65 protein-coding genes and 2 pseudogenes (1 of these 67 only partly in view) are annotated in these 57,055 nt (G+C 40.6%); 20 read left to right on the top strand and 47 right to left on the bottom strand.

Annotation, left to right across the window (positions count from 1 at the left end):
* Positions 1-22: 22 nt before the first annotated feature.
* The 3 genes from M1D81_RS12050 to rpsU form a co-directional block, all read right to left on the bottom strand.
* Positions 23-1,336: an NfeD family protein gene (locus tag M1D81_RS12050; RefSeq protein ID WP_456266786.1), complete on the bottom strand. Its 1,314-nt coding sequence runs from the start codon at positions 1,334-1,336 to the stop codon at positions 23-25.
* A 141-nt stretch (positions 1,337-1,477) separates the two neighbouring features.
* Positions 1,478-1,927, bottom strand: coding sequence for a GatB/YqeY domain-containing protein (locus M1D81_RS12055; protein WP_024423028.1), 450 nt, complete (start codon positions 1,925-1,927; stop codon positions 1,478-1,480).
* A 14-nt stretch (positions 1,928-1,941) separates the two neighbouring features.
* Complete coding sequence (gene rpsU / locus M1D81_RS12060) at positions 1,942-2,115, bottom strand: 30S ribosomal protein S21 (protein ID WP_003152957.1); 174 nt, start codon at positions 2,113-2,115, stop codon at positions 1,942-1,944.
* A gap of 182 nt (positions 2,116-2,297) precedes the next feature.
* Here rpsU and M1D81_RS12065 point away from each other — a divergent pair, with 182 nt between their 5' ends.
* Complete coding sequence (locus M1D81_RS12065; protein WP_268421255.1) at positions 2,298-3,227, top strand: Na/Pi symporter; 930 nt, start codon at positions 2,298-2,300, stop codon at positions 3,225-3,227.
* Between the two features lie 41 nt (positions 3,228-3,268).
* Here the strand turns inward: M1D81_RS12065 and mtaB are convergent, their stop codons facing one another.
* The 12 genes from mtaB to gpr form a co-directional block, all read right to left on the bottom strand.
* Positions 3,269-4,627: a tRNA (N(6)-L-threonylcarbamoyladenosine(37)-C(2))-methylthiotransferase MtaB gene (gene mtaB / locus M1D81_RS12070; protein WP_034622837.1), complete on the bottom strand. Its 1,359-nt coding sequence runs from the start codon at positions 4,625-4,627 to the stop codon at positions 3,269-3,271.
* A complete protein-coding gene (locus tag M1D81_RS12075; RefSeq protein WP_024427953.1) occupies positions 4,627-5,397 on the bottom strand; it encodes a 16S rRNA (uracil(1498)-N(3))-methyltransferase in 771 nt (256 codons plus the stop codon). The genes mtaB and M1D81_RS12075 overlap by 1 nt, the downstream gene beginning before the upstream one ends.
* Positions 5,398-5,420: 23 nt before the next feature.
* A complete protein-coding gene (gene prmA, locus M1D81_RS12080; protein ID WP_191097531.1) occupies positions 5,421-6,356 on the bottom strand; it encodes a 50S ribosomal protein L11 methyltransferase in 936 nt (311 codons plus the stop codon).
* Between the two features lie 22 nt (positions 6,357-6,378).
* The gene (gene dnaJ, locus M1D81_RS12085) at positions 6,379-7,512 is read right to left on the bottom strand and encodes a molecular chaperone DnaJ (protein ID WP_024423033.1); all 1,134 of its coding nucleotides are present in this window, start codon (positions 7,510-7,512) and stop codon (positions 6,379-6,381) included.
* 166 nt (positions 7,513-7,678) lie between these two features.
* A complete protein-coding gene (dnaK, locus tag M1D81_RS12090; protein WP_456266785.1) occupies positions 7,679-9,517 on the bottom strand; it encodes a molecular chaperone DnaK in 1,839 nt (612 codons plus the stop codon).
* A 24-nt stretch (positions 9,518-9,541) separates the two neighbouring features.
* Positions 9,542-10,099: a nucleotide exchange factor GrpE gene (grpE, locus tag M1D81_RS12095; protein WP_041086263.1), complete on the bottom strand. Its 558-nt coding sequence runs from the start codon at positions 10,097-10,099 to the stop codon at positions 9,542-9,544.
* A 63-nt stretch (positions 10,100-10,162) separates the two neighbouring features.
* On the bottom strand, positions 10,163-11,194 hold the full coding sequence (gene hrcA / locus M1D81_RS12100; RefSeq protein ID WP_003217350.1) for a heat-inducible transcriptional repressor HrcA: 1,032 nt from the start codon (positions 11,192-11,194) through the stop codon (positions 10,163-10,165).
* Positions 11,195-11,275: 81 nt separating this feature from the next.
* Positions 11,276-12,415 carry a radical SAM family heme chaperone HemW gene (hemW, locus tag M1D81_RS12105; protein WP_456266784.1) on the bottom strand — a complete coding sequence of 380 codons (1,140 nt, stop codon included), beginning with the start codon at positions 12,413-12,415 and terminating at the stop codon, positions 11,276-11,278.
* Between the two features lie 114 nt (positions 12,416-12,529).
* The gene (gene lepA / locus M1D81_RS12110) at positions 12,530-14,368 is read right to left on the bottom strand and encodes a translation elongation factor 4 (protein ID WP_024423038.1); all 1,839 of its coding nucleotides are present in this window, start codon (positions 14,366-14,368) and stop codon (positions 12,530-12,532) included.
* A 141-nt stretch (positions 14,369-14,509) separates the two neighbouring features.
* Entirely contained in the window at positions 14,510-14,842 is a 333-nt protein-coding gene (locus M1D81_RS12115; RefSeq protein ID WP_034622832.1) for a YqxA family protein, read from the bottom strand.
* Positions 14,843-14,855: 13 nt separating this feature from the next.
* Positions 14,856-16,064, bottom strand: coding sequence for a stage II sporulation protein P (locus M1D81_RS12120; RefSeq protein WP_025092944.1), 1,209 nt, complete (start codon positions 16,062-16,064; stop codon positions 14,856-14,858).
* A 66-nt stretch (positions 16,065-16,130) separates the two neighbouring features.
* Positions 16,131-17,246, bottom strand: a complete 1,116-nt coding sequence (gpr, locus tag M1D81_RS12125) for a GPR endopeptidase (protein ID WP_456266783.1) — start codon at positions 17,244-17,246, stop codon at positions 16,131-16,133.
* 198 nt (positions 17,247-17,444) lie between these two features.
* Here gpr and rpsT point away from each other — a divergent pair, with 198 nt between their 5' ends.
* On the top strand, positions 17,445-17,711 hold the full coding sequence (gene rpsT, locus M1D81_RS12130; protein WP_456266782.1) for a 30S ribosomal protein S20: 267 nt from the start codon (positions 17,445-17,447) through the stop codon (positions 17,709-17,711).
* A gap of 134 nt (positions 17,712-17,845) precedes the next feature.
* On the opposite strand, the gene holA is transcribed toward rpsT, so the two are convergent.
* Entirely contained in the window at positions 17,846-18,865 is a 1,020-nt protein-coding gene (gene holA, locus M1D81_RS12135; protein ID WP_456267123.1) for a DNA polymerase III subunit delta, read from the bottom strand.
* A gap of 236 nt (positions 18,866-19,101) precedes the next feature.
* On the opposite strand from holA, the gene M1D81_RS12140 reads away from it, so the two are divergent.
* On the top strand, positions 19,102-19,236 hold the full coding sequence (locus tag M1D81_RS12140; protein ID WP_012010638.1) for a YqzM family protein: 135 nt from the start codon (positions 19,102-19,104) through the stop codon (positions 19,234-19,236).
* A gap of 39 nt (positions 19,237-19,275) precedes the next feature.
* On the opposite strand, the gene M1D81_RS12145 is transcribed toward M1D81_RS12140, so the two are convergent.
* The 3 genes from M1D81_RS12145 to M1D81_RS12155 form a co-directional block, all read right to left on the bottom strand.
* Positions 19,276-21,603, bottom strand: a complete 2,328-nt coding sequence (locus M1D81_RS12145) for a DNA internalization-related competence protein ComEC/Rec2 (protein WP_456267122.1) — start codon at positions 21,601-21,603, stop codon at positions 19,276-19,278.
* The gene (locus M1D81_RS12150; RefSeq protein ID WP_024423045.1) at positions 21,596-22,165 is read right to left on the bottom strand and encodes a ComE operon protein 2; all 570 of its coding nucleotides are present in this window, start codon (positions 22,163-22,165) and stop codon (positions 21,596-21,598) included. The genes M1D81_RS12145 and M1D81_RS12150 overlap by 8 nt, the downstream gene beginning before the upstream one ends.
* 65 nt (positions 22,166-22,230) lie before the next feature.
* Positions 22,231-22,860, bottom strand: a complete 630-nt coding sequence (locus M1D81_RS12155; RefSeq protein WP_197172655.1) for a helix-hairpin-helix domain-containing protein — start codon at positions 22,858-22,860, stop codon at positions 22,231-22,233.
* Positions 22,861-22,950: 90 nt separating this feature from the next.
* Here M1D81_RS12155 and comER point away from each other — a divergent pair, with 90 nt between their 5' ends.
* Positions 22,951-23,799, top strand: coding sequence for a late competence protein ComER (gene comER, locus M1D81_RS12160; RefSeq protein ID WP_456266781.1), 849 nt, complete (start codon positions 22,951-22,953; stop codon positions 23,797-23,799).
* A gap of 48 nt (positions 23,800-23,847) precedes the next feature.
* On the opposite strand, the gene M1D81_RS12165 is transcribed toward comER, so the two are convergent.
* The 8 genes from M1D81_RS12165 to M1D81_RS12200 are packed head-to-tail and all read right to left on the bottom strand — an operon-like array spanning position 23,848 to position 28,866.
* A complete protein-coding gene (locus M1D81_RS12165) occupies positions 23,848-24,591 on the bottom strand; it encodes a class I SAM-dependent DNA methyltransferase (RefSeq protein WP_456266780.1) in 744 nt (247 codons plus the stop codon).
* Entirely contained in the window at positions 24,588-24,944 is a 357-nt protein-coding gene (rsfS, locus tag M1D81_RS12170; protein WP_003217467.1) for a ribosome silencing factor, read from the bottom strand. Before rsfS ends, M1D81_RS12165 begins: the two co-directional genes overlap by 4 nt.
* Before the next feature lie 13 nt (positions 24,945-24,957).
* Positions 24,958-25,521 carry a bis(5'-nucleosyl)-tetraphosphatase (symmetrical) YqeK gene (gene yqeK / locus M1D81_RS12175; RefSeq protein ID WP_456266779.1) on the bottom strand — a complete coding sequence of 188 codons (564 nt, stop codon included), beginning with the start codon at positions 25,519-25,521 and terminating at the stop codon, positions 24,958-24,960.
* Entirely contained in the window at positions 25,511-26,080 is a 570-nt protein-coding gene (locus tag M1D81_RS12180) for a nicotinate-nucleotide adenylyltransferase (RefSeq protein ID WP_041118027.1), read from the bottom strand. Before M1D81_RS12180 ends, yqeK begins: the two co-directional genes overlap by 11 nt.
* 13 nt (positions 26,081-26,093) lie before the next feature.
* Positions 26,094-26,384, bottom strand: coding sequence for a ribosome assembly RNA-binding protein YhbY (yhbY, locus tag M1D81_RS12185; protein WP_191097515.1), 291 nt, complete (start codon positions 26,382-26,384; stop codon positions 26,094-26,096).
* Positions 26,378-27,220 carry a shikimate dehydrogenase gene (gene aroE / locus M1D81_RS12190; protein WP_456266778.1) on the bottom strand — a complete coding sequence of 281 codons (843 nt, stop codon included), beginning with the start codon at positions 27,218-27,220 and terminating at the stop codon, positions 26,378-26,380. The genes yhbY and aroE overlap by 7 nt, the downstream gene beginning before the upstream one ends.
* Positions 27,221-27,241: 21 nt before the next feature.
* Positions 27,242-28,342, bottom strand: a complete 1,101-nt coding sequence (gene yqeH / locus M1D81_RS12195; protein ID WP_456266777.1) for a ribosome biogenesis GTPase YqeH — start codon at positions 28,340-28,342, stop codon at positions 27,242-27,244.
* Between the two features lie 2 nt (positions 28,343-28,344).
* Positions 28,345-28,866: a YqeG family HAD IIIA-type phosphatase gene (locus tag M1D81_RS12200; RefSeq protein ID WP_008356191.1), complete on the bottom strand. Its 522-nt coding sequence runs from the start codon at positions 28,864-28,866 to the stop codon at positions 28,345-28,347.
* Positions 28,867-29,226: 360 nt separating this feature from the next.
* Here M1D81_RS12200 and M1D81_RS12205 point away from each other — a divergent pair, with 360 nt between their 5' ends.
* Complete coding sequence (locus M1D81_RS12205) at positions 29,227-29,367, top strand: sporulation histidine kinase inhibitor Sda (RefSeq protein ID WP_003217327.1); 141 nt, start codon at positions 29,227-29,229, stop codon at positions 29,365-29,367.
* 135 nt (positions 29,368-29,502) lie between these two features.
* Here M1D81_RS12205 and M1D81_RS12210 read toward each other — a convergent pair whose 3' ends face one another.
* From M1D81_RS12210 to M1D81_RS12225, 4 genes are all read right to left on the bottom strand, one after another.
* Positions 29,503-29,652: a hypothetical protein gene (locus M1D81_RS12210; protein WP_162842499.1), complete on the bottom strand. Its 150-nt coding sequence runs from the start codon at positions 29,650-29,652 to the stop codon at positions 29,503-29,505.
* A gap of 78 nt (positions 29,653-29,730) precedes the next feature.
* A complete protein-coding gene (locus M1D81_RS12215; RefSeq protein WP_024423053.1) occupies positions 29,731-30,459 on the bottom strand; it encodes an SGNH/GDSL hydrolase family protein in 729 nt (242 codons plus the stop codon).
* 84 nt (positions 30,460-30,543) lie between these two features.
* The gene (locus tag M1D81_RS12220) at positions 30,544-31,284 is read right to left on the bottom strand and encodes a polysaccharide deacetylase family protein (protein ID WP_025092934.1); all 741 of its coding nucleotides are present in this window, start codon (positions 31,282-31,284) and stop codon (positions 30,544-30,546) included.
* Between the two features lie 168 nt (positions 31,285-31,452).
* Positions 31,453-32,574: a response regulator aspartate phosphatase gene (locus tag M1D81_RS12225; protein WP_041086294.1), complete on the bottom strand. Its 1,122-nt coding sequence runs from the start codon at positions 32,572-32,574 to the stop codon at positions 31,453-31,455.
* Positions 32,575-32,792: 218 nt separating this feature from the next.
* Here M1D81_RS12225 and sigK point away from each other — a divergent pair, with 218 nt between their 5' ends.
* Positions 32,793-33,521, top strand: a complete 729-nt coding sequence (sigK, locus tag M1D81_RS12230) for an RNA polymerase sporulation sigma factor SigK (protein ID WP_034738387.1) — start codon at positions 32,793-32,795, stop codon at positions 33,519-33,521.
* Between the two features lie 133 nt (positions 33,522-33,654).
* Here the strand turns inward: sigK and M1D81_RS12235 are convergent, their stop codons facing one another.
* Positions 33,655-34,170 carry an Imm6 family immunity protein gene (locus M1D81_RS12235; protein ID WP_456266776.1) on the bottom strand — a complete coding sequence of 172 codons (516 nt, stop codon included), beginning with the start codon at positions 34,168-34,170 and terminating at the stop codon, positions 33,655-33,657.
* Between the two features lie 194 nt (positions 34,171-34,364).
* Here M1D81_RS12235 and M1D81_RS12240 point away from each other — a divergent pair, with 194 nt between their 5' ends.
* The 4 genes and pseudogenes from M1D81_RS12240 to M1D81_RS12255 all read left to right on the top strand — a co-directional run bounded on the left by M1D81_RS12240 (position 34,365) and on the right by M1D81_RS12255 (position 36,988).
* Positions 34,365-34,541, top strand: coding sequence for an ImmA/IrrE family metallo-endopeptidase (locus M1D81_RS12240; RefSeq protein ID WP_456270878.1), 177 nt, complete (start codon positions 34,365-34,367; stop codon positions 34,539-34,541).
* Positions 34,542-34,726: 185 nt separating this feature from the next.
* Positions 34,727-35,245 (top strand): hypothetical protein, encoded by a 519-nt coding sequence (locus M1D81_RS12245; protein ID WP_456266774.1) that lies wholly within the window; start codon positions 34,727-34,729, stop codon positions 35,243-35,245.
* A gap of 232 nt (positions 35,246-35,477) precedes the next feature.
* Positions 35,478-35,900 (top strand): annotated as a pseudogene (locus M1D81_RS12250) (sigma-70 family RNA polymerase sigma factor); the annotation flags it as partial.
* Between the two features lie 605 nt (positions 35,901-36,505).
* Positions 36,506-36,988 carry a DinB family protein gene (locus M1D81_RS12255; RefSeq protein WP_456266773.1) on the top strand — a complete coding sequence of 161 codons (483 nt, stop codon included), beginning with the start codon at positions 36,506-36,508 and terminating at the stop codon, positions 36,986-36,988.
* A gap of 22 nt (positions 36,989-37,010) precedes the next feature.
* Here M1D81_RS12255 and M1D81_RS12260 read toward each other — a convergent pair whose 3' ends face one another.
* The 3 genes from M1D81_RS12260 to M1D81_RS12270 are packed head-to-tail and all read right to left on the bottom strand — an operon-like array spanning position 37,011 to position 38,194.
* Complete coding sequence (locus M1D81_RS12260; protein ID WP_456266772.1) at positions 37,011-37,307, bottom strand: DUF3986 family protein; 297 nt, start codon at positions 37,305-37,307, stop codon at positions 37,011-37,013.
* A 9-nt stretch (positions 37,308-37,316) separates the two neighbouring features.
* Positions 37,317-37,733, bottom strand: a complete 417-nt coding sequence (locus M1D81_RS12265) for a hypothetical protein (RefSeq protein ID WP_456266771.1) — start codon at positions 37,731-37,733, stop codon at positions 37,317-37,319.
* Positions 37,734-37,768: 35 nt separating this feature from the next.
* The gene (locus M1D81_RS12270; RefSeq protein ID WP_456266770.1) at positions 37,769-38,194 is read right to left on the bottom strand and encodes an NUDIX hydrolase; all 426 of its coding nucleotides are present in this window, start codon (positions 38,192-38,194) and stop codon (positions 37,769-37,771) included.
* 115 nt (positions 38,195-38,309) lie between these two features.
* Here M1D81_RS12270 and M1D81_RS12275 point away from each other — a divergent pair, with 115 nt between their 5' ends.
* Entirely contained in the window at positions 38,310-38,441 is a 132-nt protein-coding gene (locus M1D81_RS12275) for a hypothetical protein (RefSeq protein ID WP_456266769.1), read from the top strand.
* Positions 38,442-38,488: 47 nt separating this feature from the next.
* Here M1D81_RS12275 and M1D81_RS12280 read toward each other — a convergent pair whose 3' ends face one another.
* The 5 genes and pseudogenes from M1D81_RS12280 to M1D81_RS12300 form a co-directional block, all read right to left on the bottom strand.
* A complete protein-coding gene (locus M1D81_RS12280) occupies positions 38,489-38,674 on the bottom strand; it encodes a hypothetical protein (RefSeq protein ID WP_044332168.1) in 186 nt (61 codons plus the stop codon).
* A 108-nt stretch (positions 38,675-38,782) separates the two neighbouring features.
* Positions 38,783-40,186, bottom strand: a complete 1,404-nt coding sequence (locus M1D81_RS12285) for a polysaccharide deacetylase family protein (RefSeq protein ID WP_456266768.1) — start codon at positions 40,184-40,186, stop codon at positions 38,783-38,785.
* A 159-nt stretch (positions 40,187-40,345) separates the two neighbouring features.
* A pseudogene (locus M1D81_RS12290) lies at positions 40,346-40,898 on the bottom strand (delta-aminolevulinic acid dehydratase).
* Positions 40,899-40,914: 16 nt separating this feature from the next.
* Complete coding sequence (locus M1D81_RS12295; protein WP_456266767.1) at positions 40,915-41,151, bottom strand: N-acetyltransferase family protein; 237 nt, start codon at positions 41,149-41,151, stop codon at positions 40,915-40,917.
* Between the two features lie 5 nt (positions 41,152-41,156).
* Positions 41,157-41,366, bottom strand: a complete 210-nt coding sequence (locus tag M1D81_RS12300) for a hypothetical protein (protein WP_456266766.1) — start codon at positions 41,364-41,366, stop codon at positions 41,157-41,159.
* A 261-nt stretch (positions 41,367-41,627) separates the two neighbouring features.
* On the opposite strand from M1D81_RS12300, the gene M1D81_RS12305 reads away from it, so the two are divergent.
* From M1D81_RS12305 to M1D81_RS12330, 6 genes are all read left to right on the top strand, one after another.
* The gene (locus M1D81_RS12305; RefSeq protein ID WP_456266765.1) at positions 41,628-41,954 is read left to right on the top strand and encodes an uberolysin/carnocyclin family circular bacteriocin; all 327 of its coding nucleotides are present in this window, start codon (positions 41,628-41,630) and stop codon (positions 41,952-41,954) included.
* Between the two features lie 933 nt (positions 41,955-42,887).
* Positions 42,888-43,793 carry a hypothetical protein gene (locus tag M1D81_RS12310; protein ID WP_232624190.1) on the top strand — a complete coding sequence of 302 codons (906 nt, stop codon included), beginning with the start codon at positions 42,888-42,890 and terminating at the stop codon, positions 43,791-43,793.
* Positions 43,756-44,295 carry a stage II sporulation protein M gene (locus tag M1D81_RS12315; RefSeq protein ID WP_226014623.1) on the top strand — a complete coding sequence of 180 codons (540 nt, stop codon included), beginning with the start codon at positions 43,756-43,758 and terminating at the stop codon, positions 44,293-44,295. Before M1D81_RS12310 ends, M1D81_RS12315 begins: the two co-directional genes overlap by 38 nt.
* Positions 44,296-44,316: 21 nt before the next feature.
* Entirely contained in the window at positions 44,317-44,862 is a 546-nt protein-coding gene (locus M1D81_RS12320) for a hypothetical protein (protein ID WP_456266764.1), read from the top strand.
* A complete protein-coding gene (locus tag M1D81_RS12325) occupies positions 44,855-45,523 on the top strand; it encodes an ATP-binding cassette domain-containing protein (protein WP_456266763.1) in 669 nt (222 codons plus the stop codon). The genes M1D81_RS12320 and M1D81_RS12325 overlap by 8 nt, the downstream gene beginning before the upstream one ends.
* Positions 45,524-45,767: 244 nt before the next feature.
* Positions 45,768-47,123, top strand: a complete 1,356-nt coding sequence (locus M1D81_RS12330; RefSeq protein WP_456266762.1) for an IS1182 family transposase — start codon at positions 45,768-45,770, stop codon at positions 47,121-47,123.
* A gap of 105 nt (positions 47,124-47,228) precedes the next feature.
* Here M1D81_RS12330 and M1D81_RS12335 read toward each other — a convergent pair whose 3' ends face one another.
* Entirely contained in the window at positions 47,229-47,522 is a 294-nt protein-coding gene (locus M1D81_RS12335; RefSeq protein WP_024423071.1) for a spore coat protein, read from the bottom strand.
* Between the two features lie 241 nt (positions 47,523-47,763).
* Between M1D81_RS12335 and M1D81_RS12340 the strand changes: the two genes are divergently transcribed.
* Positions 47,764-47,976: a hypothetical protein gene (locus M1D81_RS12340; protein ID WP_024427922.1), complete on the top strand. Its 213-nt coding sequence runs from the start codon at positions 47,764-47,766 to the stop codon at positions 47,974-47,976.
* A 114-nt stretch (positions 47,977-48,090) separates the two neighbouring features.
* Positions 48,091-49,241, top strand: a protein-coding gene (locus tag M1D81_RS12345; RefSeq protein ID WP_456266761.1) for an IS3 family transposase whose coding sequence is annotated in 2 segments (ribosomal slippage) — positions 48,091-48,364 and positions 48,364-49,241 — 1,152 coding nt in all. Because the reading frame shifts where the segments join, the coding sequence is not laid out codon by codon here.
* 65 nt (positions 49,242-49,306) lie between these two features.
* On the opposite strand, the gene M1D81_RS12350 is transcribed toward M1D81_RS12345, so the two are convergent.
* The 4 genes from M1D81_RS12350 to M1D81_RS12365 all read right to left on the bottom strand — a co-directional run bounded on the left by M1D81_RS12350 (position 49,307) and on the right by M1D81_RS12365 (position 54,491).
* Positions 49,307-50,647 carry a sugar porter family MFS transporter gene (locus M1D81_RS12350; RefSeq protein ID WP_456266760.1) on the bottom strand — a complete coding sequence of 447 codons (1,341 nt, stop codon included), beginning with the start codon at positions 50,645-50,647 and terminating at the stop codon, positions 49,307-49,309.
* 81 nt (positions 50,648-50,728) lie between these two features.
* Complete coding sequence (araA, locus tag M1D81_RS12355; RefSeq protein ID WP_456266759.1) at positions 50,729-52,150, bottom strand: L-arabinose isomerase; 1,422 nt, start codon at positions 52,148-52,150, stop codon at positions 50,729-50,731.
* Positions 52,151-52,167: 17 nt separating this feature from the next.
* The gene (locus M1D81_RS12360) at positions 52,168-52,872 is read right to left on the bottom strand and encodes an L-ribulose-5-phosphate 4-epimerase (protein WP_456266758.1); all 705 of its coding nucleotides are present in this window, start codon (positions 52,870-52,872) and stop codon (positions 52,168-52,170) included.
* Positions 52,866-54,491 (bottom strand): xylulokinase, encoded by a 1,626-nt coding sequence (locus M1D81_RS12365; RefSeq protein WP_456266757.1) that lies wholly within the window; start codon positions 54,489-54,491, stop codon positions 52,866-52,868. The genes M1D81_RS12360 and M1D81_RS12365 overlap by 7 nt, the downstream gene beginning before the upstream one ends.
* A 272-nt stretch (positions 54,492-54,763) precedes the next feature.
* On the opposite strand from M1D81_RS12365, the gene M1D81_RS12370 reads away from it, so the two are divergent.
* A complete protein-coding gene (locus tag M1D81_RS12370) occupies positions 54,764-55,852 on the top strand; it encodes a substrate-binding domain-containing protein (protein WP_456266756.1) in 1,089 nt (362 codons plus the stop codon).
* A gap of 145 nt (positions 55,853-55,997) precedes the next feature.
* Here the strand turns inward: M1D81_RS12370 and M1D81_RS12375 are convergent, their stop codons facing one another.
* Both M1D81_RS12375 and hxlB read right to left on the bottom strand, forming a co-directional pair.
* Positions 55,998-56,723, bottom strand: coding sequence for a DsbA family oxidoreductase (locus M1D81_RS12375; protein ID WP_456266755.1), 726 nt, complete (start codon positions 56,721-56,723; stop codon positions 55,998-56,000).
* Positions 56,724-56,861: 138 nt separating this feature from the next.
* Positions 56,862-57,055: the final stretch of a 6-phospho-3-hexuloisomerase gene (gene hxlB, locus M1D81_RS12380; RefSeq protein ID WP_456266754.1), read on the bottom strand. 364 nt of this gene lie beyond the right edge of the window; 194 of the gene's 558 nt are visible here — the last part of the coding sequence; its start codon lies beyond the right edge, outside the window; it ends in the stop codon at positions 56,862-56,864.

The following is a 57,055-nucleotide window of genomic DNA, read 5'->3' on the forward strand; positions in this document are numbered from 1 at the left end:
TCCTCCTCTAAAATCAGTATATCTATACTTTCCTCACGACAATGCGTGAGCCTTCCGCTTTCACAATTTTTACTTGTTCATCCTTATCGATAAATGCACCTTCTGACACCACATCAATGCGCTCATCTCCGAGTACGATCGTACCAGATGGACGAAGTGCAGTGGCTGTCACTGCGATTTGTCCAACAAGATCTTCTCTTGTTTCATTTGAGACATAACCGCTTTCCTTATTGGTTGAATCGGTTAAAATGAACTTTTTAAAGAATTTCATACGTTTCCCCAACACCTTTGTCAATAAAATAACTGCTATGATTGAAACAGCAGCGGCAATCAAGATGGAAATCGCCATTTCTGTAAAGCTTCCAGCTGCTAAAAATAAGCTGACAACGACACAGATCAGTCCAATGACACCTACGATTCCCCCTGGCAAAAACAATTCCAGAATGATGAGTGCAATCCCTGCTAAAAACAGGAACAACGTCTCATATCCTGCAAAACCTGCCACGAGATGACCATAAAAGAATAGAAGAAGCGCTGTCACTCCCATGGTGCCCGGGACCCCAAAGCCAGGAGAATAGAGCTCAACAACTAACCCTAAACTTGCAATGGATAAAAGGATTGGAATGACAATTGGGTGCGTAAGAAAACGCGCAACCTTTTCAGCAAAGCTCACTTCATCGTATTGAACAGAAGCATCTTTTAATTTCAGCTTCTGAAGCAACTCATCCATATTTTTTGCTTCTCCTTCTGCATAACCGAATTTAAGCGCCCGGTCTGTGTTGAAGGTGAGCAATTCTCCTTTTGGTGCACCCGCTTCTTTTGCGTCTATATCTACATCCGCCATGGCAAGAGCATACTTTGGATCACGCCCCTGCTTTTCAGCAGCATCACTCATTTCAGCAAGCCATAGAGATTCAGATTTTTGATCGGCAGCATTGCCTTCTCCATCAATGATCGCAGCAGCCCCCATTTTTCCATTCGGGGTCATATAAATTTGATCGGCATTTAGCGCGATGAAGGCCCCTGCTGAAAGCGCTCTATGATTGACAAACGCTGTCACCGGGATATCGGTAGCACGAATAGCATCTGCGATCTCAAGCGCTGCATCGACTGCACCACCCGGTGTATTGATGTCGAGAATAATATGCTTCGCCCGTTCCGACTTTGCCTGCTCAAACGATCGTTCAATGAATTTAGAAAGCCCTTTTTCTACTGTATCTTCAATTGGGATAACATGAACTTTCTGATCTGCTGATTTTGCGGTCAATTGAACCCCTAATAACAAGCATATTATAAAACAACTGAAGAGAGCAATAGAAATTTTTATTTTTTTCATCTATTTGGTGATCCCTCCTCACTTTCTTCCATTTTACTGTTCCTTTACATACGTTACAAATGTATCATAGGTTTCATTTTTATATGACAGAATCACGAGGGCATAAAAAAAGTACCCTTCTAACAATAGAAGGATACTTTTTCATTGAGACAGCTGCTCGCTGACAAGTCTGTTAATGACAGCTCCATCAGCTTTACCTTTTACTTTTGGCATAATAGCGCTCATGACTTTACCCATATCAGCCTTTGAGGAAGCACCTGTTTCAGTAATCGTTTCTTTCACGATCGTTTGCAGTTCTTCTTCAGAAAGCTGTTCAGGTAAATAAACGTCTAATATGTCAATCTCTTTTTGAACTTTATCTACTAAATCTAAGCGATTAGCTTTCGAAAATTCATGGAGGGAGTCTTTACGTTGCTTAATCTCGCGGGAAAGGACGGTTAGTTCCTCATCGCCGGTCAAACTGTCTTTCTTAAGCTTAATTGCTTCATTTTGCAGTGAAGCCTTTACCATACGAATGACAACAAGCTTGTCTTTCTCACGGTTTTTCATCATAAGCTTCATATCAGAATTTAATTGCTCAAGAAGACTCATAAAATCCACCCTCTTTAGAATTTACGTTTTCTAGCAGCTTCAGACTTTTTCTTGCGCTTTACGCTAGGCTTTTCATAAAATTCACGCTTTCTTGCTTCTTGCAATGTTCCAGTTTTGGATACACTGCGTTTAAAGCGACGAAGAGCATCTTCAAGCGATTCGTTTTTTCTAACGACCGTTTTTGACATTCTCTTTCCCTCCCTCCGAATACACCAATCGACTGCATTAAAAAAAGATATACATGCAAAACATGTACCTAGACATTATAATATAAGCCTAGTGTGAGGTCAACTAAGTGATTTGGAAATATATTTTCGTCATGAGCAGGTAGACAAGTCCATATATTCATTGGTAAGAGGAGGACTTTTCTATGATGGCGATCATTTATTTTTGTGCACTTATTTTCATTTTTTTATGGTCAATGGGTTTGCTGAGAAAAGGATTAATGGCGCTTGCGTCGTCTCGTATTGAGAAATCACTTCTTCTCTTTACAGATCACCCGGTCAAAGCATTCTTGGTCAGCATTGTGTTTACAGGGGTTCTACAAAGCAGTTCTGCTTTTATGGTTATCGTCATTGGCTTTGTCAGTACTGGCATTCTCTCTTTTAAAAAATCGATCCCAATGATTCTTGGAACCAATATCGGCTCCACGTTTACGACAGAATTTATCGCCATTAAAATGGACGTGTTCATGTGGGTTTTGATCATAGCCGGTCTTGTATTTATCCTTTTTGGCAGGACATCTTTTAGACATGCAGGAAAAAGTTTATTTGGGCTCGGGATGATCTTTTTTTGCATACAAGGCTTTTCAAAAATTGCAGGGATGATGACAAGCCAGCCTGAGACATTGCGTTTTCTTGAAATGATGCAGCATTCAGACTGGACAGCGCTGCTTTCGGGTACCATTTTCACAGCAATAGTTCATTCGAGCTCCGTCTGTATCGGTATTTTAATGGGATTTATGAATGAGGGAACTGTGGCACTTCAGGAAGGTATCAGCTTTGTGTTGGGGTCCAATATTGGGACATGTATTACGGCTGTGATGGCTGCGATATCCGGCGGCTACGCAGCACGTCAAACGGCTTATGCACACGTCATGTTTAATGTGCTCGGGGTTCTTTTATGCCTGCCGTTTCTCGCCCTGATCACAGAGGTTGTCGCCCTTCTCGCAAGCTCTCCTGCCCAGCAGATTGCGCATTTCAGCCTGCTGTTTAATGTGGCAAGCTCTCTCCTCTTCTTTCCGTTCATTCGTCCTTTTCACGGATTGATCTTGTGTCTCATGCCGAATCAGTCAAAATAAAAGAAACCGGCTTGCCCTTTTGGCTGCCGGTTTTTTATCTATTATGAGGTCATTCTCACTTTGTCTGGCTGTACATCATCGCTGATGCGAACGAATTGTCCTTCGTTATAAGGATAGCCCGCTTTCGTAATTTTCACTTTGACCAGACGGCCGATCATGTCCTCTGTCCCTTCAAAAACAACTTTCATGTAGTTATCGGTATAACCAACATAAAGATTGTGGTTTCCTTCTTGTTCTTTGAAGGATTCTTCCGGAATAATCTCTAGCACATCACCTTCGTATGCTGATGCATACTCTTTCGCAAGCTGGTCAGAAAGAGCGATCAAACGGTGGACACGTTCGTTTTTCACATTTTCATCCACTTGATCTTCCATTCTTGCAGCCGGGGTACCTGTACGTTTGCTGTAAGGGAATACGTGCAGCTCAGAGAATTGGTGGTCTTTGACAAAATTGTACGTTTCCAAGAACTCTTCTTCTGTTTCCCCAGGGAATCCTACGATCACATCAGAGGTGACAGCAAGTCCTGGCAATGCTTTTTTCAGCTTTGTTAAACGCTCTGCAAAGAATTCCATCGTATATTTACGGCGCATTCTTTTCAGCACAGTATTTGAGCCAGATTGAAGCGGGATGTGTAAGTGTCTGACAATTTTCTCTGATTGATCAAGCACTTCAATCACTTCATCTGTAATTTGACTAGCTTCAATAGATGAAATACGGATTCGTTTCAAGCCAATAACACGTTCATCTAATTCTCTCAGAAGCTTTGCAAAGTTATAATCCTTTAAGTCTTCTCCGTATCCGCCTGTGTGAATACCTGTAAGCACAATTTCTTTATAGCCCGCATCAACAAGCTGCTGCGCTTGATTGATGACCTCTTCTGGATCACGAGAACGAAGAAGGCCGCGCGCCCAAGGAATAATGCAGAATGTACAGAAATTGTTACAGCCTTCTTGGATTTTTAATGAAGCGCGCGTTCTGTCTGTGAAGGCAGGAACATCAAGTTCTTCAAACACACGTGCTTTCATGATATTGCCAACCCCGTTGATCGGCTGTCTTTCTCTGCGGTATTCTTCAATATAGCCTAGTAATTTATGTCGGTCCTGTGTTCCAACCACAATATCAACACCAGGAATCGCCATGATTTCTGCTGGTGAGGTTTGCGCATAGCAGCCTGTTACACAAATGACACCATCCGGGTTATGACGAATGGCTCTTCTAATGACTTGGCGGCTTTTCTTATCGCCTGTATTCGTGACCGTACATGTATTAATGACATATACGTCTGCTTTTGATTCATACTCTTTTCTTTCATAGCCAGCTTCTTTAAACAGCTGCCAAATCGCCTCTGTTTCATAGTGGTTGACCTTACAGCCAAGTGTATGGAACGCTACTGTTCCCATCATGATTCACCTCTTAATAACTCTGTTTGATAAGATATAGCAGAAAGCGCATATAAAGGAGCAGTTTCTGTTCTTAAAATGCGTGGTCCAAGCCCGCAAATGACTGCACCAAGCGTTTCAAGCTCTTCAATCTCCTTTTCTGCCAAACCGCCTTCAGGGCCAAAAACCACTAGCAAGGTTTGTCCGCCTTTCATCTGTTGAAGCACAGTTTGAAAGCGGCTTTGCTCTCCTTCTTTCGATGATTCTTCGTATGCAACGACACATTTATCGAATTCACCAGCTAATTGCGTCAGCTCTTTAAACGTTGATACTGAATAAACACGGGGAATGATATTCCGGTAGGACTGCTCGGCTGCTTCTTTCGCAATTTTCTCCCAGCGCTCTCGTTTTTTATGTGACTTTTTTTGGTCAAGCTTTGTAATAGAACGAGCCGCTTGAAACGGGATAAACGCACTTGCGCCAAGCTCTGTGCCTTTTTGGATAATGAGCTCAAGCTTATCTCCTTTTGGTAGACCGCTTGCAATCGTCACCCTAATCGGAAGTTCTCTGTCCTGATTTGTCCAGCTTTCAAGGTGACAAATCACTTCTTCCTTTGTTATTGTATCAATTTTACTGAGCGCTTCAAAGCCGTCTGTCGTTAAACAAAGGATTTCCTGCCCTGCTTTCATCCGCATGACATTGGAAAGATGATGTACATCTTCACCTTTTATAACGATGGCTCCCTTTAACGTCACTTCTTCTTTCGTGAGGTCGATAAAATATCGTTGCATACGTGTCCTGACACCTACTCGCTTTATTTTTTCGCTATAATGCTGACCCAATCTTCCATTGACAGCACTTCAACAATGTCAAAACCTGCTTCTTCTAATGCTGTTTTGACCTGTAATTTCTTTTGTCCAATGATGCCTGATGTAATGAAATAGCCATCTTTCTTCAATAGGTCATAGGCTTGATCTGTAAAGCGCAAAATCACTTCTGCCAGAATGTTGGCGACAATCACATCACGCTCACCTGAAATCCCATCAAGCAAATTGTTTTGTTTGACCGTCACTTGTTCACTTACACCATTTAATTCGATGTTTTGTTTCGCACTTTCTACCGCAACGGTGTCGAGATCAAAGGCTTGAATGTCCTTTGCACCAAGCATCGCTGCTGCCACACTTAAAATTCCAGAGCCTGTTCCAACATCAATCACCGTATCGTTTTCCTTTACGTAGCGCTCAAGCGCCTGAATGCAAAGGACGGTTGTTGGATGCGTACCTGTTCCAAATGCCATTCCAGGATCCATTTCAATAATCAGTTCATCAGAATGAACCGGTGTATATTCTTCCCACGTTGGAACGATGGTGAATTTTTCAGAGATTTTCACAGGATGATAGTATTTCTTCCAGGCGGTGGCCCATTCTTCTTCATTTACTTCACAAATTGACAGTGTATTGCGTCCAAGGTCAATATCGTATAGAAGAAGATTGTTGATGGCTTCTTTGATCTCATCTACCGTTTCCATCAAAAAGCTGTTCATTGGAAGATAGGCTTTCACAATGACACCTTCATCCGGATAGTCATTCGGATCGAGCTGGTAGATCTCACCGTATACATTTTCACGTTCCTTGACTAAATCAAGCGGGTCCTCAATCACGACACCACTTGCACCTGCTTCATGCAAAATATTGGTGATCGGTTCCACCGCTTCATTTGTTGTATGGACGCTAATTTCTGACCACTTCAATACTACCAACTCCTTATCCGTCTTACTCGCCTTTAAATGCGCGTTTTACCTTATCGAAAAAGCTCATTTCTTGTTCGTCTGGTTTATTTCCGCTCACTTCAGCAAATTTTCTAATGATATCTTTTTGATTGTCTGTTAAATTTGTCGGTGTGACGACACGTACAACGATATGCTGATCGCCTTGGCCGTAGCCGCGTACATTTTTCACACCTTTTCCTTTGAGTCTAAACTTCGTGCCAGTTTGAGTGCCAGCAGGAACTTTTAATTTTACTTTTCCGTGTAATGTCGGCACTTCAATTTCGTCACCTAGTGCAGCTTGGGCAAAGGTGAGCGGCATCTCGCAGTAAATGTCATCTCCATCACGTTCGAAGAATTCATGCGCACGCACATGGAACACAACAAATAGATCGCCTGGAGGTCCTCCATTTACACCTGGTTCACCTTGGCCAGACACTCTGAGCTGCTGGCCATCATCAACACCTGCAGGAATCGTCACGTTAATTTTCTTACGCTTACGCACTTTGCCAGAGCCGCCGCATGTTGAACATTTATGGTCGATTTGTTTCCCTGTTCCGCTGCAGTAGTTACATACTCTGCGGTTGACCACTTTACCAAACGGAGTGGATTGCTCAACATTTAATTGACCAGAGCCGCCGCAATGCGAACAGGTTTTTGCCTGCGTACCAGGCTTTGCACCTGATCCATGACATGTTTCACAAGTTTCTTCACGAGGGATTTCAATGGTTGCTTCTTTTCCAAATGCCGCTTCTTCAAATGAAAGCGTCATTGTATATTGCAGGTCCGCTCCTTGGCGCGGTGCATTTGGATCTCTTCTTCTGGCTCCGCCTCCAAAAATACTAGAGAAGATGTCGTCAAAGCCGCCGAAGCCGCCAAAGTCTCCTCCTCCGCCAAAACCGCCGCCGCCAAAGCCTTGGTTAGGATCGGTATGACCGAACTGGTCATAATGCGAACGTTTTTGATCATCAGAAAGGGTTTCATAGGCTTCTTTTACTTCTTTGAATTTCTCATCTGAGCCAGCTTCTTTATTAATATCAGGGTGATACTTTTTTGAAAGCTTGCGGTATGCCTTTTTGATTTCGTCCTTTGAGGCGCTCTTACTTACGCCAAGCACTTCATAGTAATCACGCTTACTCATCTCTTCACACTCCCGATTTTCTCACATAAATACGATTGTATCATTTTGATTTAACCTTTTTCAATTCCTTTCATCGTTGAAAAGAAAAAAAAGTCAAAGCCAAGAGATCCTGACTTTGACTTTCTGACGAGTACGTTTCAGCAGTCTTTTTCAAAAGTAAAGGTGATTATTTTTTCTCTTGATCGTCGTTTACTTCTTCGTATTCTGCATCCACTACATTGTCATCTGCTTTTTGAGCACCTTCAGCGCCTTCTTGCTGAGCTTGTGCTTGTTTTGCAGCTTCTTCATAGAGCTTTGTCGTTAATTCTTGAACGATTGTTTGCAGTTCATCTTTTTTCGCTTTGATGTCTTCAAACTCGCCTTTTTCGATCGCAGCTTTTAGCGCATCTTTCGCGTCATTTGCTTTTTTCACTTGCTCTTCATCGATTTTGCCTTCTAGATCTTTTAATGTTTTTTCAGTTGTAAACACTAATTGATCTGCTTCGTTGCGCACTTCGATTTCTTCTTTTTTCTTCGCATCTGCTTCAGCATTTTCTTCTGCTTCTTTTACCATTTTTTCGATCTCATCATCAGAAAGACCTGAAGAAGATTTGATTGTGATGTTTTGCTCTTTGCCTGTACCCATATCTTTCGCACGTACGTTGACAATACCGTTTTTATCGATATCAAAAGATACTTCGATTTGCGGTACGCCGCGTGGTGCTGGCGGGATATCAGTCAATTGGAAGCGGCCTAATGTTTTGTTATCTGCAGCCATTGGGCGCTCACCTTGCAGGACATGGATATCTACAGCTGTTTGGTTGTCAGCAGCTGTTGAGAATACTTGAGATTTACTTGTTGGAATTGTTGTATTGCGTTCAATCAGCTTCGTGAATACGCCGCCCATTGTTTCAATTCCTAAAGAAAGTGGTGTTACGTCAAGAAGAACAACGTCTTTGACATCCCCTGTGATCACTCCACCTTGGATCGCTGCACCAAGTGCAACTACTTCATCAGGGTTTACACCTTTATGAGGCTCTTTGCCTGTTTCTTTTTTGATTGCTTCTTGTACTGCAGGAATACGAGTTGATCCACCTACAAGGATGACTTTATCAATCTCGCTAGCAGATAAACCAGCATCTTTCAGTGCTTGACGTACAGGTGTCATTGTACGCTCTACAAGATTTGCAGAAAGCTCTTCGAATTTAGCACGCGTTAACGTTAATTCAAGGTGAAGAGGTCCTGCTTCTCCAGCTGTGATAAATGGCAGTGAGATTTGTGTAGAAGATACACCAGAAAGATCTTTTTTCGCTTTTTCAGCAGCATCTTTTAAACGCTGAAGCGCCATTTTATCTTTAGAAAGATCAATGCCATTTTCTTTTTTGAATTCAGCCACTAGGTGATCAATGATGACTTGGTCAAAATCGTCTCCACCTAGACGGTTGTCCCCAGCAGTTGAGCGCACTTCAAAGACGCCGTCTCCAAGCTCAAGGATCGATACGTCAAATGTACCGCCGCCAAGGTCGTATACAAGAATCGTTTGATCTTCTTCTGTTTTATCTAAACCATATGCAAGTGCAGCTGCTGTTGGTTCGTTGATGATACGTTCTACTTCAAGACCAGCAATTTTACCAGCATCTTTCGTTGCTTGACGTTCTGCATCGTTGAAGTAAGCAGGAACTGTGATAACAGCTTTTGTTACTTCTTCGCCAAGATAGCTTTCAGCGTATGATTTAAGGTGTTGAAGAATAATCGCAGAGATTTCCTGCGGTGTATAGTTCTTGCCTTCAACTTCTACTTTATAATCAGTCCCCATATGTCTTTTAACAGACATGATCGTGTTCGGGTTTGTAATTGATTGACGTTTTGCTACTTCACCTACTTGACGCTCTCCATTTTTAAAAGCGACAACAGATGGTGTTGTACGTGCTCCTTCAGCGTTTGCAATGACTTTTGGCTCGCCGCCTTCAAGTACTGCAACACATGAGTTTGTTGTTCCTAAGTCAATCCCAATGATTTTACTCATATTCGATGACCTCCCATTATGTAGTTATTGATTTACTTTTACCATTGATGGACGAATAACTCGGTCTTTGAGTTTATAGCCCTTTTGCAATTCTTCTACAACGATATTTGAATCGTAGTTTTCATCTTCAACTTGCATGACGGCTTGATGAAGGTTTGGATCGAACTCTTTGCCGACAGCTTCAATTGGTTCAACGCCTTCATTTTTCAACGCTTCTACCAGCTGGCGGTAAACCATTTGCATTCCTTCTAACAAACTTTTCGTCTGCTCATTGTCTGGATCAATTCCAAGCGCTCTTTCAAAGTTATCAAGAGCTGGGAGAAGATCACTGACAACATGTTGAGAACGATATTTTTGCACGGTCTCCACTTCAGTTCGAGCACGGCGTTTATAGTTTTCAAAATCTGCTTGAACACGCAGAATTTTGTTTTCTTTTTCATCTAGAAGCTGCTGCAATTCATCGATTTTTTCTTGGAAGGCAGACTGTTCATCATGTGTTACTTCCTCAGTATCTGCTTGAACTGCTTCTTCTTGTGCTTCAACCTCTGCTTCTTGCTCAGGTGTCTGTTTTTCTTCTGACATTGTGTTCACCTCCCTCAAAAGATTCAAAAATACGAAGGGGCTGTGCCCCTATCTTTTATCACCCTACTCATCATACAAATTGGAAAGTGCGTTTGACAAGTCTTTTGATACATGATGTAAGAGACTGACAACCCTGCCATAATCCATACGGGTTGGACCAATGACGGCAATGGAGCCGAGTGATTTTTGATCAATCGAATAAGTAGCTGTGATTAAGCTGCAGTTCTCCATCGCTTCCAAATTGTTTTCTGAACCGATTTTAATGGTGATTCCTTGCTGATTTGGATGAAACAGCTGCATGACATCATTTTTTTGCTCAATAAGCATCATGAGTGAACGGATGCGGTCAATGTCATGAAATTCCGGCTGATTCAACATATTAATCTTTCCGCCAAAGAAAAGTTTTGATTCATTTTGAGTCGATGTAAATGTATTGCCGAGCGCATCTAAAATATGATCATAATCTTTTAAATGCGTGCGAAGAAGCATCACAACTTCTTTATACATTCTGTCCTTCAGCTGATCCATCGGGACTCCGGCTAGGCGGCTGTTTAAAATATTCATCAGCTTCTCAATATCGGAGACATCGAGATGCTCAGAGAAGGTAATGGTTTTGTTTTCAACATGTCCGCTGTCTGTAATCATGATCGCCACTGCTTTGTTTGGCTGAACAGGGACAAGCTGAATTTGCTTTAATCGATTTTCACTTAGCTTTGGACCAAGCACAATCGATGTATAGTTTGTGAGATCTGATAAAATTTCCGCCGATTTTTGAACTGTCTTTTCCAGCTCAAAAATTTTCTCCTGAAAGGCCGACTGGATAAGCACAAGCTCTTTAGACGAAAGTTTTCGCGGAGAGAGCAAATGATCTACATAATAACGATATCCTTTTTCGGAAGGAATTCTTCCTGATGAAGAATGGGTCTTTTCAATAAAACCAAGTTCCTCCAAATCAGCCATTTCGTTTCTAATCGTCGCAGAACTGAATGTAATATCTTCTTTTTTAGAAAGAGTCCTTGATCCAACTGGCTGCGCCGAACGAATAAAGTCATTAATGATGACTTGCAGAATCAAAAGCTGACGATTTGTTAACATCATCATCACCCCTGTTAGCACTCTCTTTCAACGAGTGCTAATTGTATAAACAAAATTACCAAACTCAAATTAAAATGTCAATTATAACTCACCGAGAAACGCTTGAAATACTTCATTGCCTAACAATTTTCCTTTTCTTGTTAAACGAATCCCCATGTCATCTTTTACAATGAGGCCTTTTTCTTCTAAATCTTCAAGAACAGTGGAAAAAAGTGCTTCTGGTGCAGCACCATATTTTGCTTGGAAATCAGCGCTTTTCACCCCTTCGATTTTTCGAAGACCTAAAAACATTTCTTCTTCTATTTGCTCTGCTTTTGTGACCTGATGTGTTTCCTTATACGGGAACCCTGTTTGGTCAATCAGCTCCAAATAATGTTTCACCGGCCCTGCGTTCACATTTCGGATGCCATCTACATACCCGTGTGCGCCTGCACCAAAACCGAAGTAATCTTCATTGCTCCAATAGGTCAGGTTATGCTGGCTTTCAAAGCCAGGTTTGGCGTAATTGCTAATTTCGTACTGCTTTAATCCATGGCGCTCCATTTCATCCATTACAAGCTCATACATTTCAGCCTCACGTTCTTGCGGCGGTAAATGAAGTTTTCCTTTTTGCATTAAGTTGTAAAAAACGGTTTTCGGCTCAACGATGAGTGAGTAAACCGAATAATGCTCTGCCCCCAGTGAGAAAGCCGTCTCAAGTGAATTCATCACATGATGCTTTTCTTGATGCGGCAAGCCAAACATGAGATCGAGGCTAATATTGTCAAATCCAACCGCTCTAGCTCGCTCAAAGGAGGTCAGGACATCCTTTTTTTGGTGAACTCGTCCGATTTTCTTGAGTAAATCGTCTTCAAAAGTTTGAACGCCAAAGCTCAGCCGATTCACGCCGGCTGCTTGAAGCACATGAAGTTTCTCAAGCGATAATTCATCTGGGTTTGCTTCTACTGCAAATTCAATCAGATTTTTTGTCGGCTTTAATACGCTGTGAATGCTGTTCATGAGCTTGTCTAGCTGACTGACAGTCAGTGATGTCGGGGTTCCCCCGCCAATAAAAATTGTCTTTAGTTCCTGCTCGCCTTTTTGCTCGATCGTGTGCTGCATCTCTTTCTCAAGAGCCGCTAAGTATTCGTCGACTGGCTGCGTTTTGATGAAAAATTTATTGAAATCACAATAGTGGCAAATATGCTCACAAAATGGAATGTGAATGTATGCTGCTTTCATTAGATGACACCTTCTTTACAGGTAAAGAGCCGCAGTTTATCGCTGCGGCGTCTTTGTTTGTTATCGACTATAAACGTCAAGGCGGACATTGTAAAGCAGGTAGCCTTGAGGATGTTATTTTTTTGGTGTGCTGTCGTCCATCTTCAGCACAGCCATAAATGCTTCTTGCGGGACTTCAACAGAGCCCACTTGCTTCATGCGCTTTTTCCCTTCTTTTTGCTTCTCAAGAAGCTTTCTTTTCCGGGAAATGTCTCCACCATAACATTTAGCAAGTACGTTTTTACGCATCGCTTTAATGGTGGAACGTGCAACGATTTTTTGACCGATTGCTGCTTGAACCGGTACTTCAAAGTGCTGGCGTGGAATCAATTCTTTTAGCTTTTCTACGATGATCTTGCCTCGTTCATATGCATAATCGCGGTGAACAATAAAGGAAAGGGCATCGATTTTTTCGCCATTCAGCATAATATCCATCTTCACCAGCGTCGAAGGACGATAGCCAATCAGCTCATAATCAAAGGACGCATAGCCTTTTGTGTTGGACTTTAGCTGATCAAAGAATTCGTATACGATCTCTGCCAAAGGAATTTCGTACACAATGCTCACGCGGTTCGCATCAAGATACTGCATATCAATGAAATTCCCGCGCTTTCCTTGGCAAAGCTCCATCACAGAGCCTACATAGTCATTCGGCACCATCATTGTTGCTTTTACATACGGTTCTTCAATTCGCTCAATCTTTTGCGGATCAGGCAGATTGGACGGGTTATCTACGACAATTTTTTCTCCATCTGTCATGTATACATCATAAATAACACTTGGCGCTGTCGTAATCAGATCAATTTTAAATTCACGTTCAATCCGTTCTTGGATGATTTCCATATGAAGCATTCCAAGGAACCCGCAGCGGAAACCGAAGCCAAGTGCTTGGGATGTCTCTGCCTCATATTGAAGTGAAGAATCATTTAATTCAAGCTTTTCTAACGCTTCACGTAAGTCATTGTATTTCGCTGTATCAATTGGATAAAGTCCGCAGTATACCATTGGGTTTAGCTTTCTGTATCCTGGAAGTGCTTCTTTCGCAGGGTTTTCCGCGCTTGTGATCGTATCCCCTACACGTGTATCACCGACATTTTTAATCGCAGCGGTTAAGTAGCCAACATCTCCAACGGTGAGTTCGTCTGTTGGCATGGCTTTTGGTGTGAAAACGCCAACTTCAAGTACTTCAAATTCTTTCCCCGTCGCCATCATTTTAATTTTCTGACCAGGTCTGACGGTTCCTTCGACAATTCGTATGTACGCAATAACGCCGCGATACGCATCGTAAAGAGAATCAAAAATAAGGGCTTGAAGTGGTGCTTCTGGATCTCCAGCGGGAGCCGGCACCTTTTCAACGATTTGTTCTAAAATATCCTCGATTCCAATACCCGCCTTAGCAGAGGTGAGAACAGCTTCAGACGCATCCAACCCGATGACATCTTCAATTTCTTCTCTTACACGCTCAGGCTCTGCACTTGGCAGATCGATTTTATTGATAATCGGAAGAATTTCTAAGTTGTTATCAAGAGCTAAATAAACGTTCGCAAGTGTCTGTGCTTCAATTCCTTGTGCTGCATCTACTACGAGAATCGCACCCTCACAGGCAGCTAGGCTTCGAGATACCTCATAGGTGAAGTCGACATGCCCTGGTGTATCAATCAGGTGCATGATATATTCTTCTCCATCCTTCGCCTTATACTTCAGCTGGACAGAGTTTAATTTAATCGTTATGCCGCGTTCACGCTCTAAATCCATGGAATCAAGCAATTGTTCTTTCATTTCCCGTTGAGTAATCGCCGCTGTTTTTTCCAAAATACGGTCTGCCAATGTGGATTTCCCATGGTCAATATGGGCGATAATGGAGAAATTTCGAATTCTTGATTGCCGCTCTAATCGTTTTTCTTTATCTGTCACAATCTATCACTCCTACTATAAAACGCGGGTTGCGCTAGGTTAGATTATATCAATAGGGCTGTAAAGATTCAATCGAAATCAAGAAAAGCCGCTTATCGGTCAGCGGCTTTGATCAAAAGGATGATATCTCATGAAATTCGTTTATTTCCCATTCACCCAATCATAAAGAGAACGGGCTGCATGTGTCATGCCATCAGACAGGGCTTTTCCTGCCTTGGAAAAGGCATTAAAGCCCTCTATTTCCTCCAGCTGTTTTTGTTTTTCGGCAAGATCCTTTTCTGTAACAGCCGTTCCTAAGATAGAAGCTTCCTTCTCTTCATTGTCGTTTATTTGAATGGAGAAAGCTCCTTTTAATTGCGGATCATGGTAGCCCTTCATTTGCAGCATGCCATTATTCGCTTGCTGCATTCCTAAAAAGACACCAAACAGCAAGACCAATCCTAAAATAATGGTTTTTCCAATAAATGAGCCCATCCCCGTCACCACCTTAAGAGCGTTTTTTCTCATCCTTTGCTTTGCCGTCCACCTTTTCCGCGTCCCAGAAAATGTCGCTGAATACATCAGCTGCCGCATTGGATGCATTTCTTAATTCTTCCATATTATTATCTACTCCGCCAAATTCTAAAAGAAGGGCTTTGTCGGATAAATCTTGATTATAGATTCCATTATCGCCAATTTCTCCTTTGGCAAACACACCGACACTAAGACCTTTATATTTTTTCTCCATCAAATGGTGGAACTCTGTCGCAAGCTTTAAGTTTTTCTCATAGCTTTGATTCTTCTTCCCAACAACAAACGCAATTCTCGCATATTTCTTCCCTTTGATTTCAACAGTCGTATCTTTCTTTCTTCTTGAGTCCCGGTGAATATCAATTAAATAATCGAGGTCATCATTTTTCGCTAAGGCTTCTTTCACGACCAATCTTGATTCATTATAAGACTGCGGATATTTTAATCCTTTTTTCACCAGTCTTTTTTCAATTTCCGTTTTGTCGACTGTATTGCCGATTCCTTGCTGATCAAGCGCCTTTCCAAACATGTCGCCGACAAGGGTGACATTCACTTTTGAGTGCCGTGCATTATTTGGATTCGTTTCTCCTTTTAAAAATGGTAAATATGATTCCGTATTATGTGTGTGGTAAATGTACACAGCTTTTCGTTTTCCTGTTGACCGGTCCGGTTCTTTGGCAGGCTTTTTCGGCGTATCATCATCGAGCTTGTCCAGCTCAGCCAAATTTGCTTCTTTTTCATCTTGGATCACTTCACTAGGCGGCGGCGATTCCATCGGCATATTGGTATAGTCTGTTCCTTCACCCGCTAAAATGATTTTTGTATCAAAATGTTCAAAGCCTGGGAGCTCTCTTCCTAGGAAACTGCGCGGGTCTTCTAAATTAATACTGGTTGCAAGCTTCAATGACAGCCCAGAGAAATGAAATCCTTTTTGATCTTCTGGAACTGCTGAGGCGAAATATTGGTTTTCCATGCCCATTAATGTGGCAAAAAATGCGCCAGATAGCTCATCCGCTACACCATATAACGAAGCTTGCGGCCTCAGCTCGGGTTTTAAAGAGGTCAAAGCCCCTGACATCACAAACACCACAACAAGAGAGGCAATAAATAAGAAGATGCTTTTTACTACTTTCGTTCCATTAATCGCAACGACCAACTGTCGAGGACGGCGGGGTCTTTTTTTCATGATTTACTCCCTCCAGCACGCTTTCTAGTAATTACACTATGAGCGAGCTAGAGAAAGTAGAACCGATTAATGATTATATGAACCCATATTATCTTGAGTGATTTTTTGATGAAGCGCTGTGTTTAATCCGTTGGCAAGTACGTTTGCCATATCATCAATGAATGTATCAACTTCCTTAGGCGTGACCATTAAATTTTGCCCCAGGGGTGCAAGCACTTCGTGGATCAGCTGCCTTTTTTCTTCTTCAGGAAGGATTCCTACGATGCCTAAGAATGATTGACGCGTTTCTTCATCTGGCAAGTCTTCTTCGTTAAGTACTTTTTTCTTCCCGAATGTCAAACCAGCCGGCACAAGAGAGCGGGATGGTCTATCATCTTTTAATTCTCTACCAAAATGCTTTAAGACATAATCAATTGTGTCACTAGCAATCGTTACTGCATCCACCACTGTCGGAACGCCAATCGCAATCACTGGAATGCCCAATGTTTCTTTGCTTAATTCTTTTCGCTTATTCCCTACACCAGAGCCGGGATGGATACCTGTATCAGAAATTTGAATGGTTGTATTCACTCGTTCTACTGCTCGAGCAGCAAGGGCATCGACCGCAATGACAAAATCAGGCTTAGACCGCTCGATCACGCCTTGGATAATGTCACTTGTTTCAATACCGGTCAGTCCCATCACCCCTGGAGACAAAGAGGAAACCGGGCGATAGCCTTCCTGAACATTTTCCGGCTGCAATTCAAAGAGATGGCGGGTCACAAGCAGGTTTTCAACTGTGAGAGGACCTAATGCATCTGGCGTAACATTCCAGTTTCCCAGCCCTACTACAAGGCAGCTAGCATCAGCCTGAATGCCTCGGTCTTTTAAAAACTGAGCAAAGTAATGGGCAAAGACTTCAACGACTTTTTCTTGCATTTCAGAGTCTTTCTCCCGAATGCCTTGTGCCTCAAACGTCAAGTATGTCCCTGCCTTTTTGCCGGTCAGCTCCTCCCCTTCTTTCGTGATTTCCACAGTACGTATGCGGATGCCTTGCTCTTCTTTTTCCTTTTCGACAATCCCTTGGATCCCGTCCTTTTTGACGACATTCGGATCGTTCTCTTGTTCTAGTATCTCTTTTGTTTCAACAGCGAGGTCTGTCCGGATTTGATAAGCGCTTAAATCGAGTTTCTGTTTCTCCATAAAAAGACTCCTTCCACCAAGTAATTAACAGTAGTCTTTCCATCTCTTGAAAGAAACATTCGAGCACGTCATCAATGAAAAATACTTTACATTTATATTGCATTCTAAAGGTGTGTTTGATAGAATACAATTTGTTCTATTGTGAAGATTTAACCTTAAGACAATTGTGTTTAGGTTGTATCTTAGGAGGTGAAACACATGCCAAATATTAAATCAGCGATCAAACGTACAAAAACGAATAACGAACGCCGTGCACATAACGTAACAGTCAAGTCTGCGATGCGTACTGCGATTAAACAAGTTGAAGTTTCTGTAGCTAACAACGATGCTGAGCAAGCAAAAGCTGCTCTTGCTTCTGCTGCAAAACGCATTGACAAAGCCGTTAAAACTGGTCTTGTACACAAAAACGCAGCTGCGCGTTACAAATCAAGACTTGCTAAACAAGTAAACGGACTTTCTGCATAATGTTTGGAGCGCCTCAGTGATGAGGCACCTGTTTAACTGTATGTCCGTCCTAACCGGCCGAGCCTTTAGGACAGACTGGCAATTATACATCTAAACAAAAACGACCCTCTTTTTAGAAGGTCGTTTTTTTATATTCAAGCGCCTAACAAACGAAGCAGGAACAATTCTAACAGCAGCTGCTTGTCCTTTTTACCGGTTTTCATTTCGTAATCAATCGTTGAAAGCTCTTTGACGATCTGCTTGAGCTCTTCTTCTGAAAACAGTCTTGCCTGATCCATCGCAAGTTTGACCCGGAATGGATGGACTTTTAGATTTGAAGCAATTTGTTTTTGTCCATAGCCTTGCTGAGCGAAGTACTTCGTCTGCAAAATCAATCGAAATTGAGTTGAAATGAGTGCTAATATTTTAATGGGTTCCTCATTTTGCTTCAGCAGGTCATAAAACATCTGCATGGCCTCAGAGCGGCGTCTGTTTACAATTTGATTAATCAGCTCGAAAATATTTTGCTCTAAGCTTCTTGCAACGAGCTGATTGACATCCGCTAACTCAATTTCCTCCCGCTCTCCAATATATGTACTTAGCTTCCTAACCTCTTGGAATAGAGAGGAGAGGCTCCCGCCGCATAGCATCACAAGCTGCTCAGCCGCTTTAGATGTAATCGTCTTCCCTTCTGTCTTCACCAGTGTGATGGTGAAATCAGTTGTTTCTTTTGGGTTTAACTCTTTCGCCTCAACGACAGTAGCTTTCTTTTTTAGCAATTTGGTGATTTTTTTACGCTCATCCAGCTTTTCATATGGTGCCAGTAACACGAGAATGGTATAGGGCGCTGGCTTTTCTAAATAAGCTTCTAATACAGAAAGCTCATGCTCAATCTTTTCCTTTTTCTTTTCAGCTGTAAGAAAATAAGGATTCTTGATCACGACGAGACGTCTTTCTCCCATAAACGGAAATGTTTCTGCATCCGTTACAGCCTGTTCAAGCGGTACTTCTTCCATATCGAAGACGGAGTAATTAAAATCCTTCGTTTCTTCGTCTACTACAGCTTGTCTCAATTTAGCAGCGGTTTCTTGCAGTAAATATGTTTCTTTCCCATATAAGCAATAAACGGGATGGATATCCCCTCGTTTTAAATTGTTCCATACATCAAAGACCATCAATTGAATCCCTCTCTTTCACTTCCTCCTCTATCCTAAAGTGTGTGAAGACATTAGTAAAGAGGAAGCTGAAAGTGCCGCCTCCTCATTTATAGTAAACGTCCGGCGCAAGCTCCCGGGTCAGCCTGCTGTCAGACGATATTCATAAAATGATCATAAAATGGAAAACGGTTACTTTACCTTCTAGCAATTCCAAATGAGTTCAAGTATACTAAAATTAGCCAGGAGGGATGAAAATGAATGAATTTGAAAAAAATGTTCAAAGCAAGCGGAATGATGTGACCGACTCAGCCGTTGGTTTTATCGTCACATTCGGATTTTTCGCCTCAATGTTTATTTTGGCAACCATTATACACCTCGTTGGATCTTAACTTCATGAAGGTTACATGACTGCCGTTTTGGCAGTTTTTTTATTGAGTTTGTAAGATATCATATGGAGGGTGTGTGTAAAACGTTCCTTCCTCATCGAGAAATTCATACGTCACGCTCCCGTCGGTATCTGTTCGATACACCTTCATTTGCTGGTCCTTTAATTTCTTCAAAACTTCCTGATGTGGATGCTGATAACGATTGCGTTCACCTGCTGAAATGAGTGCATGTGAGGGCTTGAGATGCTGAAGCCATTCTTCGCTTGTTGACCCTTTACTCCCGTGATGTCCAACCTTTAAGATATCTGCCTGCAGATCAGGATAGGCTTCTATAATGTCTCGCTCCCCTTCTTGTTCAAGATCTCCAGTAAGCATAAACCGCTTCCCGCCTAGAGTAAATGTCAAAACGAGTGAATCATTATTCTTAGTTGTTACCTGATCATGCGATGGATGAAGAACCTTAAATATTTGCTCTCCAATCTGAAGCTGATCTCCTCTCTCTAATTCATCAATCATAATCCCTTGATCAGCTGCTTCTTTTAACAGCTCCGCATCCTCTGGACTCCGTGCAAAGCCTTTTGGAATAGCCAGCCGCTTTATTTTATTTCGTTTGATTAAACGAGCTGCTTCTCCCATATGGTCTTGATCCGCATGTGTAAGAATAAGAACATCAAGTTTTGCTATACCTTTAGAATGCAGAAATGGGATCAGCGTTTGATCACCGATCGAGGACACTTTACGCCTTTTTTTCCACGGTTCTTCTTCAAAAGAAAGTCTGCCTCCTGTATCCACAAGCAGGTGCCCCTTTCGATAGGGCAGCTGAATAAACAAACTATCCCCCTGTCCTACATCCAGCATCGTCACTTCCCCTTTTTCGAAAAAATTCGGGGTGAAATAGTGTACACTCAAGACACCAATAAGAAAAAGGATCGGCAGTGCATAGGATTTCACAGAAGTTTTGCACTCCATCACAAATAACAGAACAATTAAGGCGCTCACCTCAAGAAGAATATGCCACCAAGCAGACTTCATAAAAATCAAGTTGAATTCATCAAAAACAGCCATATAGGCTGACAATTGATGACTAAGCTGAATCACCGAATCAAGCAGCTGAAACAATGATTGTCCAAGCGGAAGATAAATGATCGTGAGAATAAAAAAGAGTAAGGATAACGGCATAACGACCGTCGTATAAAAAGGTACAAATATCATGTTCAAAGGTACGCTCAGTAAAGAGAATTGGTGAAAATGATATAAAAGAACAGGAAGTGAAGCAAGCTGTGCAATAAAGGAAATCAGGAATAATTGCATGACTGAACTTTTTGCTTTTGATAAAATCCTAGTCGATAACAAAATAAAAAACGTGACCGCGAATGAAAGCTGAAATCCGATATCAAATAAATAAAGAGGATGAATTGCTAATAAGAGTAAAAACGTTGCACTTAATACCACAGCAGAAGGCTGTTTCATTTCTTTTGGCAGACTAGTCATCACTAAATAGATGCCTGCCATGAGGCAAGCTCTTAAAACAGATGGTGCAGCACCTGTCAAACAAGCATAAATAGGAAGAAAGCATAATAGAAGAATACGTGCTGTCTCTCTTGTCACGCCCGCACGAAGGAGACACCAAAATAAACATGCAAGAAGCGTTTGTACATGCAATCCTGAGATCGCTAGTAAATGAATAATGCCAAGCATTTGATAATCTCTTAATGTGTCAGGGTCTATCAACTCACGATCGCCAAAAATAAGTGCCTGTACAATGCCAACAGAGTGTTTAGACACATGATCTTCTAAAAATTTCAACCCCTTTTGCCTTATCACTTGAAGATAATAGGAAGAACTGTCTTTTTTTGTACAGTTTTTGATCGACTGTGGCAGAAAAATGGCGTCAATGCCTTTTGATTTTAAAAATTGATCGTATTGAAACCCGTTAGGAATGGTTGCGTGTTTTGCCGGGCGAACATCACCTGTCATGTGACAGCTCATACCAGGTTCTACCTCTTTTAATGCCTCTTTTTCACGCTCTGTTTGAATTGTATAAAAAGTGGCTAGTTGTTCATGGTCTGTTGAAACAGTTGCTGAAAAACGATTGCCATCTGTTTTCGGAATGCTTTCAATCACAACGGAACCAGATAGGAATTTTTCTAGTACGGGTTGATCCGTTTCAAGAGACTCATGAATCATAAAAATGAGTATATAGACAGCACCGCATAGGCTGACCATTAAAAAGAGCTGAGGCATTTTTTTCAGCAGGCTGAGAAGTAATATGATGAGAAGAAAGAGAAGGAAATACATATGAAGATGATATGCAGCCAGAGCAATTCCAACAGCTGCTGAAATTGCCCCAAACGGCAAATATTTAAACATAGGAAGTAAATAATTGATTCGCCTTCTCATGCATATCGCGAATTTCTGTTTCGCTAAGTCCTGATTCACTCAGCTTCCCAATTAAATCTGCAACAAAGGCCAATTTTTCTTGATTTTTTAAGTCGATGATCATTTCATCTAATTCAACTTGCTCTGTTTGAACACCCGCCTGCTCGAATAAATCAATCGCATATGGATGATTTTTATAATCCTTTGCATAGTACACTGTTCGTATGCCCGCTTGAATGATGGCTTTACAGCACTGTAAACAAGGAAAATGTGTGACATATATTTCAGCATCAGCTGTAGGTGCACCAAATTTGGCACATTGTAAAATAGCATTCATTTCCGCATGGATGGTGCGAACACAGTGATGATCAATGACATAGCACCCTACATCCGCACAATGAACATCACCGGCAATGGAGCCATTATACCCCCCTGCAATGATGCGCTTGTCCCTTACGATGGTCGCCCCAACAGCTAACCGCTCACAGGTGCTTCGTAAAGCAAGCAAATGGCTTTGTGCCATAAAATATTGATTCCATGAAATTCTTTCCACGAGCTGATCCCTCCAGAATGATGGTTGATATTAAGTGTACATGCCTTTCTTCTCTACCGTCAATTCTACTTCACGGTCAATTGACTTTTCAGCCGTTCAATCGTCTTTTCACCAAAACCTGAAATGTTCCGCAAGTCTTCAATTTGTTGAAATTCTCCGTGTTCCTCTCTATACGTAATGATAGCTTCGGCTTTAGCTGGTCCTATGCCGTTAATGGTTTGCAATTCGGCTGCATCGGCCTGATTGACATTCACACCTTCACTCTTTTCAACGCCCGTTGATGCGTCAGCTGATGCTGTTTGCCTCTCTCTTTCCGCTTCCCCCTGCTTCCGAACATAAATCATCATACTATCCTCTAATTTAGCGGCTTGGTTGATTTCAATCGAGTCTGCTTTGCTGGTAAAGCCTCCTGCCCTTTGAATTGCTTCTTCTACCCGAGCATCAGATTGAAACGTATAAACTCCTGGCTTCCTTACAGCTCCTTTGACCTCTACAAAAATCGTCGATGGCTCTTTTTTTGTCTTTTCTTGTTTGTCTTCTAATGTGACTTGTATATCTTTATTTTCCTTCAATACACTTGGTTCTCTGCTGCCCTCTCCTTTTCCAGTGAAAAAGAAGAAACTGAAGATGATCACCACTATGAGTCCAGCGGCGATATAAAGACTGTATTTTTTTAATGAAATGAGTCGTTTCACTTACTCACGCTTCTTTCAATCATATTTTTCTATTGCTCAACATACTGTTTAGAAGATAACAGATCCTATGCGTCTAAGGAGGGAGAACGTTTGAATATAGGGTTAATCGGTACAGGAAACATGGGTACCATACTTACTGAGGCATTTATTGAATCAAAGGCAGTCAATCCCTCATCGATCACCATTACAAACCGAACCATTGAAAAAGCGTTCAATATAAAAAAGAACCATCCAGAGCTTGAAGTAACGAAACAGCTTTCAGGGGCTGTCACGAATAAAGATTTCATTTTTGTTTGTGTCAAACCACTTGATATTTATCCACTTTTAACAGAGCTGAGCCCTCTTCTAACGGAGCAGCAAACCATTGTCATCATTACAAGTCCGGTTCATCCTGAACAGCTTCAAGATGTCGTTCCTTGTCAAACAGCCAGGCTGATTCCAAGCATTACAAACCGCGCTTTATCAGGCGCATCACTTTTAACTTTTGGTTCATCATGCAATGCCGCGACGAAAACAGCGTTAAGACGGTTAGCTTCGTGCATTTCAACACCTATCGAGATCCATCATTCGATTACAAGAGCGGCTTCCGATATTGTCAGCTGCGGGCCTGCTTTTATTAGTTTTCTCGTTCAGAAAATGATTGAAGCGGCCGTAGAAGAAACAGATATTTCTAAAGAAGAAGCCACCACCTTATCAGAGGATATGCTAGTTGGTCTTGGCCGTTTGATTGAAAAAAGAGTCTATACCCTTCCGACACTGCAAGACAAAGTATGTGTGAAAGGCGGCGTCACTGGTGAAGGCATTAAAGCACTTGAAGCCGGTGTGCAAGATATGTTTCACCATCTCTTTCAAAACACCCATGAAAAATTCGATGAAGATCTAGAAGCAGTTGCGCATCAATATCCACCAAGTGTGTTCACTGATGATCGCAGAAATTAATCATCTTTGCAATAAGCGAAAAAAGGGTTTTAAAAAACCATCGTTCTATTAAACGATGGTTTTTGGTTTCTTAGCTGAGATGAAATATCTTTCGGCGAATTCACCGGGGGCTTCATTTGTAAAATCAGCGGTCACTTCTATTTGTTCAAAGCCAGCGGACTCAAGGAACGCTGCATATGTTTCAAATGGATATGTGCGCTGTTCATGTGTCTCATCATAACGCTGATACATGTCTCCGTCTTTTACAAAAAAGCTTAAATCATGTATAACCGAATACATGTCATCCCCTTTATCACTCTGCCAAATATAACTGATCTCTTCATCTTGATCTGCATAAGTCGAACCCGGGAATACCTCTTCCATTTTATAAGGCGTATGAACATCAAAAAGTAAAACCCCATCTGCCTCTAAAAGCTGAAACATGTTTTTAAAGGTTTTTTTGACGTCATTTTCGTTTTTTAAGTAATTCAAGGAATCACAGCAAATAACGGCTGCCTGGAAGGCTTGCTCAAAGCCCGTAACCTCTCTCATATCTTGATGTAAAAATTGAATCGACTTCTTTTTCGCCTGCGCTTTTTGCTGCGCAAAGGCCAGCATTTCTTCACTGAGGTCAATTCCTGTGACCTTGTGGCCCTTTTCAGCTAACCGAAGAGAAATCTCTCCAGTTCCACAGCCTACATCGATGATGGCAGCATTCGGCTTCATATACTGCTGGATCCACTGAACCCATTCATCATAAGGTGCATGTGTCATGAGCTCGTCATACACACCTGCAAACCCTTGATAAATCATGAGTTAATGCCAAGTGAAAGCGTTTCTCTCGGCGCATCTCCCCATAGCTTTTCTAGATTGTAGTATCCTCTTTCTTCTTTGTGGAACACATGGGCAATGACATCACCTAGGTCAATCAATACCCATCTTGCTTCATCAAAGCCTTCCATCTTCTTCACTTCGATTCCGCTTTCCTCTGCAAGATGTTTTACTTCTCTTGCAATGGCTTGCACTTGTTTATCAGAATTCCCGTGACAAATGAGAAAATAATCCGCAACAAGTGAGATTCCTTGCATATTAAGGGCAATAATATCCTCAGCCCGTTTATCATCGCATGCTCCTGCTGCGACGTTTAAAATTGATGATGAATCCATCCAAAATTCCTCCTTAGTTGTTCTTATGCACAAGCGAATTGTAAGTAGCAAGCGTATCTGGAAAGACTGGCTGATTCTTTTTCATTAGAAAACTGATGGTGTTTTTTAATGATTGGATCAGTGCACGATCTAGATCATTTTCTGCTAACTCCCTTACTTCTTCGACACCAGGGAAATGACGTCCTGGTTCAATATAATCTGCGACATAAATGACTTTTTCAAGTAAGGTCATGTCTGGTCTGCCGGAAGTATGAAATTCAATAGCTGTTAACACATCTTGATCGTCAATTCCAGCTTCTTTTTTGACCAAATAGGCACCAACCGGGGCGTGCCAAAGCTCGGGCGAATATTCAAGCAATAAAGGGTTCATCTGTTCTTTTTGGATAATCCCCTTCATTTCTTCTTTTGGTCTAAATTTCGCATAATCATGAAAAATAGCGGCGATCTCTGCTTTTTTCACATCTGCACCGAACCGTTCCGCTAATGAAATGGCTGTCTCCATGACTCCGATTGTATGTGTATATCTATGCTCTGTTAACTGCTCTTTGACACAGTTCAATGCTTCTTCACGATTCATATAAATGATGCTCCTTTATATAACGCTCAACAGCTTTCGGAATCAAATAATCGACAGGGTTTCCCTGCTCTATTCGCTGCCTAATCAATGTCGATGATACATCAAAAGCTGGAACATCTGCAAATAAAAGAGGATATGCCGTACTTCCAACGTAACCCGGCCTTTTCATCCCAATAAAGGTGATCATTTGAAGCAAATCATCGATCCGGTGCCATTTTGGCAAATACTCGACCATGTCCGCTCCTATCATAAAAAAGAACTGATCTTCTGGATGACGCTTCTTTAACAGATCGACTGTATCTACCGTATAAGACGGACCCTCCCGCTCCATTTCAATAAGCTCGAGCCGAAAATATGGATTTGATTGAATCGCCGCCTCCACCATTTTGATGCGGTGATGACTATCTGCTCGTTTCCGTCCAGTTTTATGAGGAGGCATATGGTTTGGGATAAACCAAATTTCATCAAGCCCTACTTGAATCCGCACCTCACTCGCCATCAGCAAGTGCCCGTTATGAGGAGGATCAAACGTACCGCCGAACAACCCTATTTTTTTCATATCGCATCCACCTTTACGGCAGCTTAATTTGTTTATTTTCCTTAGATTCTTTGTAAAGGACAATCACATTTCCGATCGTTTGAACGAGTTCAGCCTTTGCACCTTTTACAAGTGCTTTCGCAACTTCCGTTTTGTCCTCGTCGCAATTTTGCAATATGCTGACCTTTAACAGTTCTCTTGCTTCAAGCGCCTCGGAAATTTGCTTGACCATATTGTCATTTACCCCGCCTTTTCCAACTTGAAAAATAGGTGATAAATGATGTGCTTGTGCACGTAAAAAACGTTTTTGCTTACCTTTTAACATGGTGTTCCTCCTAATTTCTCTATGACAATTGACTTCATTTTTCCGGCGTCAGGCGTAATGCCTGTCCACAGTTCAAAGGCTCTTACTGCTTGTCCAACAAACATGCCAACCCCATCCACTGTTTTCAAGCCTAAACCTGCTGCTTCACTGAGCAGTTTTGTTTCTATTGGATTATACACAATATCACAAACGACCGCTGTTTTTTTTGCGTTCGCTAAAGAAATCGGGGTTTCTTCAACATTCGGATACATGCCGATCGAGGTCGTATGGATGATGACATCATATTCCCCAAGCCGCTCTTCTGCTGCATTTAATGTGATTGCTTGAGATGTGATTTTTCCCTCTGCACTTTCAATTAAAGCTTCAGCTTTTTCAATAGTGCGGTTTGTAATATCAAAGCTCTTCGGTGCGTACTCAACAATTGTCGTATAAATCGCTCTTGCCGCTCCGCCAGCACCAATCAAAAGAAATGACAGCTCTGATAACGGCTGATCCAAGGCTTCAAGCAATGAATGAAGAAAGCCTTCACCATCTGTATTGTACCCAACGAGCTGATCCCCTTCGAGCCGCACCGTATTGACGGCACCGAGGCGTTCAGCTGTTACATCTATTTTGTCAAGGTACTTCATGATTTCTACCTTGTGCGGAACAGTGACGTTAATGCCGCTGATTCCTAACGCTTTCATGCCGCTAATCGCATCTTTTAGGTCATCATTTTCTACTTGAAAGCCATGATAATGTCCATCAATTCCAGCATCCTTTAGTGCTGCATTATGAATATCTGGAGACATTGAGTGGCCAACAGGGTTTCCGATTACTCCGTATAAAGGTTTCAAGGTCTCTCCCCCTTTGAACATTTAAATTAACGAACGTCGCATAAACACATGAACGCCTTTTGGCGCATAAACTTTGATTTGCTTGCCCGCATCATTTGCAGTAACCCAGCCTAAACCTGAAAAGACGATGTCCGTTTTTGGCTGATCAATGGTAAAGGTATGCGGAACGAGCGGCGGGAAATCTTCCATTCCCTCTTTTGATGGCGGTGACAGCAGTTCTCCTGCATGTTTTTCATATAAATCCTCTGCATTCTCCAGCTTTGTCCGGTGAATGTTCAGCTCATTTGGCATATAGCAGACAAATGATGTTCTGCCGCCTTTTACGTAATCAAAACGAGCCAGTCCGCCAAAATAAAGCGTTTGTGCTTCATTTAATTGGAATGTTCTCGGTTTCAATTCTTTTTTCGGCGTTAAAATCTTCAAGTCATTTTTGCTGACATAGTGCGCCATTTGATGACGGTTGATGATGCCCGGCGTATCGAATAAAGCAGACCCGTCATCAAGCGGAATTTCAATGGCATCAAGTGTAGTACCTGGATATTGGGATGTAGTAATGACGTTCTCTTCGCCAGATACTTCTTTGATGATTCGATTGATAAATGTTGATTTTCCAACATTCGTACAGCCGACGACATAGACATTTCTTCCATCGCGGTAATGATCAATCGCTTCCATCACCTCAGGCACACCCTGGCCTCTGCTTGCACTAATTAAGAAAACATCGATAGGGTTTAATCCGTTTTCCTTTGCTTCCCGTTTCATCCAATGAATCAGACGATCTTTTTTCACGGATTTCGGTAAAATATCCACTTTGTTGCCGACAAGTAAAATCGGATTACCACCGACAATACGGCTCAGTCCATTGATCCAGCTTCCGTTAAAGTCAAAAATATCAACGACCTTCACAATGAGAGAATCTGTCTCTCCAATGCTGTGCAATATATTTAAAAAGTCGTCTTCTGTTAAAGAAACATCTTGAATCTCATTGTAGTTCTTTAACCTAAAACAGCGCTGACAGATCACATCTTCTTTCAATAGAGATGCTGCCGGCGCATATCCTAATTGATCTTTATTTTCCGTCTGAATGGCTACACCGCAGCCAATACAAACAACCTTTTCCATTATTACTCTTCCTCCCACTGAATGTGGCCCTTACGCTTTAAGGCTCCTAAAATTCTGCGTTCAATCTGCCTGTTAAACTTTGTGAAAAATCCGTCCGAGGCAGCAACAGGAACGACCAAAATCGTATGGAAGCCATGACGATTCCCGCCAAGAACATCTGTCATGAGCTGATCTCCAATGACAACCACATCTTCTTTTTTCAACTGCATATCAGCGACTGCCTTATTAAAGGCTCTTCCCATAGGCTTTCTCGCTTTATAAATAAACGGGATATGAACCGGTTCAGAAAAAAGCTTGACCCTTTTTTCATTATTGTTCGATACAATCGTCACTTGTATCCCATGATCTTTCATTTCTTGAAACCATTCAATTAAGCGCGGTGTCGCACTTGGACGGTCCCATTCTACTAGTGTGTTATCTAGATCGGTAATAATTCCTTTTACATTTCGTTCTTTTAATTTTTGCGGTGAAATGTGGAAAATACTTTTCACAAATTCATCCGGTAAGAAATACTTCTTTAGCACAATTTGCACCCTTTCTTCCATCGGTTTTCAGCGATTGTGTCGAATCAAATCACAATTTGTCTGTCTATCGAATACAATGAAAAAGTTTTCGACATATGATGAGGACCTTCAACAGGTGTGGATAATTTTACACACATTATCCACCTATATTTCATCATGCTTTCATTCAATTATAAACACTCTACCCACAAGTTATCCACTTAACCATGTGGATAACAGAACGATTGTTCTTGTTTCCCATTCATGGTAGATTAAAGGTACTTCAAAGACAGTCGATCAACCTATGATGATATGTCTTTTCTCAAATTTTATGCCAACTTTTTCAGGGGAGGTGTTTTTCCCATCATATGGGTTTCTAGTATGAAAAAGCTGTCAGATGATTTACTTATAGAATCGTATTATAAAGCAAATGAAATGAACTTAAATCGCGACTTCATTGAATTAATTGAGACAGAAATGAAAAGACGTTCGCTCGGGCATATGCTCTCTGTTTCCTCTTAATTCCATATCACAGGAACCATGCCTCCCGAGCACTCTCCTTTTTTAAACTCAGGTGACTGATATTATATCACTTGCGCTATAGGCTTACTACTATTTTCCGTAAAAAACACCCCTTCTGATGAAAGAAGAGGTGTCTTAATTGCAAGGCTGTTCATTCCAAAACCATAACCCTCCGCCTACGACTAAAATGACCACAAGGAACACAACAAGAAAAGCGTAACCGATTCCTGCTCCTTGTGCTGGATAAGGCGAACACGCAGGGTAAGGATAAGGACATCCCCACATATCAGTTACCTCCTTCTAGGAAGATATACTGTTAGACTATGCTGGATGGATGGTCTTGTTTAGGCAGATGGCCATCATTTAAAAATGTTTGATGACATCACGCTCTTTGATTTCGTTATAAATAATTCTCGCACCTTTTGGTGTCATATGATTGCCAGAAGGGTCGATCAAACCTGACTGAATCAGGGCATGATCACTATCTTCTCCAGCTTCTCGGATGAAAGCTTTCCAGTTGTCGACAAGCGGCACCTGCTCATCCTTCGCTACTTCTCTTGTGATGTCATTATAAGAGTTTTGCCAAGCTCTTGCCCCGCCTCTCCCGGCAAAATAAGATGACTTATATCTGGAGTAATAATACAAGCCCTTTTTCCCGCCTTCTACAACAGGCACACAGGTCATGAGAATCGGGGTAATGCCTTCTTTTCTACTTTCAGAAATGAAGTAGGTTAAATTTTCTTTAAACCGTTTTTTCGTCACTCGGGGATGTTTCCCGTCTAAAATCGCCGCATCATTCGTACCGAACATGATGAGGACGTAAGTTGGTTTCTGTTTTAAAATATCCTGCTCAAAGCGCAGTTTCGCGTCTTCAGTCGTCTGCCCGCCAATGCCTGCATTCTTCACTTGAATTTGGCCGCGCTCGACGTTTTTCATGAGATTCACCCATTTTTCAGATGTTGGATAATCTCGAAAGTCCCAGTTTGATCCTCTTGTATTGCTGTCACCAAATGCAATAACGCTTTCTTGTACTGGCTTAGAGCATCCAGCAGCAACACATAATAGGATGAAAAGGAAAACATATTTCTTCACAACATTCACCTCCAAAAGCCCTCTTCATATAGTAAACGACAAGACTTTTGGTTTCAATGAATGAATGTTTTTGACGAATGCTGCCTATTGCATCTGAACAGGCATATATGCTTTGTCGTGGTGCAGCAGTTCACTTACTTTTACAAATTCATAGCCCCTCTTCTTCAACTCAGGAATCACTTGTTTCAATGCTTCTACCGTTTGCTTGCGATTTCCCCCGCCATCATGTAAAAGGATAATATCGCCGCCTTGAATATGATCAATAATTCGGCTTGCAATTTTACGTGCGCCTGGTCTTGACCAGTCCTTCGGATCTTGCGTAAAGGACCACATGACCACATCGTACCCTTGCTTTGACAGAATGCGGAATGATTTCATGGTTAAGCGTCCACCAGGAGGGCGAAATAATAAGGGACCGCCAGGCTGGAGTGAAGCAATATGAGCCGCTGATTCTTTTAATTCCCGCTTGATCTCCTTTGACGACAAAAGGTCAAAATACGTATGATTCATCGTATGATTACCGAGTTCATTCCCTTCGTCCACAATCCGTTCTGCGATCATTGGATAAGCATGGATTCTGCTTCCTATCACAAAAAAGCTTGCATTCACTTGATGCTCCTTCAGCACATCTAATATTTGATTTGTATACACTGGATGAGGTCCATCATCAAAGGTGATCGCAATCTTTTTCCGTTCCGCTCTCATGTCCCAAAAGGCACGTCCTGTTTTTTCAAGATCGACTCGTTTTAATGTATGTGCCTCTACTTCATTAGGAACAAAAGCACATAGCAGCCATATACACATCAAGATATGCAGCCCTCTCATTCGACCGCCTCCTCCACCGAACATCATTACCGATAAATTGCCCGCTTTCGCATCAATTCATGCAAGCTTCATGGTGATATCTGCTTCTTTTTCAAATAAAAAAAGCCGGCCATATCGGCCCGCTCTTTGTTTCACGTTTGGTTTCTCTCTTCAACTGTCGAACGTTGCTTAGAATTCATACAGACACTCTCCTTCTTGGATTTGATTTTGAGCCCATAATAACTTCTGATAATACTGGTTGGACTTTTTGTATTGTTGAGAGGCTTCTAAGGCTGTCGCAATTTCTAGTGAGATATCCTCTATATAAGAGTATAGGCTAAGTTTTTCCAAATAATCAATGGTTTTTTGCAGCTGGTCTTCATTGATTTCCTGAACATATAAAGCATCCAGATACTCAAACATATGACAGAACAGCTGGTCTTCATGCTTCTTTGCGGCCAATTTCCCAGCTTCTAATATGCGCAGGGCATCCGCCTGTTCATTCTGTCTAAAAAGCAGCTTCGCCAGCGTATAGAGCGTATGCGGAAGCGTTGGGAGCAGCTCTTTGCGGGCAAGATCAGCGGATTCCGTTAAATATCGTTCCGCTTCCTCTCTATAGCCAAGCTCGCCATAACATTTTCCTAAATTATAGAGCGCTGAACTGTATATGCGCGGGTGATCAATTTGAGATGCGAGCTGTTTTGCCTTTTTTAAATGAGGCAGCGCCCGGTCTTTTCGTTTTAAATCTTGATAATTTCCTGAAATGACAAAGAGACATTGAATGATGCGAATCGTATACGCATCATGCTGATCGTATATTTCCAGCGCCTTTAAAATATGGTGCATGGAGACATGTGTTTGTTTCATTATATAGTAGGCTTCTGCCACTTTAAAATGAAACTCTGCCTGCTCAATATCATCAAATACCATGGACAGCTGCTTTTCTGCGACTCGATAATATTTGACGGCTTCTAAATATTCTTTTTGACTAAATTCATGCATGCCACGAAAAAATGCATGGTAATAATGCAGCATATCAGATAACTCATGATTGGAGTTTTCGATTTTATCGACTAGATTAGATACTGAGAAAGGTTGATATTTTGAAGGGTGTATATAGTCAAGCATGATTTGGTGCCGAAAACACATGAGCTGATAATAAATCAGTAAATGCTGGTCCTCTTCCATCTGTTCAATTTCCGCTTCAACTTCCGCTTTCAAGATTTCCGCATCTGGAACACTGAACTGCCGTATCATTCGATACCATTCATTAATTTTCATACCTACATGTGAAGATAGAACCTTCCCCATGTTCCGAAATTACCCCTTCCTTTTCGGTCTAATATTACATATTTTAGCACGCTTCTTGACCGCCAAGCACCGCAAAGAAACCGCAAACATAAAAAAGAGACGAACTGAAGCACGATTTTTTTGAAAAAGATGATTTTTTCATCGTACAGACACAGACAATCTCTCCTTCACATACATTTGAGGATATAGGCAGCGGCCTAAACATGGTGGAGGTGAAAATCGTGGCAGGAGTATTTACAGCGATGGGATTGATGGTCAAAGAATTGGTGTTTTTAGTGTCCTATGTCAAAAACAATGCCTTTCCACAGCCCCTTTCGGGAGATGATGAAAAAAAATACTTAGCCCTCATGGCACAGGGCGATGAACACGCAAGAAACATGCTGATTGAACATAACCTTCGGCTCGTCGCCCATATTGTAAAGAAATTTGAAAATACCGGGGAAGACGCTGAAGACCTCATCTCCATCGGGACGATCGGACTCATTAAAGCCATCGAAAGCTATTCCTCTGGAAAAGGAACAAAGCTGGCAACGTATGCGGCGCGGTGTATTGAAAATGAAATTCTCATGCACTTACGCGCGCTCAAAAAAACAAAAAAAGATGTCTCCTTGCATGACCCCATCGGTCAGGATAAAGAAGGCAATGAAATTTCATTAATCGATGTCTTAAAATCCGAAAATGAAGATGTGATCGATACCATTCAGCTCAACATGGAGCTTGAAAAAGTAAAGGAGTATATCGACATTCTCGACGGCCGAGAAAAAGAAGTGATCGTTGGCCGGTTCGGCCTTGATTTAAAGAAAGAAAAAACGCAGCGGGAAATAGCCAAGGAGCTCGGGATATCGCGGAGCTATGTGTCACGTATTGAGAAGCGCGCGCTGATGAAGATGTTTCATGAGTTTTACCGGGCGGAGAAGGAGAAGCGGAAGCGGGAGAAGGGGAAATGAAAATAAACTTCCTAATTTCTTACAAAAACAGACCTCATGAGGTCTGTTTTTAAATTCGGCACTATGCTACGGTCTCTCTGCATTTCTTTTAATAATAGCTGCCCTCTTATTCATATCGCCCAATAAATCCAATTTAAATGAATGCGATGTCCTCTTTGTTAATTAAATATATTTTGTTATGATCGTGATCTTTGCTAGGATAATGATCAATTAAATATTTTCTCAAGGTATTTAATTCAGCCCTATCAATCTTTTTTGATTCAATTGCATTTTCCCACATTACAATTAATGTTTCATCGTCTATTACCTCTAGCACTTGAGGAACAAATTTTTTATTTTCTCGTCTATACGCTTGATACGCTGTGTAAGAAACTGCATCTAATACTGAATACCAGCCATATTGTTTTTGTTCATCTTTTTCTTTAGTAGCGAACTCAGCTACATCCATATAATCTTCACTATCTATATAATTACATAAATCTTCTGCACTTAACTCTTTGCCAGAAAGCCATTTCCAACAATCATCTAAAGCTTTTTCTCCTATGTGGTAACCATCATCTTCTTTATCTATGAATGTATACATTTTTTCAGCTATTGCTAATCCTAGAGCAACTTTAGCCTCTTCACTAAGGTCATTTATAAAATCCATTCTATAGCCTCTTTCCTATTTTTTCATTTTAACTACATTTTCTGTAACACCATTTTTAAGATCAGTTGCCGACATTATGACGGAACTAATATCATTGATAATCCTTAGCTCTCAAGAACAATGGCAAGATTTTGGTGATGAACTTTGGGTCATGCACTTAGACATGAAGGAAATCAACTGATTATGCTCCACTGTTGAGAGAGCTGCAGGAAATGCAGGCGAAGCGTTTTGCATATAAGTTTTGTATTCCGACATTTATGTTGAAGAAAATTAAATATGAACAAATAAAATATGATGCTTCTTGTATTCTTGCTAATCAGTTTAATGTTACTCGAAGCTTTGCTTATAAAAGATTCCGTTTATTTTATTAATGGTCGAAAAAGATGTTGGTTTTATTTTTTCTTTTTTTGTCGAAACCAACAAAATTTTTTGGATATCTATTAAGATAACTTATTGAATCTACTCATCTTGTTATTAAACCAAATATTCAATTAAAACTCTTTATGAGAAGTTTACCCTTCTAGGGATTAATTAAATTATAAAGGAGAAAATCGTATTGAATTTACTAGATAAAATTCTAAGATCAGATTTATTCTTAATTGTAGTATCCACCTTACTCTTAACTGGTGGCAGCTTTTTTATTTACTCAATTGGTTATGCATTTTTATACGGGTATTATTTTAGTGGTGATTTAATACAAACCAATACTTGGTTAGAAATCGTTACGGTTATTGTTCCCTTTCCTTTTTATTCAGTTCTATTAGTAAGTTCTATAGTAATAATCTCAGCTTTTTACCTTTTTCATATTGTTAAGTTATTGAAATCAAAAAAATTACCAGATTTCATTCTCTTTATTATTTTTTGGTTATTTCTAAATGTTTTGCTAACTGTAATTTTTACAGGTGCGATAACTTTAACAAATTTATTGTATCTTTCATTATTTTGGATTGTTCCTATATTTTTAGCAATGACAATAGTTATTTTCAAAAAAATAGCTAACGAGGAATTGTCCTGTATTACCCGTACTCACATTCTTTATCTTAGTCTTTGTCGTATCTACTCCTTTAATTTCTAAAGAAACAGGAAAGCTCATGCGAACTGTTACACCATATACTTCTTTAAAATTTGAAAAAATCAGCTCTTCGTATCTTAAAACACCGATAGAAGGAATCTTGGTGATTGAAAAGAATGATATCCTATACATTTCAAACAAAGAAGGTCAATTGATAAGAATTAAAGATGAGAAATATAAAACTGAACCATATGAATGAAATTTTGATGCACTTTTATTGCACCCCCTTTTTGACATTAATAATGAAATTCTCATGCACTTACGTGCGCTCAAAAAAACAAAAAAGGATGTCTCCTTGCATGACCCCATCGGTCAGGATAAAGAAGGCAACGAAATTTCATTAATCGATGTCTTAAAATCCGAAAATGAAGATGTGATTGATACCATTCAGCTCAACATGGAGCTTGAAAAAGTAAAGGAGTATATCGACATTCTCGATGGCCGAGAAAAAGAAGTGATCGTCGGCCGGTTCGACCTTGATTTAAAGAAAGAAAAAACGCAGCGGGAAATAGCCAAGGAGCTCGGGATATCGCGGAGCTATGTGTCACGGATTGAAAAGCGCGCGCTGATCTTTATTTTAGCCCTTTGTCTTCTTTTCAGCGTGATAGAAAACCTTTGCAGTCTAGGAAGGGCGAGCACCGGAGCGGAGCGAATTTGACATTCGTGAGCACCGGAGCGCAGAACTGACACCGAATGCGAGGGTTTGTCTACACGCTGAAACATACCTCACTAGGTCTGTTTTTATTTCGGCAATAAGCTACTGTCTCGCTGCATTTCTTTTGATAATAACTAGCGCCGTAGCCCTCAAGAACAATGGCAAGATTTTGATCATGTTCATGAACTAAGACATGAAGGAAATCAATTCATCATGCCCCACTATATAGAGAGTTGCAACTTAAAAAATGTAAATACGAAAAAATAAAATATAATGCTTCGTGTATTCTTGCTAATCAATTTTAAATGTTGTTATTTGATATCTGTCAGAAAACTTAGTATAATCAATATAAGAACAAACATTCGGGATATTAGAAGCAAGACGTTTAGTAATTGTAGATAAACTACCACTTACCAAAAAGAACAACTTGCTGCAAGAGACCCTATAAACGTAACAGTTTCCAAGGGCCATGTTATGAAAACAAGGTTGATAGTATGATTGTTTCTAAACTGACACCAGATCATGTACATTGTGTCGTTTAATTCAACAAGAATATCTTTAAGAGATAGCAGTAATTAAACAAACAATTTAACTTTGGAGTGATCATAATGATTAAGTTTTTTGAGTACAACTGGAAGGTTAGAGACGAATGGGTTAACTGGTGTAATCAACTAACAACAGAAGAGTTGTTAAAAGACCGCATAGGTGGGGTAGGGAGTATTTTATACACTCTTTTTCACATTATTGATGTTGAATATAGTTGGATTCATGGTATTCAGGGTAAAGAAGACGTGGTATTAGATTTTGATGATTACAAGACTCTGGCGAAAATACAAACACTCTCAATGACTTTACGACATGAAATAGTTGAATTTTTAAAATCTCATTTAGATGAAAAACAAGATCGAATGGTAACAGTTCCTTGGGATGAAGATGAATACACTAAAGGTGAAATATTACATCATATAATTGCCCACGAAATTCACCATATCGGTCAACTTTCTGTTTGGGCAAGAGAAAAACAATTAACACCTGTATCTGCTAATTTTATCGGTAGAAAGTTAAAATCAGTACATTCTTATGAAAAGTAAGGTCAGTTAAAGATCCATTCATTTATCCCACTATGTTGTTTTCTTTTAAAAAATGCTCAAATAATTGCTGACCTTTCTCTTCGATTTGAGCATCTTCAATTGAATATTCCCCAATGAATAAGCCTAAATGATTGTATTCCTCATAACTCTTTAAGAGATTCAACCCGTAACTTTTTTGATCAAAAAACATTAACCATCTTCCTGTTTCTAAACTCTTAAAAAACACGCCTTCATAATCACAACCATGTTCATCATATCCTACATGTAAATGCATACTCTCATCTAAACTATGTATCCTTTCTTCTGTACACACTTTCACCTTACTCCCCTACCTTTTCACATCATGCTGAAAATGAATATTCCTCAACTCGACCCATTCAACAAGATCAGATACCTTTTTTGTCGTCACAAAATGTTGAACGATTTGATACGCCTCATTGCGGTCGACATAGCTGCACGATGGCACATACAATGGTGATCCAGCAACCAAATGCTCGATCGTTTCGATCTTTTCTACCTTTTGAAAAGGGACTAAAAAATCTGGATATCTGATGATAAAGAATCCATACGGTTCAGTATAAAAGAAAACTAGACTTTCACTTTCCCACTCTTCCTCTATCTCAATGGAAGATTCTCCGTTTCCTTGTTTCCAATACTCTTCACCCTCCTGAAAGAAGATCCTTTTCATGAATTCTTCCCCCGGATTTTCTACTGGAGCTCCAGTGGGGCCGTAGTATAAAAACATCCATATCGCTCCTTCATGCCTCTATCAATTTGGATTTAACCAATTGTTCTATTTCCCTCAAAATCATAAAAAGCTTGTGTTTGTTGGTTTAATTTTAGCATGTGATATAGCTCTGGGTTTAGCTTTTGAAAGGTTTGAGTGCTGACCCATTTTACTTCTTCAATATCCTGATCCGGATCTAGACTGTTCATCTCTCCCCCGATCATTTCCGCAAAGAACGTAATGATCAGCGCATGATGCTTTTTATCTTGAAAGAATGCTTCTCGAACCGAATGAAGTTCATTTACTTTGACAACATCCCCTGTCTCTTCTTTTACTTCACGGATGACAGCCTGCTGCAGGGGTTCACCTTTTTCCACAGCACCGCCCGGGAGTTCCCAATATCCCTTTACATTCTTGACCGTTAATAGATTTTCTTCCTCGTCATAAATAATAGCTGAAGCCACGTCTACTCGTTTCAAATAAATCCCCCTTAACATTCTCCATTCAACTCAATTGCCGGATATATGGCACGAACTGTTCATTTTATACATTCTTATTATACTGTATTAGTGTCAGCGATTTGGAGGCCATAGCATGTGGATGATCATCATTTTACGTATTGTGCTCATAGGATTCACAGGAAATATCGTTTCTCTTTTGAGACAAATCAAAGCGACCAACGAGAAAATCATCCAACTGTTAGAACAACAAAAACCGAAAAAATAAAACCTCACGCATCTAGCAGGAGGTTTTTTCCATAGGAGAAATTCCCGTTACTCATCAAATAACATATTTCTGATTCGCCGAATATAATGGAGCGCAATATGAGCGAGACATAAAATGAGCCCAATCATCGCAAGAATATAGATGGGCAGCATCAAACCAGGTACATAGTTTACGACAAATCCCAAACTAAACGCTGTCAGCATATATATGCTGATCAACCTCATCAATACCATCCGAAGCCCTCCCCTTTCTACAATCACTTTAACATATTTTCCCTTCATTCTCATAATTGGCTTTAAAAAAGATGCGAATCCATTAAGACTCGCATCTTTTTTACGTATTCAATTCACCTTTTTCGCCCGAGCTTCCTTCCACTGCTCAAGCTCTGATACTGTTAGTAATTGATAGCCTTGCTTCGTCAATTCCTTGATGATCGTGACAGCCGCGTTGGCAGAGGTGTCATAGATGTCGTGCATTAAGACGGTTTCTCCGCTAGACGCATGTGTAAGAATGTAGTTGGCAACGTATTGGCTGTTGCGATATTTCCAATCTTCAGGATCTACATCCCAAAGTGTGACTTTCATGTTGACAGCCTCGTTGATCTGCCCGTTTGTTCCACCATATGGCGGTCTAAAGTGAGTCGGTGTGAACCCGCCTGCTTTTTCAATGATGTGCTGCGTATCTTCTACTTGTTTGATGGCTTGTTTTAATGGCAGTCTTGTGAGTAAAGGGTGGTTATAGGAATGGTTTCCGATTTCATTTCCACCTTTTCTGATTTCACCTAGCATATCGGGATAATATTGAACCCTGCTGCCTAAAACAAAAAATGTCGCATGTCCTTTGTTTTCTTTTAAAGCTGTTAAGATTTTTGAAGTCGTTGATGGATTTGGTCCATCATCAAATGTAAGGGCAATGGCTTTTTGATTTGGGTTGAATACTCCCTGTTTTGGCAGTTTTACGATCTTTCTTTTTGCGATCGGTTCTTTTTTCTCGTTTTTGTTCTTTTCTTTATTAATGTATTCTGGCTTTAACATTCCTTTAAGCAGTGTTTTCTTAATCGCCAGCACTTGAGGTCCTTTATTGTCTGGTGCAATTTGCCCTGCTGGGAAGTAGAATTCAATAAAACGATCTTTGATGGCAAAATACTGATAATGCTCTGCCTTAGGAGATGTTCCTTGTTTGAGTAAATGCTCGTTTTCAGCAAGAGAGTGATCTTTTTTCATCTCCTCAAATGTCATTTGAGACAGTTTTTGCAAACTTTCTTTCTTTGATAAAAATAGATCATCTATTGATAAAAACTGCTGTTTCTTGAAATCAAAATTGAATATCTTCGTTTCATGTGCGCCTTTTACTCCGCCTTTCAATTCATATGTATTGAATTTGATCGCAGCAGTTTGTTTGGCATAATGAGTAATCTCGTAATCTATGTTTAATTCGTATCGATGATCTTCATCGACATCGCTTGCTTCACTAAATGATGTTTTGAAATTGTCCAGCGCTGTTTCTGCAAATCTTTTCATCTCTTGATCTAGCTTTTTTTGATGAAACACAGGATAGTTCACAGCATATCTCAAGTATCTCCCGTCATTCACGAGGGTCACAATTTCAACTTCTTTATAGCTCGCATCTGGTTCTACCTTCTTCTTCTCTGTCCCGCTTGCCTGCTGATTATGATAAAACGCTGCGATCCCGATGATCATCGCAAGTCCGCATAGGACGAGACTGACTTTCCATTTAATTGACACAAAAATTCTCCTCTCGTGATGCCGTCATGCCTGAATGACGTGTGTTTGTAGGATAGACTTTACATGTGCCCTTTTTAGTTTGCAAATTACACAATTGTCACATTTTCGACACATTTTTAGAGAAGAATAAAAAAAGGACTTGATTTCTCAGTCCTTTGATTACTTTTGCATATATAGTTGAAATAATTTCGTTTCTTCATCAATGGAACGCGCTCGATCAAATGCCGCTCTGACCGTCTTTGTATTGTTCATGAGCTCGTACAGCATGGTCAGCACAAAGATAAATGCTGCATTCCCATCGATGTAATCATCCGGTGCCGTATAATGCAGCCCCTGCCTCTAAGAAAGCATCTGCTAGATTTTTCTCTCCTAGTGTGCAGCCTGTAGAGATGACATGAACTCCTTCTAAGGAGGCATACCGCTTAATTTCTTCCGCTCCAAAAGCAGTATCTCTAGGCTCCTCATCTTCGTATACATCTTCCCCTAATTCAGGCATGATAAATGCTCCTTCTTCACCGTGAAACGACAAAAGAAGATAATCTATTTCTCCTCTAGCTCTACCAGATAACACATGAATCAGATCATTCGGTCTTCCAATCCAATGCATATCGACTTTCACGCCGAAGTTTTCAAGTGCTGCACGCAGTGCAAAAGATTCCAGCTCACTATTGGGTCCTGCCGCTAATGTAATACGCATGGCCTGTTGATCCACTTCTATCTCCTCCAGACTATGATAAAAATAAAACCATTTTTTCCTCATCTGCATATGTATCAGTCCATTTTAGCGCTTTTTCTTCGACAGCGTACGACTCAAATCCAACGGAGCGATAGAGGCGTTTGGCTGAGTGATTAGTTGTCACCACTGATAAATACATTTGCTCGATATCCTGCCGTTCTCGCGCAAAGGAAAGAACTTTTGTCATCAAGGCCTGGCCTGCTCCGCGGGCACTAGGTGTTACATACATCGCTGTCAGATTCGCTCGGTGTATTTGTCCTTTGTATTGATTTGCTCTTCCTCATAGCTCATCGCAAAACCCTCTGGATTTAATCGCAGTGCTTCTAGTCTAAGTGCTGCATATTCTTCAGCATCATCTGGTGTTAACAATCGAATATTCAGAAAATCGCCTCCAAAAGAATGATGGATACTTCTAATTTTATCTTGAAAGGAGATTTTGATCAAAGGATATTGGCCCCTCTGCACATATCTCTTTACCTATATGCAAATTAGAGTCGCTTCCCCATCTGTAAAAACAAGGTATTTCCGATCATGTTTACGTGTTTTATTCTAGCAAAAACGATTCTTTTCTCACTTATCTTTTCACTTTATTTATATTAATCTATAACTAATTCATGAAAAAAATGAAAAAAAAGGATTGCGATGAACTAAAAGATAGCTTAAGATATAATAGTAATAAAAATACAAAAAAGGGAGGAATTTGATATGACAGAAACAAAAAACGAAATCAAACTACATGTTCTTTTTGGTGCTTTAGCAGTAGGATTCCTTATGCTAGCTCTTTTTTCCTTCTCGCTACAAATACTGCCCGTTGCTGATCTAGCAAAAGAATTTGGTATTCCAGGCAGTGTTGCAGCAGTTGTTCTGAACGTGGTTGAAGCGGGCGGGGCTGTTACAACAATTATCTCCATTTTAACTGCTGTAGGATCAGGTGGTCTTTCTCTCATTGTAGCGGCTGGTAAAGAGACAATTCGCCAGTACCTTAAAAACGAAATTAAGAAAAAAGGCCGTAAAGCTGTTATTGCTTGGTAATTCAATTTTATGACCCAATAGAAGGAGACTTTGTTCTCCTTCTATTTAAATTTTTATGCAGGTGAGAAGATGTTATATCCATTATTATCACTACTTCTATCAATTAGAATGAAACAACAATATTCAAATCTAGCTCAGTTTATAATACGCAGGGTTTCATTTTTCAAATCGTTTTCTTCTAAACAATACATATTATTTTCTTGCATCCTTGATATTTTATTCGGATGCCTGATTGTATTCGTTATTTCTTCATATCTTTACTCCCCGGTCTATCAAATAGAATGGGAAAGTGCTTTTGTGATATTTTTGTTCCTTTTCTCTATTGTCAAAGGAATTGAATCTTATAGAAGAACACATATTCTTCCTTTTGAAGAGTTGATACAGCTTGCACCTATATCCGCGAGACACCTTTTTCAAACGCTTTTGTTTTCTGAGTTGGTATGGCTTCTATTTACGAGCTTGAGTACTTATTTGATCTATTTTCTCTTTCAATATTTCATTGCTCAAACACATGACTGGATATTCTGGTTGAAGCATCTCAATGTTATATTGACAGGCTTCTTACTTTTTATCGTCAGCAATAAGATATTTGGTGCTTACATCTATAACATTGTCGTAAAAAAAATTGGGATCATCCGTGTTCTTTTTTTCACAAGCATCTCTTTACTTTTTTTCTTATGTGGAAGAGTTCTAATATCAAACATTGTTTTCCCTTTTTATTACACTTTCCGACAACTTTTTCAATCAATTTCTTCGCTTGCAGAAGATGCGTTTTGGATTACACTTTCAAACAACTTGATGTCTTTATATCAGAATAATCTTCAAAAAATCCATCATGCTTTATTTTCACAGGATTCGGTATTTCTACAATTTCTAGAGCTTTTTACTTCACCCGTCACATTTTTCGTGGTGATATTAGCGGCAACACTCGTCATGAAGACCCCTGTTCGCTGGATTCCGACTGGAAAAGAGCATGATCAAAACTCAAAACATTTTAAAGATTTATTTTATTGGTACTTTCAAGCACTTGATAAAATTCAGGGCTCGCTGTTTCAAAAGAATATGTTGATTCAAAAAGACCTTAAGGTGTTAAAAGAAAAAAGATGGCTTCTGTCTAAAGAGTTTTTTAATTATATGTTCATGTCATATGAAGCCTTCTTCTATGTCGGGATTATGACCGGCTTGATCTCGCTTATTGATCATCAAGCCTTGCAAATTCAGCTATTATTCACATTAAATGTGATGATTTTAGCTAATCAAACATATGAAATGAGAATGCTGACCCCTTCTATATTTTCTTTGAGTGCTGAAAAAAAGAATATTTGGCTCTATGAGCTTTCTCAAACATCTCTTATGCAGTTTTTCTTATCAAAAATCCAGTTATTTTATTGTTTATTTTCCATACCGTCACTCTTTCTACTGTTCATTAATCTATCAATCATGAGTGTATATCACCTTTTTGATGTTCAGATGCTCATTCAATTGGTAGCATTGGGAATTGGCTTTTTCATTTTCCCATTGATTCAGCTGTATTTGTTTCCATTCACAACGAAATTCAATTTTATTCACGAGCATGAAATAGGGACAACTAATGAAGAAATAGAAGTTATCGATAAAGGACAGGCCTTTGCAAGGAATTTTCTCGTGTTGCCTTTCATGTACTATATGATCTTGACCTCTTTTCTACCTATTTTGCAGCATTCTACAAGTCTCATAAGCGTTCTGTTTGCTTTATATTTTGTGATCGTTTCAGTAATTTGCTGGGTGTTATGCCGAAAGACCATCTATAAAGGGATTGAATATGTTGAAAAAAATAAGATGTTTTATATCGGAGAATAGACTGATTCTACGCCTCGGTTACCTCTACGCTGCTATCTTTATTGCAGCTGTGCTAATCGGAAGCCTTCTTCCTTATGATCAGATTCCTTATCTTAAAAAGGATGAAGAGATGTTTTTTCTATCTATTTTCTTAAACAATTTACAAGTTGGAATGGCAATATTAGGCATTGGAGCTTTTACAGGCGGCATCATGTCTGCAGGCATTCTTTTTTACAACGGCTACATTATCGGCAAACTCGTTCAGTATTTGATTGTCAATCACGAAGCGCAGCAGCTATTTACAGGATTACTGCCTCATGCTTTTGTAGAAGTTCTTGGATTAATTCTGTTCTCAATCGTCAGCTCTTATCCTTTTATTTATCTTTATCGATTTATAAAAGGAGAAACGATTGAATTAAAAAAACTGACCCTAACTGTGCTTCAATTGATTTTTGCAGCAGCCGTTCTTTTATTCATAGCATCTCTTTTAGAGCAATACGTTAGCCATGTACATCTACCATAGAAGAAAGGAGAATGTGGTTCCATGGAGCTACTTCTACGACCTAAGCAATTTTTCAATCAAAATCAATCGATTAAAACCATTGTAGGCCTCGTCTTACTATCATTATTTGTGTCGACTGTCTTTTTAACATTTTTTATTATTGATTTGTTAGTAGATAAACCTTTATCCACTGGGAAACAACTTGCCAGCATTATTTTTATCTTTTTGCTGACAATCCCGCTTTATTTCATTTTAAATTTTCTCAGTACTGTTCTAACTTCTATTTATATGTATTTTTTTCATAAAGCTTTTATTTTACGCAAAATGTATCTTGTTATTTTGGTTTATAATGCATTTCTTTTATTAGTGAATAGTGCAGCGATCTATTGTGTGATGGTGTTACAATTAGATAACTATTTTCTCTTGATTCAAATAGTTTCCTTCTTACTCAACTTATATCTTTTACGCATCCTTTATGATGGAATTATTTACTATGCTGAAGGATCAAAAAAAGCTGCCTTAGCAACTGTGATCTTGTATATGCTTGTGACGACTGCATTTGTTATTGGAGGATTCATCAATGGCTAAACTTCAAGTGTCTCAGCTATCTTTTCGCTATGAAATAACAGAAGAGACTTCTCCCCTTCTCGATCATGTGTCATTTGATCTGAAAGAAAGTGATCGAGCTTGTATTATTGGAAAGAACGGCAGCGGTAAATCGACACTTTTAAAGATCATCGCAGGTCTGCTTCCTTCAGCATCAGAAACGATTTTACTTAACAAGCAGCATCACCCTGGAATGGCTCAATATAAAAATCTAGTAGCGTACATTCCAGATAAACCTTTAGTTTATGATGCGCTCACTGGTTTCGAGCATATGGAGCTTATCCAGTCTTTATGGAAAATGAAAAAGTCGGAAAAGGTTTTATACAAAGAGACCTTTCTATCGCTTTGTGATGCATTTGATTTAACTCATGCCCTAAAGATGCCTGTCAAACAGTATTCTTTGGGCATGAGATATAAACTTTTTTTAAATTGTATGCTGGCAAGATCTCCAGAGCTGATTATTCTTGATGAGCCTTTTACCTCTCTTGATGAAGCCTCTCAAATACAATCGATTTCTTTATTAAAAAAAGAATTCTCACATCGATGTGTTTTATTTACAAGCCATCAGCGCTACCTTTATTCAGAATTAGGAAATCGTTTCTTTCAGCTGGATCAAGGACAATTAAATGAAATGGAGCATTAGACATACAAAAGGCATCCTTTAAAAGGATGCCCCAGCTTGTAGACAAAGGGCTAAAATGATCTTTATTTTAGCCCTTTGTCTTCTTTTCAGCGTGATAGAAAACCTTTGCAGTCTAGGAAGGGCGAGCACCGGAGCGCAGAACTGACACCGAATGCGAGGGTTTGTCTACACGCTGCAGCTTGTAGACAAAGTCTACAAGCTTTTTTGTATAATAAGGGTATTAACATTTCTGTGGGGGATGAACATGTTATCGAAACGTGAAGAAGAAAGAAGAAATCAATTAGAAGTAGTGGCATTAGATGAATTAGTGCCTGAAGATCATCTTGTACGGAAAATAGATCAAGCAATCGATTTTGACTTCGTTTATGATCTTGTCAAAGATCATTATAGTTCCGACAATGGCAGACCAAGTGTGGACCCCGTTGTTCTCATTAAAATGGTTTTGATCCAATATCTATTTGGCATTCGCTCCATGCGTCAAACGATTAAAGAAATTGAAACCAATGTGGCTTATCGTTGGTTTATTGGGTATGGATTTTCGGAGAAAATTCCGCACTTTTCTACCTTCGGTAAAAACTACGTGAGACGTTTTCACGATACAGATTTATTCGAACAAATTTTTTATCGAACCTTAAGAGAAGCGATGAAAAAAGGCCTCGTTGACCCTTCTGTCGCCTTCATTGATTCAACACATGTCAAAGCGAATGCCAATAAGAAAAAACTTGAAAAGAAAATCGTTCGAGTTGAGACGAGAAGTTATCAAAATCAGCTTCATGAGGAAATTAATATTGATCGTGAAGAACATGGAAAAAAGCCTTTACCCCTTCAGAATAAAGAAGAAATAAAAGAAATCAAAGTCAGTACAACTGACCCAGAGAGTGGCTACTATGTAAAGGATGAACGTGAAAAGTCATTTGCTTATTCATTTCATACAGCTTGTGATTCAAAAGGATTTATTCTAGGATCACTGGTCACAGGTGGCAATGTTCATGATAGTCGTATGTTAGATTCACTCGTATCAAAGGTGACAGAGAAAATCGGAAAACCAAATGTAGTCGCAGTAGATGCTGGATATAAAACACCTTACATCGCTAAGTTTTTAATGGATCAAGAGATAAGACCAGTCATGCCTTACACTCGTCCAAAAACAAAAGCTGGTTATTTGAAAAAGAATGAATACGTGTATGATGCATATTTTGATTGTTACATTTGCCCCAACGGGCAAATTCTCTCCTATCGTACAACGACTAGAGAAGGCTATAAGCAATATGCGTCCGACTCAGAAGTATGTAAGTCCTGCTCGTTTTTAGATAACTGTACACAAAGTCAAAATCATACCAAACAAATTCATCGGCATATTTGGCAGGATTACCTAGATGAAGCAGACAACCTAAGACTCACTGAAATAAATAAGAGCATCTATGCAAAACGGAAAGAAACAATTGAACGCGTTTTTGCGGATGCCAAAGAAAAGCATGGTATGCGTTGGACGAAACTTCGAGGACTAAAAAAAGTTTCAATGCAAGCGATGCTTACTTTCGCTGCCATGAACCTTAAAAAGCTAGCAAACTGGACATGGAAAGGACCATGTCCAGCGTAAAACACATGATGTTTTTATCAAAAAATGTGAAAACCCCACTTTTACTTTAAGTAAAGGAGGGGTTTGTCTACGGTCTGAGGCATCCTTTAAAAGGATGCCCCTTCATTACCACTTACAGCGCTTCACCGGACGGCAGCAAGGGTTTTTAATATCACTGCCGCAATCGTATTCTTCTACAATATACTCGTTGTGAGTCGATTCAGTGACCGGATAGTAGTTTTCGATTCTTTTGATGTTTTTATTGACGTTTGTGATATGCGTTGGATGAATTTTTCTGATCGTTTGTTCATTTGTTCTTGTGTTGACAATTTGACGTGTGGGGAAAACAACCGTTTCGTCTCCTCCTTGGTTTCCTCTGCGAGGACCAAAGAAGAAATCATCTAATCGATTTCGGCTCATCTCAACACCCCTTCAAGTTGTCTTTCACTTACACTCTATCGTATGTCAGAGGCACCTTTCGTGATTAGATGCATGTCTATTTTAAAAAAAATCCACTTTCTATCTATTTTTCTCTTTCTTTACAAAAGGGCAATTTTAACATAATATACAAATGATATCTTAGGACACCATGAAAACAAAACATCAGCTCTTTTTATTCAATGTATTTTTTCCACTCATTATCAAATAAGAGGTGAACGATATGATCAACACGACACAGCCATTCGAACGAAACAAGCTAGACATTGCACTTGAACTAACTCAATTACATCTGAATCAATATCAAACAAACCATCCTGATCAGCTGAGTGAAATTTACGCGAAATATTACGCGCTTCTTGAAGTACTGGATTTGTCTTCCTATGATCAATTGATTGATTTACTGCCAAATGAGCTCAAACAGACGCTTGAGTAAAAAAACCATCTACCCACATGGGGACTGACCCCATAAGATGAGACAAATAAAAAACACCTTCAAGTTTGAAAACGGATCGTTGTCATCCGAAATAAAACATGGAGGTGTTTTTCTATGGGGACAAGAGTGAGTTATCCGGTTGAAGTCAAACAGAAGGCTGTAGACATGAGATTGGCAGGCGTATCAATGAAAGAGATCATGCAAGAATTGAATATCAAAAATAAAACGCAGGTTCAGACATGGGTGAGGTGGCATAAGGCTGGGGATACACACCGGTTCGAACAGCCTGTTGGAAAACAATATACCTATGGAAAGGGTCCCGAGTACTCTTCCGAATTAGAGAGACTGCGGGCAGAAAATCGCTATCTGAGTCAACAGAATGAAGTTTTAAAAAAGTACAACGAATTGGAAAGGAAGTTGATAAGGAAACGTCAATCAAACTGGTAGAAGAATTGCGCAAAAAGATGACAGTACAGGACATCTGTGTCCATTTAGGCATCTCACGCGCTTCGTTCTATAGATGGAAAAAGAATCTGACTCAGAATCATTCTAAAAGACAACTAGAGAAACAAATCGGCACGTTGTGCCGAGAGCACAAGTATCGATATGGATACCGAAAAATTACAGCCATACTAAAAGTGGGAATGCGTATTAACCATAAAACTGTTCAACGTATCATGCAGAAAAACCAGTGGCAATGCCGGGTTAAAATGAAAAAGCGTAAGAAGAATGGGCAGCCCTATGCCGTGGCTGGTAATATACTCGATCGGAACTTTCAGTCTGATCGCCCTCTTGAAAAACTAGTAACGGACATCACGTATTTGCCTTATGGACAGAAACAATTGTACCTTTCCAGTATATTGGATTTATATAATGGAGAAGTGATTGCTTTTACGATTGGTGATAAGCAGGACACAGACTTTATCTTAAACACACTTGATCAGCTCCCAGCACTGCCTGAGAACTGCGTGTTACATAGCGACCAAGGTTCTGTGTATACATCTTACGAGTATCAGAAAGCTGTTCATATAAAAGGCATTACCATGAGCATGTCCCGTAAAGGGACACCCGCTGATAATGCCTCCATCGAATCGTTTCATTCCTCACTAAAGTCTGAAACGTTCTATCTTAACAGCATTGATCGAACTACGACCAACATCGTAGAACGCACTGTCAAAGAATACATTTATTATTATAACAACATTCGTATTCAAACGAAACTAAACAACCAATCACCGATAAACTATCGGCAATTGGCTGTATAAAGGTGTTTTGATCCCTGTCTCAATAACGGGGGTCAGTCCCCATGGGATAGATGGTTTTCTTTATTTTATACACGTGCAGCCATATCGGTTTCGATTTGCTCTAAGCTTCTTCCCTTTGTCTCGACTAGCACAAAACGGGTGAATAACAGCCCGATTAAGCAGATGACTCCGAATGAGGAGAAAATGACCCCAAAGCTGAATTTATCAGCCAGAATAGGGAAAACGAGTCCAACTGCTAACGATCCGGTCCAGTTAAAGGCAGAAGAGATACCTGCTCCGATGCCTCTGACAGAAAGCGGGAAGATTTCGCCGATGATGATCCAGGTGATCGGTGCCCACGAGAAGGCATAGCACAAAATAAAGCAGCAAAGTGAAATCAATGTTACCCAGTTTAAAATTCCTTCACTGACGCCAAGTGCCCCTAATGCGGCGGGAGCAAAGAAAGAAAGGGCCATGCCCGATCCTCCTACGGTGAGAATCGTTCGGCGGTCGAAGCGGTCAACAAATTGTAAAAAGATCACGGTCGTGACGACAAAAATGATACCGACAATGACTGTAAAACCTGCGGCAACCTGCGGCGCAAGCCCTACATTCCGAGCGATACTCGTTGCATAATAGACAATGGAGTTCGCACCTTGAATTTGCTGAAGGGTTGCCATTCCAACCCCAATGAAAAGAGCCATTCTGAATTTCTTTTGAAACAATTCACGAATCCCCGAGCGTTCTTCTTTGGCGACTTCTAAAATTTCCTGCATTTCTGATTCGATTTCTTCACGGGAAGAACGCAGTGATCCTAATACTTCCCGTGCTTTATGAGCCATTCCGTGTTTAATCAAATATCTCGGAGATTCAGGAAGCTTCAGCATACCAATATAAAGCACGATCGCAAATAAAGCGGCACTTCCCAGCATCCAGCGCCAGCTGTCCGGGATGGGCTCAAACACAAACGCGACAATATAGCTGAGCAGTAGACCAGTTACAATCATGAGCTGATTGAGCCCAGATAATTTCCCGCGGATTTTAGCAGGAGCGATTTCAGACATATATGCCGGAACCAAAGATGAAGCTGTTCCTACCGCTGTCCCTAAAAAGATTCGAGCGATGGTGAGTGAAATCTCTTCTGGTGCGACGGCTGATCCAATCGCCCCGACAAAAAAGATCACGGATGAGACCAAAATGAGTTTTCTGCGGCCAAATTTATCCCCTAAGAGACCGCTTAAGATGGAGCCAATGATGGCCCCGCCCATTAATGAAGAGACAACGATTCCAAGCCATAATGGGCTAAGCTGAAATTCTTCCTGAATATGTCCTTCCGCCCCTGCAATAATACCAATATCATATCCAAATAAGATGCCCGCAAAGGACCCGAAAAAGAAGATAAATTTACTTGACACTTTTTTCTCCAAGTGGATGACCCCCTCACTTAATTAACCGCTTTCATTTCATCCGGTGCTTCTACTGTAACCAGCAGAAGACCTTTCCCCCTTCTATAAAACCACATATTCTGCATTGACAAGCTTTGCAAAGTGAACAATTTGATCAACCGTTAAATTGAGAGACACGACTGTATGATGGCCTCCGCCTTCTTTAATCCATGCTTTGACGCCATCCTGAAAATTCGGTTTAATTTTCCACAATACACGCGCAACTGGTAAATGAGGTGCTGCTTGCTCTGGCTCAAAGGCTTCGACTTCTTGTATGAGCCATTTAAAATGTGTTCCAAAATCCGCTATGGAGACAACGACACCATCGCCTGCTTTTCCATCAAACACAAGACGCGCTGGATCTTCCCGGTTTCCAATTCCAAGTGGAGACACGACAATGACGGGTTTCGTATGAGCGAGCGCTGGATCTACTTCCAGCATATGAGATTGCAGCACCGCTTCCTGTCCAGACGTCATTTCATATGTGTAGTCCTCCATAAATCCAGTGGATTGATGGTGACTCATCACCTTTAATAAGCGGTCCAGTGCGGCCGTTTTCCAATCGCCTTCTCCAGCAAAGCCGTATCCCTTTGCCATCAGCCGCTGTACCGCAAGTCCAGGCAGCTGCTTCATCCCATGTAAATCTTCAAAGTTTGTTGTAAAAGCATGATAGCCGCCTTCATCTAAGAAACGTTTGATGGCGATCTCATATCGCGCCTGCACCTTGACACTTTTTTCCCATTCTTCAACTGAATACGTTCCATAATTTACATCATATTGCGTTAAATACTCAGCAAATAATGCATCTACCTCTTTTTCCTCTACTGCATTTACATATTCGACGAGATCGCCTATTCCAAAGTAATCAACGGTCCATCCTAATTGAATCTGCGCTTCAATTTTATCGCCTTCTGTCACAGCCACATGCCGCATGTTGTCACCAAACCGGGCTACTTTGATGTGAAAGCTCTCATGATAGGCAGCCGCAACGTCCATCCAATCAGCAATTTGCTGCTGGACTTCCGGCTTAGACCAATGACCGGTCACAATTTGGTTTTGTTTATTTAAACGTGCATTGATATAGCCATATTCTCTGTCTCCATGTGCGGATTGATGGAGATTCATATAGTCCATGTCGATCGTGTCCCACGGAATCTTTTCATAATATTGTGTAACAAGATGCAAAAGAGGCTTTTGCAAAAGACTGGTGCCGCGTATCCACATTTTTGCTGGAGAAAATGTATGCATCCACGTCATCACACCGACAACTTCATCGCGATAATTGACCTCTTTCATAATCTTTGTGATTTGATCGGCACTGACAGCCAGGTCCTGCAAGATCACTGGATAAGGAAGTAAACCGCTCTCATTTAAAGCATCCGTGATCTTTTGTGCATCTGCTTTTACTTTTTGCAGTGCTTCATCACCATATAAATGCTGTGACCCCACGATAAACCAAAACTCTTTTTTCAGGCTTGTTAACATAGATATCCCTCGTTTCTTTATGTTGAAGGTTTTTGTCCGTAATACGCATGCTTTCCATGTTTTCTTAAGTAATGTTTATCTAAAATTCGCTGCGGCAATGGCTCCGCAAATTCGTTCAATTGCTTGGCAAAAAGGTTCATTTTGGCGACTTCATCTAAAATCACACTGTTTGTGACCGCACTTTTAGCATCTTTCCCCCATGTAAATGGACCATGACCTTGAAGCAATACACCCGGCACCGCCATCACATCTAGGTTTCTTTTCTCAAACGTTTCGATGATCAGCTTACCCGTCTCTACCTCATAGCCGCGATTGACTTCTTCTTCTGTGAGAAATCGAGCGCACGGAACGGCGCCGTAAAATGTATCGGCATGTGTTGTGCCCATTGCTGGTAAATCAAGTCCTGCCTGCGCCCAAACGGTAGCCCACATAGAATGGCTATGTGAAATACCGCCAATTTCCTCAAAGTGGTTGTAAAGAACTGCATGTGTAGCTGTATCTGACGAAGGACTGAATTCTCCTTCCACCACTTCACCATCAAAATTCACCACGACCATATCTTTTGCTGATAGCTGGTCATACGCTATGCCGCTCGGCTTAATCACAAACAAACCACTGTCACGATCACATGCACTGACATTTCCCCATGTAAATTTCACAAGTCCGTATTTTGGCAAATCTAAATTTGCTTGATACACTTCTTCTTTTAAGCGATCTAGCATACCGTCGTCACTCCTTTCGTTGGTATGAGATGTGCTACCGCCGCTTCTTCAATCGCAAGCCCCTTTTGATAGCGCTTTAAAAATTCGTTGAAGCCTTTGACATCAAGTGGATCGGGCTCCATGAGCTCTTCAGATGTATGGGCAAATACGCGATGGGTGAGAAATTCAGCCAATGTTTGCCGCTGATGATGGACCATATATGAAGCAAGGACAGCCATCCCAAACGCACCGCCTTCTCCTGCTGTTGAAACGACTGATACAGGTGTATTCAGCGCTGCGGCAACCATTTTTTGTCCAACGAGCGGTGTTTTAAATAATCCCCCATGCCCTAGTAAGCGGTCGATCACTACATGTTCCTGTTCCTTTAACCGGTCCATGCCTATTTTCATAGCTCCAAAAGCGGAGAACAAATGGGTGCGCATGAAATTAGCAAGGTTAAAGCGGCTTTCAGGAGACCTGACAAATAGAGGTCTTCCTTCTGGCAGTCTCGTAATATTTTCACCAGAGTAATAGCCATAGCTTAAGAGTCCGCCGCCATCTTGATCTGCTTCTAAAGCTTGCTGCAATAACGATTCGTATAACCTTTCTGACTCCACTTGCAGGCCAAGTGCTTCAAATGCCTCTCTGAATATATTCATCCAAGCGTTTAGGTCACTTGTACAGTTATTCGCATGAACCATGGCAACTGGCAGTCCATCCGGCGTCGTAACCATATCCACTTCTGGATATACACCTTTTAGATCCTGCTCCAGCACAATCATGGCAAAAACCGATGTCCCAACAGAAATATTCCCGGTCCGTCTTTCTACACTGTTTGTCGCCACCATGCCCGTTCCAGCGTCACCTTCCGGCGGGCAAAATGGAATGCCAGGCTGCAAATGTTTTCCTTGATCCAAAATGGCTGCCCCTGCTGCCGTTAACACGCCAGCTTCTTCGCCTGCTAAATAGACACGCGGCAGAAGGTGGCGAAGCTTCCACAGATAGCCTTTTTCTGCAATCAATGCTTCAAATTGCTGGAGCATTTCTTCATTGTAGTCCTTCGTTTGTTCATCAATCGGAAACATCCCTGACGCATCGCCAATACCAATGGCCTGCTTTCCGGTTAACAGCCAGTGAATATATCCTGATAAAGTGGTCATATATTCTAATCGGGATAGATGTTTTTCATCTTCTAATACCGCTTGATACAAATGGGCAATGCTCCATCTTTCTGGAATATGAAATTGCAATACGTCTGTCAGCTTTTGACTCGCCTCGATGGTCGTTGCATTCCGCCATGTTCGGAACGGAACGAGAACCTCTCCTGTATGATCACATGCCACATAGCCATGCATCATCGCTGATACCCCGATTGAGCCAATGGTTTGAATGGTCACACCATACTTTTGCTCGGCCTGTTCTTTCATCTCTCGATACGCCACTTGCAGACCTGTAATGATATCAATTAAGTTGTACGTCCATATTCCATCCTGGAGAAAACTTTCCCATTCATATGCACCTTGTGCAATTGGCTGAAATTCCTCATCTATTAAAATTGCTTTAATTCGTGTTGAACCAAATTCAATGCCTAAAGATGTCCGTCCTTCTTTCAAGGCTTTGGCCGTCTCTTTGTGATCCACTCTACTTCACCCCCATTTTTGATAGCGGTTTCAATTTTCTTTTTCAAGATTCATTGATTCTCTGGTACAATCACAATATAATATTTGTACGTACATATGTCAATAATAAATATAGTTGTACATACACAATGCGACAAAAACCTTCATTTTTTCTAAAGAGGTCATAACAGAAAAGGGAAGCGCCTGTTTTTGATCCGACAACCATGTTAAAATATGTCCATACAATTTCTTCTCAATCCGAGTAGATGATCAACTGAGAAAGAAGTGAAACGATGAAAAAGAAGTACCAGATCATTATTGATGATATAAAAAGCAAAATACTCACAGGGGATTATCGGATCGGGGAGCGTATTCCAACCGAATCAAGCCTGCAAGACATGTATCAAGTAAGCAGACATACAGTTCGAAAAGCCATTTTGGAATTGTCCAGCGAAGGATTTTTGCGCAGCGAAAAAGGTTCAGGCACATTTGTGACCAATCAATATCAAACAAAACCTGCGGGACATGCACATATGAAAACGATTGGGGTCATTACAACATACATATCCGATTACATTTTCCCTTCTATCATTCGAGGCATTGAAAGCCGATTAAATGAAGAGAACTATTCCTTGTTACTGGCAAGCACAAATAACGATGTTGAGCAGGAGAAAAAAGCGCTGGAAATGATGCTGTCCTTTGGGGTGGACGGACTTATTGTCGAGCCGACGAAAAGCAATTTATATAATCCAAACATTTCGTACTACTTATCCTTTAAAGAACAGGATGTACCGCTCATTATGATCAATGCTTATTATGAGCAGTTAGAGGTTCCTTTTCTCTGTTTGGATGATGTAAAATCCAGCTATTTAGCCACAAAAGAGCTGATCACCTCGGGCCATCAGCAAATTGGACTCATTTCAAAAACAGATGATTTACAAGGAAAATATCGGATGAAGGGCTATATTCAAGCGCTAGGTGAAGCTAAGCTTAATTTCCTGCCTGAGCATGTGCTCTTTTTCGATACAGAATCGAAGCAGCAATTGGGGGAGCAAATTTCCACATTCCTGATGGCGCACCAGCATGAGCTGACCGCCCTTGTTTGCTATAACGATGAGGTGGGTTTAGAAGTAGCCAATGTATGCAGCGAAATCGGGCTGTCCATTCCAGATGATCTCTCGATTATTGGACAGGATAATTCGTATATCGCCCAGAAAAATGCCCATGTGAAGCTGACAACACTCACCCATCCTCAGGAGCAAATGGGCCGTGATGCAGCAGACTGGATGATTAAAAAAGTACAAGGAAAAAAGAATCTCCCTGATCAAACGTTTTACGAGCCTGAATTGGTTCCAGGTGAAACGATTAAACGAATAAAATGAGCCCCTACTCCAAGCGGCTCATTTTATTTTAGATTCCAGCATAAGGCGTGAATAGGTCGGATCGCTGAAATGAAAGACATGGGTTTCCCCTCATCCTTAAACAATAAAAAATCCCCATCTTATAAAAAGATAGGGAAGATATCTATTACGCCTCTTCTTTAGGAGAAGGCACCGCACATACGCCATCTGCACATGCCGCTTCAAACGCACTCTCAGCAGTTTTCTCTGCTTGAGCTGCTTCCTCTTTCCAAGCTGTTTTAAGTGCACCTAGGAACGTTTCGGCTGGCTGTGCACCTGCAACTGAATACTTGTCATTGATCAAGAAAAACGGAACAGCATTGATCCCAAGCTGTCTCGCTTCTTGTTCATCTTTTCGGACATGATCGGCAAATGCTTCGCTGCCCAAAACTTGCTGTACTTCCTTCTCATCAAGACCTGCTTTTTCTGCAATTTGTAAAAGGGTTTGACGATCACCAACATGCTTTCCATCTGTAAAATATGCTTGAAACAGCTCTCCCATAACGAAATCGCCTTTCCCCATTTGACCAGCATATTGCGCCAATCGATGGGCATCAAAGGTGTTGGTCAACACGAGCGGATCAAATTGAAAATCAATCCCTTTCTCTTTGCCGGCCTGCTTCACCTGCTCATTCATCGCCACGGCCTGGCTGCGGCTCATGCCATATTTTTTGACGAGCATATCATGAACGTCATGATCGACATCAACAGGTGCGTGGGGATCAAGCTCAAAGCTTTTAAACTCTATCTCTACCTGATCCTTCTCTGGGAATTGTTCTAGCGCTGTTTCCAGCTGTTTTTTTCCTATATAACAAAAAGGACAGGCGATATCTGACCAAATTTGTACTTTCATCTTCATCTTCCTTCCGTGCTTGCACTTTTTCTTTAACGATGTAACAATTATAGTTACATCCAATAGATGATGTCAAGATTCTGAACTTGATAAATGAAAAAGCCTCTCCTTCTAAGAAAGGAAAGGCTTTGAAAATATCTACTCTAAATTTGCATGGTGACCGTACATTGTATGTGTGTCGAGCTCTTTTATTTCCATTAACCTTAAAATGACCGCATCGTATGTCAGAAGAAGCGACTGCTCAAATAGTGAGCCCATTGGCTGAATGGTATGATGGTTTCCATCCTGTTGATCCTTCGTTGCACCTGACAATAAGATGACTTCATCCGATA

The sequence above is a fragment of the Bacillus sp. JZ105 genome (genome assembly GCF_053903125.1).

Coding starts and splice junctions, on each gene's coding strand:
- M1D81_RS12050 (WP_456266786.1), bottom strand. CDS start 1,336: ATGAAAAAAATAAAAATTTCTATTGCTCTCTTCAGTTGTTTTATAATA.
- M1D81_RS12055 (WP_024423028.1), bottom strand. CDS start 1,927: ATGAGTCTTCTTGAGCAATTAAATTCTGATATGAAGCTTATGATGAAA.
- rpsU (WP_003152957.1), bottom strand. CDS start 2,115: ATGTCAAAAACGGTCGTTAGAAAAAACGAATCGCTTGAAGATGCTCTT.
- M1D81_RS12065 (WP_268421255.1), top strand. CDS start 2,298: ATGATGGCGATCATTTATTTTTGTGCACTTATTTTCATTTTTTTATGG.
- mtaB (WP_034622837.1), bottom strand. CDS start 4,627: ATGGGAACAGTAGCGTTCCATACACTTGGCTGTAAGGTCAACCACTAT.
- M1D81_RS12075 (WP_024427953.1), bottom strand. CDS start 5,397: ATGCAACGATATTTTATCGACCTCACGAAAGAAGAAGTGACGTTAAAG.
- dnaJ (WP_024423033.1), bottom strand. CDS start 7,512: ATGAGTAAGCGTGATTACTATGAAGTGCTTGGCGTAAGTAAGAGCGCC.
- dnaK (WP_456266785.1), bottom strand. CDS start 9,517: ATGAGTAAAATCATTGGGATTGACTTAGGAACAACAAACTCATGTGTT.
- grpE (WP_041086263.1), bottom strand. CDS start 10,099: ATGTCAGAAGAAAAACAGACACCTGAGCAAGAAGCAGAGGTTGAAGCA.
- hrcA (WP_003217350.1), bottom strand. CDS start 11,194: ATGTTAACAAATCGTCAGCTTTTGATTCTGCAAGTCATCATTAATGAC.
- hemW (WP_456266784.1), bottom strand. CDS start 12,415: ATGAAAGCAGCATACATTCACATTCCATTTTGTGAGCATATTTGCCAC.
- M1D81_RS12115 (WP_034622832.1), bottom strand. CDS start 14,842: ATGGGCTCATTTATTGGAAAAACCATTATTTTAGGATTGGTCTTGCTG.
- M1D81_RS12120 (WP_025092944.1), bottom strand. CDS start 16,064: ATGAAAAAAAGACCCCGCCGTCCTCGACAGTTGGTCGTTGCGATTAAT.
- gpr (WP_456266783.1), bottom strand. CDS start 17,246: ATGGAGAAACAGAAACTCGATTTAAGCGCTTATCAAATCCGGACAGAC.
- rpsT (WP_456266782.1), top strand. CDS start 17,445: ATGCCAAATATTAAATCAGCGATCAAACGTACAAAAACGAATAACGAA.
- holA (WP_456267123.1), bottom strand. CDS start 18,865: ATGGTCTTTGATGTATGGAACAATTTAAAACGAGGGGATATCCATCCC.
- M1D81_RS12140 (WP_012010638.1), top strand. CDS start 19,102: ATGAATGAATTTGAAAAAAATGTTCAAAGCAAGCGGAATGATGTGACC.
- M1D81_RS12145 (WP_456267122.1), bottom strand. CDS start 21,603: ATGTTTAAATATTTGCCGTTTGGGGCAATTTCAGCAGCTGTTGGAATT.
- M1D81_RS12165 (WP_456266780.1), bottom strand. CDS start 24,591: ATGATTTATCAAGGGTTTGCAGGTGTGTATGACGAGCTCATGACACAT.
- rsfS (WP_003217467.1), bottom strand. CDS start 24,944: ATGGATTCATCATCAATTTTAAACGTCGCAGCAGGAGCATGCGATGAT.
- yqeK (WP_456266779.1), bottom strand. CDS start 25,521: ATGAATCGTGAAGAAGCATTGAACTGTGTCAAAGAGCAGTTAACAGAG.
- M1D81_RS12180 (WP_041118027.1), bottom strand. CDS start 26,080: ATGAAAAAAATAGGGTTGTTCGGCGGTACGTTTGATCCTCCTCATAAC.
- yhbY (WP_191097515.1), bottom strand. CDS start 26,384: ATGTTAAAAGGTAAGCAAAAACGTTTTTTACGTGCACAAGCACATCAT.
- yqeH (WP_456266777.1), bottom strand. CDS start 28,342: ATGGAAAAGGTTGTTTGTATTGGCTGCGGTGTAGCCATTCAGACGGAA.
- M1D81_RS12205 (WP_003217327.1), top strand. CDS start 29,227: ATGAAAAAGCTGTCAGATGATTTACTTATAGAATCGTATTATAAAGCA.
- M1D81_RS12210 (WP_162842499.1), bottom strand. CDS start 29,652: ATGTGGGGATGTCCTTATCCTTACCCTGCGTGTTCGCCTTATCCAGCA.
- M1D81_RS12220 (WP_025092934.1), bottom strand. CDS start 31,284: ATGAGAGGGCTGCATATCTTGATGTGTATATGGCTGCTATGTGCTTTT.
- M1D81_RS12225 (WP_041086294.1), bottom strand. CDS start 32,574: ATGGGGAAGGTTCTATCTTCACATGTAGGTATGAAAATTAATGAATGG.
- M1D81_RS12235 (WP_456266776.1), bottom strand. CDS start 34,170: ATGGATTTTATAAATGACCTTAGTGAAGAGGCTAAAGTTGCTCTAGGA.
- M1D81_RS12255 (WP_456266773.1), top strand. CDS start 36,506: ATGATTAAGTTTTTTGAGTACAACTGGAAGGTTAGAGACGAATGGGTT.
- M1D81_RS12265 (WP_456266771.1), bottom strand. CDS start 37,733: ATGTTTTTATACTACGGCCCCACTGGAGCTCCAGTAGAAAATCCGGGG.
- M1D81_RS12275 (WP_456266769.1), top strand. CDS start 38,310: ATGTGGATGATCATCATTTTACGTATTGTGCTCATAGGATTCACAGGA.
- M1D81_RS12280 (WP_044332168.1), bottom strand. CDS start 38,674: ATGGTATTGATGAGGTTGATCAGCATATATATGCTGACAGCGTTTAGT.
- M1D81_RS12295 (WP_456266767.1), bottom strand. CDS start 41,151: ATGTATGTAACACCTAGTGCCCGCGGAGCAGGCCAGGCCTTGATGACA.
- M1D81_RS12305 (WP_456266765.1), top strand. CDS start 41,628: ATGACAGAAACAAAAAACGAAATCAAACTACATGTTCTTTTTGGTGCT.
- M1D81_RS12310 (WP_232624190.1), top strand. CDS start 42,888: ATGAAGACCCCTGTTCGCTGGATTCCGACTGGAAAAGAGCATGATCAA.
- M1D81_RS12315 (WP_226014623.1), top strand. CDS start 43,756: ATGTTGAAAAAAATAAGATGTTTTATATCGGAGAATAGACTGATTCTA.
- M1D81_RS12320 (WP_456266764.1), top strand. CDS start 44,317: ATGGAGCTACTTCTACGACCTAAGCAATTTTTCAATCAAAATCAATCG.
- M1D81_RS12325 (WP_456266763.1), top strand. CDS start 44,855: ATGGCTAAACTTCAAGTGTCTCAGCTATCTTTTCGCTATGAAATAACA.
- M1D81_RS12330 (WP_456266762.1), top strand. CDS start 45,768: ATGTTATCGAAACGTGAAGAAGAAAGAAGAAATCAATTAGAAGTAGTG.
- M1D81_RS12335 (WP_024423071.1), bottom strand. CDS start 47,522: ATGAGCCGAAATCGATTAGATGATTTCTTCTTTGGTCCTCGCAGAGGA.
- M1D81_RS12340 (WP_024427922.1), top strand. CDS start 47,764: ATGATCAACACGACACAGCCATTCGAACGAAACAAGCTAGACATTGCA.
- araA (WP_456266759.1), bottom strand. CDS start 52,150: ATGTTAACAAGCCTGAAAAAAGAGTTTTGGTTTATCGTGGGGTCACAG.
- M1D81_RS12360 (WP_456266758.1), bottom strand. CDS start 52,872: ATGCTAGATCGCTTAAAAGAAGAAGTGTATCAAGCAAATTTAGATTTG.
- M1D81_RS12370 (WP_456266756.1), top strand. CDS start 54,764: ATGAAAAAGAAGTACCAGATCATTATTGATGATATAAAAAGCAAAATA.
- M1D81_RS12375 (WP_456266755.1), bottom strand. CDS start 56,723: ATGAAAGTACAAATTTGGTCAGATATCGCCTGTCCTTTTTGTTATATA.